The 57,671-nt window shown below is 65.5% G+C and carries 49 protein-coding genes (1 of these 49 running past the window's edge); 22 read left to right on the top strand and 27 right to left on the bottom strand.

The window, feature by feature from the left end; all coding sequences use genetic code 11:
• The 3 genes from JYP50_RS07205 to JYP50_RS07195 all read left to right on the top strand — a co-directional run.
• Positions 1-865: the 3' portion of an AMP-binding protein gene (locus tag JYP50_RS07205; protein ID WP_206559822.1), read on the top strand. Its footprint begins 713 nt before the window's first position; only the last 865 of its 1,578 coding nucleotides appear in the window; its start codon lies off the left edge, out of view; its stop codon occupies positions 863-865.
• A 110-nt stretch (positions 866-975) separates the two neighbouring features.
• Entirely contained in the window at positions 976-2,052 is a 1,077-nt protein-coding gene (locus JYP50_RS07200; protein WP_206559821.1) for an MBL fold metallo-hydrolase, read from the top strand.
• Between the two features lie 154 nt (positions 2,053-2,206).
• Complete coding sequence (locus JYP50_RS07195) at positions 2,207-4,324, top strand: putative bifunctional diguanylate cyclase/phosphodiesterase (RefSeq protein WP_206559820.1); 2,118 nt, start codon at positions 2,207-2,209, stop codon at positions 4,322-4,324.
• Here JYP50_RS07195 and JYP50_RS07190 read toward each other — a convergent pair.
• Complete coding sequence (locus tag JYP50_RS07190; RefSeq protein WP_206559819.1) at positions 4,321-6,219, bottom strand: TonB-dependent receptor plug domain-containing protein; 1,899 nt, start codon at positions 6,217-6,219, stop codon at positions 4,321-4,323. The genes JYP50_RS07195 and JYP50_RS07190 overlap by 4 nt on opposite strands.
• Positions 6,220-6,273: 54 nt before the next feature.
• Here JYP50_RS07190 and JYP50_RS07185 point away from each other — a divergent pair, with 54 nt between their 5' ends.
• The 4 genes from JYP50_RS07185 (at position 6,274) to edd (ending at position 10,789) form a co-directional block, all read left to right on the top strand.
• Positions 6,274-6,636, top strand: a complete 363-nt coding sequence (locus tag JYP50_RS07185) for a transmembrane 220 family protein (RefSeq protein ID WP_206559818.1) — start codon at positions 6,274-6,276, stop codon at positions 6,634-6,636.
• 178 nt (positions 6,637-6,814) lie between these two features.
• Positions 6,815-8,269 (top strand): glucose-6-phosphate dehydrogenase, encoded by a 1,455-nt coding sequence (zwf, locus tag JYP50_RS07180; RefSeq protein WP_206559817.1) that lies wholly within the window; start codon positions 6,815-6,817, stop codon positions 8,267-8,269.
• On the top strand, positions 8,262-8,975 hold the full coding sequence (gene pgl, locus JYP50_RS07175) for a 6-phosphogluconolactonase (RefSeq protein WP_206559816.1): 714 nt from the start codon (positions 8,262-8,264) through the stop codon (positions 8,973-8,975). Before zwf ends, pgl begins: the two co-directional genes overlap by 8 nt.
• 8 nt (positions 8,976-8,983) lie before the next feature.
• On the top strand, positions 8,984-10,789 hold the full coding sequence (gene edd, locus JYP50_RS07170) for a phosphogluconate dehydratase (RefSeq protein WP_241262943.1): 1,806 nt from the start codon (positions 8,984-8,986) through the stop codon (positions 10,787-10,789).
• 37 nt (positions 10,790-10,826) lie between these two features.
• Here edd and JYP50_RS21965 read toward each other — a convergent pair whose 3' ends face one another.
• From JYP50_RS21965 to JYP50_RS07135, 7 genes are all read right to left on the bottom strand, one after another.
• A complete protein-coding gene (locus tag JYP50_RS21965; protein WP_206559814.1) occupies positions 10,827-12,590 on the bottom strand; it encodes a methyl-accepting chemotaxis protein in 1,764 nt (587 codons plus the stop codon).
• Positions 12,591-12,821: 231 nt separating this feature from the next.
• Positions 12,822-14,030 carry an iron-containing alcohol dehydrogenase gene (locus JYP50_RS07160; RefSeq protein WP_206559813.1) on the bottom strand — a complete coding sequence of 403 codons (1,209 nt, stop codon included), beginning with the start codon at positions 14,028-14,030 and terminating at the stop codon, positions 12,822-12,824.
• A 28-nt stretch (positions 14,031-14,058) separates the two neighbouring features.
• A complete protein-coding gene (locus JYP50_RS22115; RefSeq protein WP_206559812.1) occupies positions 14,059-15,234 on the bottom strand; it encodes a diguanylate cyclase in 1,176 nt (391 codons plus the stop codon).
• A 152-nt stretch (positions 15,235-15,386) separates the two neighbouring features.
• Positions 15,387-16,169 carry an acetoacetate decarboxylase family protein gene (locus JYP50_RS07150; protein ID WP_206559811.1) on the bottom strand — a complete coding sequence of 261 codons (783 nt, stop codon included), beginning with the start codon at positions 16,167-16,169 and terminating at the stop codon, positions 15,387-15,389.
• A gap of 218 nt (positions 16,170-16,387) precedes the next feature.
• Positions 16,388-17,269 (bottom strand): SDR family NAD(P)-dependent oxidoreductase, encoded by an 882-nt coding sequence (locus tag JYP50_RS07145; RefSeq protein WP_206559810.1) that lies wholly within the window; start codon positions 17,267-17,269, stop codon positions 16,388-16,390.
• A complete protein-coding gene (locus JYP50_RS07140) occupies positions 17,269-18,234 on the bottom strand; it encodes a Rieske 2Fe-2S domain-containing protein (protein ID WP_206559809.1) in 966 nt (321 codons plus the stop codon). The genes JYP50_RS07145 and JYP50_RS07140 overlap by 1 nt, the downstream gene beginning before the upstream one ends.
• A 30-nt stretch (positions 18,235-18,264) precedes the next feature.
• Complete coding sequence (locus JYP50_RS07135; RefSeq protein WP_206559808.1) at positions 18,265-19,479, bottom strand: amidohydrolase family protein; 1,215 nt, start codon at positions 19,477-19,479, stop codon at positions 18,265-18,267.
• 206 nt (positions 19,480-19,685) lie between these two features.
• Here JYP50_RS07135 and JYP50_RS07130 point away from each other — a divergent pair, with 206 nt between their 5' ends.
• Positions 19,686-20,303 (top strand): TetR/AcrR family transcriptional regulator, encoded by a 618-nt coding sequence (locus JYP50_RS07130; protein WP_206559807.1) that lies wholly within the window; start codon positions 19,686-19,688, stop codon positions 20,301-20,303.
• 42 nt (positions 20,304-20,345) lie between these two features.
• Here the strand turns inward: JYP50_RS07130 and JYP50_RS07125 are convergent, their stop codons facing one another.
• From JYP50_RS07125 to JYP50_RS07085, 9 genes are all read right to left on the bottom strand, one after another.
• Positions 20,346-21,494: an aminotransferase class V-fold PLP-dependent enzyme gene (locus JYP50_RS07125; RefSeq protein ID WP_206559806.1), complete on the bottom strand. Its 1,149-nt coding sequence runs from the start codon at positions 21,492-21,494 to the stop codon at positions 20,346-20,348.
• Positions 21,491-22,669: a PrnB family protein gene (locus tag JYP50_RS07120; protein ID WP_347136736.1), complete on the bottom strand. Its 1,179-nt coding sequence runs from the start codon at positions 22,667-22,669 to the stop codon at positions 21,491-21,493. Before JYP50_RS07120 ends, JYP50_RS07125 begins: the two co-directional genes overlap by 4 nt.
• Positions 22,666-23,565, bottom strand: coding sequence for a bile acid:sodium symporter family protein (locus JYP50_RS07115; protein WP_206559805.1), 900 nt, complete (start codon positions 23,563-23,565; stop codon positions 22,666-22,668). The genes JYP50_RS07120 and JYP50_RS07115 overlap by 4 nt, the downstream gene beginning before the upstream one ends.
• A gap of 26 nt (positions 23,566-23,591) precedes the next feature.
• Positions 23,592-24,776: a dipeptidase gene (locus JYP50_RS07110; protein ID WP_206559804.1), complete on the bottom strand. Its 1,185-nt coding sequence runs from the start codon at positions 24,774-24,776 to the stop codon at positions 23,592-23,594.
• 15 nt (positions 24,777-24,791) lie between these two features.
• Positions 24,792-26,945 (bottom strand): TonB-dependent receptor, encoded by a 2,154-nt coding sequence (locus JYP50_RS07105; RefSeq protein WP_206559803.1) that lies wholly within the window; start codon positions 26,943-26,945, stop codon positions 24,792-24,794.
• 80 nt (positions 26,946-27,025) lie between these two features.
• Positions 27,026-28,390, bottom strand: a complete 1,365-nt coding sequence (locus JYP50_RS07100; protein ID WP_206559802.1) for an amidohydrolase family protein — start codon at positions 28,388-28,390, stop codon at positions 27,026-27,028.
• Positions 28,390-29,364, bottom strand: coding sequence for an ornithine cyclodeaminase family protein (locus tag JYP50_RS07095; RefSeq protein WP_206559801.1), 975 nt, complete (start codon positions 29,362-29,364; stop codon positions 28,390-28,392). The genes JYP50_RS07100 and JYP50_RS07095 overlap by 1 nt, the downstream gene beginning before the upstream one ends.
• Positions 29,365-29,494: 130 nt before the next feature.
• Positions 29,495-30,406 carry a LysR family transcriptional regulator gene (locus tag JYP50_RS07090; protein WP_206559800.1) on the bottom strand — a complete coding sequence of 304 codons (912 nt, stop codon included), beginning with the start codon at positions 30,404-30,406 and terminating at the stop codon, positions 29,495-29,497.
• Between the two features lie 91 nt (positions 30,407-30,497).
• Positions 30,498-32,033, bottom strand: coding sequence for an arylsulfatase (locus JYP50_RS07085; RefSeq protein WP_206559799.1), 1,536 nt, complete (start codon positions 32,031-32,033; stop codon positions 30,498-30,500).
• A gap of 220 nt (positions 32,034-32,253) precedes the next feature.
• Here JYP50_RS07085 and JYP50_RS07080 point away from each other — a divergent pair, with 220 nt between their 5' ends.
• From JYP50_RS07080 to JYP50_RS07065, 4 genes are all read left to right on the top strand, one after another.
• Positions 32,254-33,696, top strand: a complete 1,443-nt coding sequence (locus JYP50_RS07080; RefSeq protein WP_206559798.1) for an efflux transporter outer membrane subunit — start codon at positions 32,254-32,256, stop codon at positions 33,694-33,696.
• 12 nt (positions 33,697-33,708) lie between these two features.
• Positions 33,709-34,956 (top strand): efflux RND transporter periplasmic adaptor subunit, encoded by a 1,248-nt coding sequence (locus JYP50_RS07075; protein WP_206559797.1) that lies wholly within the window; start codon positions 33,709-33,711, stop codon positions 34,954-34,956.
• Complete coding sequence (locus JYP50_RS07070; protein ID WP_206559796.1) at positions 34,953-38,087, top strand: efflux RND transporter permease subunit; 3,135 nt, start codon at positions 34,953-34,955, stop codon at positions 38,085-38,087. The genes JYP50_RS07075 and JYP50_RS07070 overlap by 4 nt, the downstream gene beginning before the upstream one ends.
• A 127-nt stretch (positions 38,088-38,214) precedes the next feature.
• Positions 38,215-39,405 carry a midcut-by-XrtH protein gene (locus JYP50_RS07065; RefSeq protein ID WP_206559795.1) on the top strand — a complete coding sequence of 397 codons (1,191 nt, stop codon included), beginning with the start codon at positions 38,215-38,217 and terminating at the stop codon, positions 39,403-39,405.
• Positions 39,406-39,424: 19 nt separating this feature from the next.
• On the opposite strand, the gene JYP50_RS07060 is transcribed toward JYP50_RS07065, so the two are convergent.
• The 4 genes from JYP50_RS07060 to JYP50_RS07045 form a co-directional block, all read right to left on the bottom strand.
• Positions 39,425-40,495 (bottom strand): MBL fold metallo-hydrolase, encoded by a 1,071-nt coding sequence (locus JYP50_RS07060; RefSeq protein WP_347136735.1) that lies wholly within the window; start codon positions 40,493-40,495, stop codon positions 39,425-39,427.
• Positions 40,496-40,610: 115 nt separating this feature from the next.
• The gene (locus tag JYP50_RS07055) at positions 40,611-41,252 is read right to left on the bottom strand and encodes a 2-hydroxychromene-2-carboxylate isomerase (RefSeq protein ID WP_206559794.1); all 642 of its coding nucleotides are present in this window, start codon (positions 41,250-41,252) and stop codon (positions 40,611-40,613) included.
• Between the two features lie 37 nt (positions 41,253-41,289).
• A complete protein-coding gene (locus JYP50_RS07050; protein ID WP_241262941.1) occupies positions 41,290-41,682 on the bottom strand; it encodes a DoxX family protein in 393 nt (130 codons plus the stop codon).
• Between the two features lie 84 nt (positions 41,683-41,766).
• Positions 41,767-43,566: an acyl-CoA dehydrogenase C-terminal domain-containing protein gene (locus tag JYP50_RS07045; protein ID WP_206559793.1), complete on the bottom strand. Its 1,800-nt coding sequence runs from the start codon at positions 43,564-43,566 to the stop codon at positions 41,767-41,769.
• Between the two features lie 166 nt (positions 43,567-43,732).
• Here JYP50_RS07045 and JYP50_RS07040 point away from each other — a divergent pair, with 166 nt between their 5' ends.
• The 7 genes from JYP50_RS07040 to JYP50_RS07010 all read left to right on the top strand — a co-directional run bounded on the left by JYP50_RS07040 (position 43,733) and on the right by JYP50_RS07010 (position 52,618).
• A complete protein-coding gene (locus tag JYP50_RS07040) occupies positions 43,733-45,604 on the top strand; it encodes a PLP-dependent aminotransferase family protein (RefSeq protein ID WP_206559792.1) in 1,872 nt (623 codons plus the stop codon).
• 93 nt (positions 45,605-45,697) lie between these two features.
• On the top strand, positions 45,698-46,558 hold the full coding sequence (locus JYP50_RS07035) for a carbon-nitrogen hydrolase family protein (protein ID WP_206559791.1): 861 nt from the start codon (positions 45,698-45,700) through the stop codon (positions 46,556-46,558).
• Positions 46,559-46,663: 105 nt separating this feature from the next.
• The gene (locus JYP50_RS07030) at positions 46,664-49,171 is read left to right on the top strand and encodes a TonB-dependent receptor (RefSeq protein ID WP_206559790.1); all 2,508 of its coding nucleotides are present in this window, start codon (positions 46,664-46,666) and stop codon (positions 49,169-49,171) included.
• Positions 49,172-49,411: 240 nt separating this feature from the next.
• Positions 49,412-49,945 (top strand): RNA polymerase sigma factor, encoded by a 534-nt coding sequence (locus JYP50_RS07025; protein ID WP_206559789.1) that lies wholly within the window; start codon positions 49,412-49,414, stop codon positions 49,943-49,945.
• Positions 49,942-51,972 (top strand): vWA domain-containing protein, encoded by a 2,031-nt coding sequence (locus JYP50_RS07020; RefSeq protein WP_206559788.1) that lies wholly within the window; start codon positions 49,942-49,944, stop codon positions 51,970-51,972. Before JYP50_RS07025 ends, JYP50_RS07020 begins: the two co-directional genes overlap by 4 nt.
• A gap of 90 nt (positions 51,973-52,062) precedes the next feature.
• Positions 52,063-52,380: a BrnT family toxin gene (locus JYP50_RS07015; protein ID WP_206559787.1), complete on the top strand. Its 318-nt coding sequence runs from the start codon at positions 52,063-52,065 to the stop codon at positions 52,378-52,380.
• Positions 52,349-52,618, top strand: coding sequence for a BrnA antitoxin family protein (locus JYP50_RS07010; RefSeq protein WP_206559786.1), 270 nt, complete (start codon positions 52,349-52,351; stop codon positions 52,616-52,618). The genes JYP50_RS07015 and JYP50_RS07010 overlap by 32 nt, the downstream gene beginning before the upstream one ends.
• A 23-nt stretch (positions 52,619-52,641) precedes the next feature.
• Here the strand turns inward: JYP50_RS07010 and JYP50_RS07005 are convergent, their stop codons facing one another.
• Positions 52,642-53,373: a GIY-YIG nuclease family protein gene (locus JYP50_RS07005; protein ID WP_206559785.1), complete on the bottom strand. Its 732-nt coding sequence runs from the start codon at positions 53,371-53,373 to the stop codon at positions 52,642-52,644.
• 108 nt (positions 53,374-53,481) lie between these two features.
• Here JYP50_RS07005 and JYP50_RS07000 point away from each other — a divergent pair, with 108 nt between their 5' ends.
• The 3 genes from JYP50_RS07000 to JYP50_RS06990 all read left to right on the top strand — a co-directional run bounded on the left by JYP50_RS07000 (position 53,482) and on the right by JYP50_RS06990 (position 54,514).
• Positions 53,482-53,796 carry a YfbK domain-containing protein gene (locus JYP50_RS07000; RefSeq protein WP_241262940.1) on the top strand — a complete coding sequence of 105 codons (315 nt, stop codon included), beginning with the start codon at positions 53,482-53,484 and terminating at the stop codon, positions 53,794-53,796.
• 164 nt (positions 53,797-53,960) lie between these two features.
• Entirely contained in the window at positions 53,961-54,200 is a 240-nt protein-coding gene (locus JYP50_RS06995) for an addiction module protein (RefSeq protein WP_206559784.1), read from the top strand.
• Entirely contained in the window at positions 54,200-54,514 is a 315-nt protein-coding gene (locus tag JYP50_RS06990; RefSeq protein WP_206559783.1) for a hypothetical protein, read from the top strand. The genes JYP50_RS06995 and JYP50_RS06990 overlap by 1 nt, the downstream gene beginning before the upstream one ends.
• A gap of 58 nt (positions 54,515-54,572) precedes the next feature.
• Here JYP50_RS06990 and JYP50_RS06985 read toward each other — a convergent pair whose 3' ends face one another.
• From JYP50_RS06985 to JYP50_RS06965, 5 genes are all read right to left on the bottom strand, one after another.
• Positions 54,573-55,310, bottom strand: coding sequence for a class I SAM-dependent methyltransferase (locus JYP50_RS06985; RefSeq protein ID WP_206559782.1), 738 nt, complete (start codon positions 55,308-55,310; stop codon positions 54,573-54,575).
• Between the two features lie 83 nt (positions 55,311-55,393).
• Positions 55,394-56,194, bottom strand: coding sequence for a DUF2071 domain-containing protein (locus JYP50_RS06980; protein WP_206559781.1), 801 nt, complete (start codon positions 56,192-56,194; stop codon positions 55,394-55,396).
• Between the two features lie 318 nt (positions 56,195-56,512).
• On the bottom strand, positions 56,513-56,791 hold the full coding sequence (locus JYP50_RS06975) for a hypothetical protein (protein WP_206559780.1): 279 nt from the start codon (positions 56,789-56,791) through the stop codon (positions 56,513-56,515).
• Between the two features lie 70 nt (positions 56,792-56,861).
• Entirely contained in the window at positions 56,862-57,299 is a 438-nt protein-coding gene (locus JYP50_RS06970; RefSeq protein ID WP_206559779.1) for a hypothetical protein, read from the bottom strand.
• A gap of 222 nt (positions 57,300-57,521) precedes the next feature.
• Positions 57,522-57,671: IS3 family transposase (locus JYP50_RS06965; protein ID WP_206560096.1), on the bottom strand; the 150-nt coding region annotated here is incomplete at its 5' end.

Genomic DNA, 57,671 nt, shown 5'->3' with positions numbered 1-57,671 from the left:
GGGCTTCTCGCCGGACGCCTTCTTCGACATGGTGGAGCAACACCGCATCACCGCCACCATGCTGGTGCCGGTGATGCTGTACTTCCTGCTGGATTCGCCGCGCGCGGCCAGCGCCGACATGAGCAGCATGGAAACGATCTTCTACGGCGCCTCCCCCATGAGCCCTGCCCGCCTGCGGGAGGGCATCGAGAAGTGGGGGCAGGTCTTCTATCAATTCTTCGGCCAGTCCGAGGCCCCCATGGTCATCGCCAACATGCGCAAGGCCGACCACGATCTCGCCCGGCCGGAGCGGCTGGCCTCCTGCGGCCGGCCCTCGCCCTGGATTCACCTGGCGCTGCTCGACGGCGAGGGCAATCCCGTCGAGCCCGGCGAGCCCGGCGAGATCTGCGTGCGCGGCCCGCTGTTGATGAAGGGCTACAAGGATTTGCCGGAGCAGACTGCCGAGGCCTTCGCCGGCGGCTGGCTGCACACCGGCGACGTGGGGCGCCTGGACGAGGACGGTTTTCTGTACATCGTGGACCGCACCAAGGACATGATTGTCAGCGGCGGCTTCAACGTCTTCCCGCGGGAAGTGGAGGACGTGCTCGCCACCCACGAGGCAGTGGCCCAGGTGGTGGTGGTGGGCGTGCCCGACGAGCGCTGGGGCGAGGCGGTGAAAGCGGTGGTGGTACTGAAACCGGACGCGCGGGCCTCCGACGAGCTGACCTCCGCGCTGATCCGACGGGTCAAGGACGCCAAGGGTTCGGTACAGGCGCCCAAGAGCGTCGACTACGTGGACGCCATCCCCCTAACCCCGGTGGGCAAACCCGACAAGAAAGCGGTGCGCGCCAGCTACTGGGAGGGTGTCGATCGCGGCGTCGGCTGACACTGGTACCCCGTCAAGGTGATACGGCAATATCACCTTGACGGGGCACTAGACATCGCCAGCGCCAACACCGACCATAGTCGGTTCACTCGCAATAGCAGATTTCCACCATGCTCCCCGACTCCCCTGAAACCTACCGCGGCCTGAACTACCCCTGGGGCCGGCGCGTGGACCCGGCCCCCGGTGTACCGGAGGAAGTGGCTCCCGGCGTTTACTGGGCGCGCTTCCCCATGCCCATGTCCCTGGACCACATCAACCTGTGGCTGCTGGAGGACGGCGACGGCTGGACGGTCGTGGACACCTGCCTGGACCTGTCCCGCAGCCGGGAAATCTGGGAGCAATTGTTCAGCGGGTTCATGGGCGGCAAGCCGGTGACCCGGGTGATCTGCACCCACATGCACCCCGACCACGTCGGTCTCGCGGGCTGGCTGGTGGACCGTTTCGACAGCGAGCTGTGGATGACCCGGGGCGAGTTCATGATGTGCCGCGCGCTGTTGAGCGACACCGGCCGCCCGGCGCCGGAAGTCGCGCTGCGCTTCTACCGCGCCGCCGGCTACACCGAGGAACAGCTGGACGTCTACCGGCAGATGTTCGGCAACTTCGGCAAGGCGGTGTCCGCCCTGCCCGACAGTTACCGGCGGCTGGTGGATCGCGAGACCCTGACCATCGGCGGCCACTACTGGCAGGTGATCGTGGGCAGCGGGCACTCCCCCGAACACGCCTGCCTCTACTGCCCGGCGCGCAAGATACTGATCTCCGGCGACCAGGTACTGCCGCGGATCACGCCGAACGTCAGCGTCTTTCCCAACGAACCCCACAGCGACCCACTGTCCGAGTGGCTGGCCTCCAGCAACCGGATTCGGGCCATCCTGCCGGACGACCTGCTGGTGCTGCCGGCCCACGAGGCGCCCTTCTTCGGCCTGCACACCCGGCTGACCCAGATCATCGAGTCCCACAACCGCGATCTCGCCGCGCTGTACGAGTACCTCGCCGAGCCGCGCCGGGTGGTCGACTGCTTCCCGGCCCTGTTCAACCGCAAACTGGAAGGGCACAACTTCGGCCTGGCCACCGGCGAAACCCTGGCCCACCTCAACTGCCTGCTGCGTCGCCGCCAGGCCACCTGCGCGGCCGACGAACAGGGCGTGAACTGGTACCGGCAACTGCCGGAGTGCGCCGCGTTCGACTGAGTTCCCCTCACCCGTGAACCGCTGGCGCGGCGCCGTCGGCGGTCACCGAAACCTGCTAAAGCCCTGCCTGGCGCGGCCGATATCGTATTGGGGTCAGTGTACCCCGAGTCCGCCACGGATCGTCCGGGCCCACTCAACAGCTGGCAACAACGTTATGAACTACGATTTCTGGCTGGTCGCGCTCTCCTTCGCGGTCGCGGTATTGGCCTCACTCACGGCACTGGATCTGGCCGGGCGCCTGCGCGCCACCACCGGCCGGGCGCGCGGTGTCTGGCTGTGCGGGGGCGCGCTGGCCATGGGCTGCGGCATCTGGTCGATGCATTTCATCGGCATGCTGGCCATGGAAATGGCCGGCGCCATGCAGTACGACATCGCCATGACCCTGGTGTCGATGGTCGCCGCGGTCTTCGCCTCCTGCGCGGCGCTGCTGCTGGCCTGCGGCCCCAGGGCCACCGCAGCCCGCCTCGGCACCGGCGGCGCCGTGATGGGCGGCGGCGTCTGCCTAATGCACTATCTGGGCATGGAGGCGATGCTGACCCACTCGGCGATCACCTACAAACCCTCGCTGTTTTTACTGTCCGTCGGCATTGCGGTGCTGGCGTCCACCGCCGCCCTGTGGCTCGCGTTTCACCTCAACCCCACCGCCGCCGAACGCCGCCCCCGCTTCCGCCTGCGGCTCCTGGCCGCGGTGGTCATGGCAGTGGGCATTACCGGCATGCACTACACCGGCATGGCCGCGGCCAACTACGATCCCGCGGCGATGATCATGACGGAATCGGCGCTGTCCCCGACGCAGCTGTCGATCGCCATCGCACTGATTGCCAGCACTGTCATGCTGGTGGCACTGCTGATGGCGGTGTACGACAGCCACCTGGCCTCCCGCACCGCCCGCCTCGCGAAGTCACTGCAACACGCCAACCGCGAGCTCAAATCCATGGTCTCGCGCGATCCGCTGACCCGTCTGCCCAACCGCCTGCTGATGGAGCAGCGGCTGGAACAGGCGCTGCGGCGGGCGCAGCTCAACGACAGCAGCCTGTCGGTGCTGTTCGTCGACCTGGACCGCTTCAAGGCGGTCAACGACTCGATGGGCCACCACGTGGGCGATCTGCTGCTCAAGCTGGTGGCTTCCCGGCTCAAGGCATCCACCCGCGACAGCGACACCATCTCGCGGGTGGGCGGCGACGAATTCATGATCGTCACCGCCGAGGGCACCTCCCGCGCCGAGAGCGAGGCACTGGCCAAGCGCGTCACCGAATCGCTGGGAACGCCCTTCCAGCTCGAGGGCCACATCGTGCGCATCTCCTGCAGTGTCGGCATCAGCGTCTATCCGGGTGACGGCAGCACTCCCCACGACCTGATGGTGCACGCGGACGCGGCCATGTACCACGCCAAGGACATGGGGCGGAACAACCTGCAGTTCTACGAGCGGGGCATGAGTTCCGTCGCCGCGCGACGCAACCTGCTGGAACAGCGCCTGCGACTGGCGATGGAACACGGCGGGCTGACGCTCGCCTACCAGCCGAAGGTCGATGTGATCAGCGGCGAAGTGACCGGACTGGAGGCGCTGTTGCGCTGGGAAGACGAGGAACTCGGTACGATCAGGCCCGAGGAGATCATCTCCATCGCCGAGGACACCGGGCTCATCCTGCCGATTGGCGAATGGGTGCTGAGTAGCGCCTGCCGGCAGATGCAGGACTGGCACGCGCGCGGGCTGCCCCGACTGCCGATCGCGGTCAACGTCTCCGCCATCCAGTTGAACCACAAGCACTTCGTGACCGTGGTGGAAGAGGTGCTGAACGAAACCGGGCTGCCGCCGGGCTACCTCGAATTCGAGCTGACCGAAACCGCGATCATGCACGACCCCGACAACGCCCTGCGCATCCTGAACCGCCTGAGCCGCCTGGGAATCAGCCTGTCCATCGACGATTTCGGAACCGGCTACTCCAACCTGTCACAACTCAAGCGCTTTCCCATCAGCCGCCTCAAGGTGGACCGCTCCTTCACCGCCGGCGTGGCGTCCGACTTCCAGGACGCGGCCATCGTGAAAGCCATGTTCATGCTGGCCCAATCGCTCAACCTGGAGGTGGTGGCCGAGGGTGTCGAAACCGACGAACAGCTCGAGTTCATCCGCAACCTGAAGGGCAACCAGTACCAGGGCTACCTGTACAGCAAGCCCCTGGGGGTGGCCGATCTGGAAAACCTCCTCGGCCTGCACGCCGCCGCGCCATCGCCGACCGCGACCGCGGACGCCGAGGTCGATATCGCCGACTAGACTCCAAGCCCCAGGGTCACGGCCACACGCAGGGTGCGGCCCGGGGCCGGGAAGCCGACACCGGTCAGATAATCCTCGTCCAGCAGATTGTCCACGCCCAGCTCCAACCCCAGGTTGTCCCGGGCCTGCCAGCGCAGGTTCCAGTCCAGGCGGTGGTAGTCCGGCAACTCCGACACCACGGTCGCGCCGCTGTGCAGGGAGGCCGCCGCGGCCTCGCCGGTCCACTGGTAGTCGAGGGTGCTGTGCCAGCGCGGCCGCAACCGCCAGGCCAACCAGGCTCCCGCTTTCCACTCGGGGCGCCCCAGAAGTTCGACGTCCTCGCCGACCACCTCCAGGTCGGTGTGGGTCACCTGCGCGTGCAGCGACAGGGTTTCGGCGGGCGTCCAGTGCAACTGCCACTCGCTACCGCGACTCTCCACTTCGCGCCGGTTGACGTTGACGAAGGCCTCGGGATCGAAATCCACCAGGTTGCGATAGCGATTGAAAAAGCCGGTGACACCCAGCTCCAGCGCCGGCGACGGGCGCCACTGGAGCCCCAGATCCCAGCCTTCGCCGGTTTCCGGTTCCAGGCCGGGGTTGCCCACCAGGGGATGGCCGAGAGCAAAGAAACTCGGCAGCTTGAAGGCCTCGCCCCAGTTGGCGAGCAGGGCCAGTCCGGCATGGAACTGGTAGCGCAGGCCCAGGCGCGTCGTGGTCTCGCCCGCGTAGTCATCCGGTTCATCGCGGCGCACACTGGCCTGCAACACCAGGGACTCCAGGGGCGTGGCGTGCAGGTCGACGAAGGCGCCGGCGGTCTGACGGTCGAGCTCGAAATTGACCGGCAGCGCAAAGCCGTAGTCCAAGTAGCCGGCGCTGTCGCCGGCCTCGTCGCGATAGTCGAAGCCCAAATTGAGCCGGTAACCTGCCGCGGGGACCAGCGTGTTCACCCAGCTCAGCAGGTCGCGCCGGAACTCGGTGTCGGCGGCGTTGGGCGGCACCGCGGCGTAGGGGGCGACGCCCGGCGAGACGAAGGACTCTTCGTGCTCGAAGCGGCTGGCGGCGACGCGACTGTGCCAGTGCCCGGCCCAGTCCGCGTCCCAGGCCAGGGACAGGGTCTCGTCAGTGTAGTCGCTGGTATCCAGGGCATCGGTGGTGGCCAGCAGGGGCCCCCCGCTCTGCTCCGGGTAGGCGCCGCGCTCGCCGTCCAGGTAGCGGTAGCCGGCGCTGACGCGGTGCCGCTCGCCGGGTGTCCAGGCCAGGCGCAGGTTGGCGCTGTCGTTGTCGCGCGTGCTGCCCGCGACCTGCTCGCCGCTCTCGCGGCGGCCCAGCGTCACCGCCGCCGACAGGGTGTCGAGCTCGCCCGCCGCCGACAGGCGGTAGTCCCGGAAGCCGCGCTCGCCGGCGGCCAGCCGCAGGGTCGGGGCTCCCGCCTGCCCCGGGTCGCGACTGATCAGGTTGATCACGCCGGCCAGGGCGTCGGAGCCGTAAACCACCGACTGCGGTCCGCGCACCACCTCGATGCGCTCGATACCGGCGATGTCGATATTGCCGAAGTCATAGCTGCCGCCGCGGGAGTTGGTGGGGTCGTTCAGCGGCACCCCGTCGAGCAACACCTGGGTGAAGTTGGGCTCGCCGCCGCGCACCGAAACCACGGTGAGTCCGCCGGGGCCCCCCTGTTCCTCCACCAGCAGGCCGGGCACGGTGCGCAGCACATCCCCCAGGTTGCGCTTGTTGAGCTGCGCCAGTTCACCCGCGTCCAGCACCGACACCGAGGAAACCAGCTGCTCCGCGGCCAGTGGACTGTAGGTCCCGGTCACCAGGGTAGTCTCCAGTCCCGCCGCCTCCCCGGCCATCGCGGGCGCGGCGCAGATCACTGCCAGTGACAGCGGGATGTTCCACAGGACTTTGCTCGGCATAATGTACTCGCTTCTTCCTTGTCGGCGGCCCATTGGGCTTGGGATTCCATTCACATGGTTTTTTCTTTATGTAACGCCCTGTTCACACTGGCTTTCCTGCTGTCGGCGGGTGTCCAGTACAACGACCCGGACGGCCTGCTCTGGGGCGTGACCTACCTCTGCGCGGCCGCGATGTGCGTCAGTCAATTTGCCGGACCGCGCCTCCCCTGGCTGCCCGGCGTATTGCTGGTGGCCAGCCTGGCCTGGGCGGGGCTCCTGCTGCCGGAGGTCGTCGGCCAGGTTCAGTGGCGCGACCTGGTGTCTTCGATGCACATGCGCACCGCGGCGGTCGAGCGGGGTCGCGAAACCGGTGGCCTGTTACTGGTGGCGTTCTGGTCGGGCATTCTACTGATTCGACAACACCGCCGCCAGCGATGAGGCGCCGGGCAAGGGCCGCGCAATCGCCAAGTGCCGCCGATCTCTGCTAAGATGACCCGCGTTACAGCGGTACACCAGAATGCCGCGGACCGAATCACCGCCAGACGACCCGGATGCACCCGCAAACGGGAGTGACACACAACGCCCTTTACTCACCCCCTGTTGAGGAATGACGTGTATGAGTCAGATGGTCGATTTGGTGATCTTTGGTGGCACCGGGGACCTCTCTACCCGCAAACTACTGCCCGCCCTCTACCAGTTGCACCGCCACGGTCTCGCCGACCGGCTGCGGCGCATCATCGCCACCGGCCGCGGCGAGCTGGACACCGACAGCTTTCGCAGCGAAGCCCACGCCAACCTGGAGCGCTTCCTGCCCCGGGACCAGTGGGACGGCGCGATCTGGGAGCATTTCCGCGACACCCTCCACTACGTCAAGGTGGAGGCCGACGATGACAACGACTACCGGCAACTGGCGCAGCTGCTGGACGCGGGCGACGCGCCGGTGCGCCTGTTCTACCTGGCCACCCTGCCCTCCCTGTACGGCGCGATCTGCGCGCAGCTGAAGAATACCGGCGCCGCCAACACGCACAGCCGCGTGGTGCTGGAAAAACCCCTGGGCCACGACCTCGCCTCCTGCCGCGCCATCAACGAGGAGGTGGCCGCGGTGTTCGCCGAGGAAGCCACCTTCCGCATCGACCACTACCTGGGCAAGGAAACGGTGCAGAACCTGCTCGCGGTGCGCTTCGGCAACCCCCTGCTACACCCGGTGTGGAAGAACACCTTCGTCGACAACGTGCAGATCACCGTGGCCGAGGAGATCGGCGTGGAGGGCCGCGGCGGCTACTACGCCAAGACCGGGGCGCTGCGGGACATGGTGCAGAATCACCTGCTGCAGGTGCTGTCCATCGTGGCCATGGAACCGCCGGCCAGCCTGGACGCCGCCGACATCCGCGACGAGAAAATGAAGGTACTGCGCTGCCTGGAACCGATCACCGCCAGCAACGTCAAGGAGCGCACCGTGCGCGGCCGCTACGACGCCGGCGCCGTGGGCGGGCAGGCGGTGAAGGGCTTCCTGGAGGAGGCCGAATACCGGGACGCCGAGGGCACCGAGACCTTTGTCGCCATCAAGGCGCTGATCAACAACTGGCGCTGGGCCGGGGTGCCCTTCTACCTGCGCACCGGCAAGCGCCTGAGCCGCCGCTACTCGGAGATCGTTATCGAATTCAAGAAACAGCCCTTTTCGCTGTTCGCCAACGACCCCAACGAGCTGACCAACAAGCTGGTGATCCGCCTGCAGCCGGACGAGACCATCAGCCTGCACACCCTGAACAAGAAACCCGGCCTGACCCGCAACCTGCGCCTGCAGCCGGTGGAGCTGCACCTGACCGCCGACTCCAACCACAAGGGCGACAGCTACGACGCCTACGAGCGCCTGCTGCTGGACGCCGTCAACGGCGACCAGACCCTGTTCATGCGCCGCGACGAGGTGGAGACCGCCTGGCGCTGGATCGACACCATCATCGGTGCCTGGGAGGAAACCGGGATGCCGGTGAAACCCTATAATTCAGGCACCATGGGCCCGAATGCCGCCACCGCCCTCACCGCGCGCGACGACAGGAACTGGTATGAGTGAGCCAACCACAAGCGATAGCAAGCCGTGCTGGCGCAGCTTCGACAGCAGCGCCGAACTCGATGCCGCCCTGGCCGCCCACCTGGCCGGGGCCCTGCGCGCCGACATCGCACGGCGCGGCGCGGGCAGCCTGGCCCTGTCCGGGGGCAACACGCCGCAAGCGATGTTCCGGGCGCTCTCGCGTGAGCAGCTGCCCTGGACCGAGGTCGCCCTGACCCTGGTCGACGAGCGCTGGGTCGACAGCGGCCACGCCGATTCCAACGAGCGCCTGCTGCGCGACAACCTGCTGCAAAACGCCGCCGCCACGGCGCGCCTGGCGGGCCTCAAGACCCCCCACCCCCGGGCCACCGAGGGCGAGGGCGAGGCCAACGCGCGCGTCGCGGCCCTGCCGCGCCCCTTCACCGCGGTGGTATTGGGCATGGGCGGCGACGGCCACACCGCGTCGTGGTTTCCCCAGGCGGCCAACCTCCACCGCCTGCTGGATAGCCGCGGCACCGACCTGGTGGCGGCGACCGAGCCGGTCACCGCGCCCCACGCGCGCATGACCCTCACCCTGCCCGCAGTGCTCGCCAGCGGCGAGATCATCGTGCACATCACCGGCGACGAGAAAAAAGCCGTGCTCGGCGAAGCCATCGCCCGCGGCTACCCCATCGCCGCCATCCTGCAGCAAACCCAACCCCCCGTAAGCATTTGGTGGGCCCCGCAATGACGACCGTAATGAACAAGCAACTCGACACGATTACCCGGCGCATTATCGAGCGCAGCGCCAATTCGCGGCAGGCCTACCTGCAGCGCATGGACGAAATGCGCGGCGACGGTCCCCTGCGCGGCGGCCTGTCCTGCAGCAACCTCGCCCACGGCTTCGCCGCCTGCGGCGAACAGGACAAACAGAGCCTGAAACTCACCGAGGCGGCCAATATCGGCATCGTCAACGCCTACAACGACATGCTCTCGGCCCACCAGCCCCTGGGTGAATTCCCGGACCTGATCAAGCGCGCCGCCCACGCGGTGGGCTGTACCGCCCAGGTCGCCGGCGGCGTACCGGCGATGTGTGACGGCGTGACCCAGGGCACCGCGGGCATGGAATTGAGCCTGTTCAGCCGCGATATTATCGCCGGCGCCACCGCCATCGCCCTGTCGCACAATATGTTCGACGGCGCCCTGTGCCTCGGGGTCTGTGACAAGATCGTGCCGGGGCTGCTGATCGGCGCCCTGAGCTTCGGCCACCTGCCGGTGATCTTTGCACCCGCCGGCCCCATGACCTCGGGGCTGTCCAACAAGGAGAAGGCGGCCGTGCGCCAGCTCTACGCCGAGGGCAAGGTGGGCCGCGAAGAATTGCTGGAGGCCGAATCGCAGGCCTACCACGGCGAGGGCACCTGCACCTTCTACGGCACCGCCAACAGCAACCAGATGCTGATGGAGGTAATGGGCCTGCACGTACCGGGGGCGGCCTTCGAAAACCCCGGCACCGCCCTGCGCGAGCAGTTGACGGTGGCCGCCGCGGAGCGGCTGTGCAAGATCACCGCCCTGGGCAACGCGTATACGCCGATGGCCAAGGTGGTGGACGAGAAATGCATCGTCAACGCCATCGTCGCCCTGCTGGCCACCGGGGGTTCCACCAACCACGCCATTCACTGGATTGCCGTGGCACGGACCGCCGGCATCATCGTCGACTGGCAGGACTTCAGCGAGCTCTCCGCCATCACCCCGCTGATCGCCCGGGTCTACCCCAACGGCAGCGCCGACGTGAACCACTTCCACGCCGCCGGCGGCACCGCCTTCGCCATTCGCACCCTGCTGGACAACGGCCTGTTGCACGAGGACGTGACCACGGTCTGGGGCGAGGGCCTGCGCCACTACACCCGCGAGGCGCGACTGGCCCAGGGCCGGCTGTCCCATGTGGAGGGGGCTTCGGCAAGCGCGGATACCGAGGTACTGCGCCCCGCCGACGCGCCGTTCGCCGCCGAGGGCGGCCTGCGCCTGCTGGAGGGCAATCTGGGGCGCAGCGTGATCAAGGTATCGGCGGTGGCCGCCGAGCACCGCGTGGTGGAGGCCCCGGCGCGGGTGTTCAGCGAGCAGGAGGAACTGCGCGCCGCCTTCGAGGCCGGCGAGCTGGATTGCGACGTGGTGGCGGTGGTGCGCTTCCAGGGGCCCCGCGCCAACGGCATGCCGGAGCTGCACAAGCTCACCCCCTACCTGGGCGTATTGCAGGACCGCGGCCACCAGGTGGCCCTGGTGACCGACGGGCGCATGTCCGGGGCGTCCGGCAAGGTGCCGGCGGCCATTCACCTCAGCCCCGAGGCCCTGGAGGATGGCCCCATCGCCAAAATCCGCGACGGCGACGTGATTCGCCTGGATGCCGACAGCGGCGCGCTGGACGCGCTGGTGCCCGCCGACGAGTGGCGCGAGCGCTCACTGTCCCCGCGCCCGGGGCACCACAGCGACTACGGCACCGGCCGCGAGCTGTTCGCCTTTATGCGCCGCGCGGTGAGCGGGGCGGAGGCTGGGGCCACCGTCTTCTAGCCAGGCCCGCGCGGCGCGCCCGGTCGTTCGCGGGCGGCTAGAAAGCCGCCCATTCCTCTTCCCGCTCGGGGGTTTCGCGCGCCGCTGTCGCCGCCGTCGCCGCGGGCTGCTTGCGGTAGCCCTCCAGTGAGGCCACCGGGGCGGGCGCCGCCCGCGGCTCGCCCTTGTCACCGTCATCCCCGAGCACGAAGGAGTTGATGAGCTGGCTCAGGCGATCGGCGTGCACGCGCATCTCGGCGGCGGCGGTGGAGGTCTGTTGCACCATTTCCGCGTTTTGCTGGGTGACCGAATCCAGCTCGGCCACCGCGGTGTTGATCTGGCCGATGCCGCCGCTCTGCTCGCGGGTACCACAGCTGATTTCACCGATCACATCGGTCACGCGGGTGACACTGCCGACGATTTCGCGCATGGTGTCGCCGGCCTGGCGCACCATGTCGCTGCCCTCCTCGGTGTGACGCACCGAGGTATCGATCAGCTGGCGGATGTCGCGCGCGGCGTCGGCGGAACGGCTCGCCAGGGTGCGCACCTCCTGGGCCACCACGGCGAAGCCACGACCGTGCTCACCCGCGCGCGCGGCCTCGACCGAGGCGTTGAGGGCGAGAATATTGGTCTGGAAGGCGATGCCGTCGATCAGGCCGATAATCTCGCCGATCTGGCCGGCGGAGCGACTGATATCGCCCATGGTGCTCTCCACCTGGGCCATGGCCTGCTCGCCGTTGCGCGCCACCGATACCGTGTCACTGGCCAGCTGGTTGGCCTGCTGTGCCGAGTCGCTGGTGTTCTTCACGGTAACCGTGATCTCCTCCATGGAGGTGGAGGTCTCCTGCAGGTTGGCCGCGGCCTGCTCGGTGCGCGAGGCCAGTTCGCCGCTGCCGTGGGCGATTTCCTCCGCCGCCCGGTGCACGTGGCGGGTGCTGCCGCGCACCTGCACCAGGGTTTCCTGCATGCGCTCCACGAAGGCGTTGAACTGCTTGGCCAGCTCGCCCACCTCGTCGCGGGTGTGCACCGCCAGCCGCCGGGTCAGGTCGCCCTCGCCCTTGGCGATGTCCTCCATGGCCTGCGCGGTATCGCGGATCGGGCGCACCGTGCGGCGCGCCAGCCACGCGGCGATGAAGGCCACCACCACAAAACTGATCAGGCCCGCGGCCACCGTGGTCATGATGGAGAAACGCAGGTTTTGCGCCGCCACCGCTTCCACGTCGGCCATCGCTTTGTCGATCTCGGTGACATAGACACCGGCGCCCAGCACCCACTCCCACTCCGGTATCGCGGCGATGTAGGAGTATTTTTGCTCGATCTCGCCGGTATTGAGATTTACCAGGCGATAATTGATTTCTCCACCGCCTTCGCGACCCAGGCGCACAATTTCCTTGACCAGGTACATGCCGTCGACGGTTTGCAGGTCGCTGATGTCCTTGCCTTCGGCCGGCGGATCATCCGGCATCACCACCCCAAAGTGGTCGTAGGAGTAGGTAAAGATGTAGTTGCTGCCTTCGAAACGCATGCTGCGAAGCATATCCCGGGCCTGCTCCCGGGCCTGCTCCGGGTCCAGTTCCGGATCTTCCATCAACTCGTTGACGGCGGTCTTGGCGGCGGTAATGAGATACTCGAGCCCCTTGACCTTGGTGGCGATCAGCAGCTCGCGCTGGGCCGCCAGGGACGCTTCGGTGTCGCGGGCCCGCTCCACGGCGGACAGCGTCACCAGGGCTATGGTGACCAACAGCAAGGGCGCGAGGGCAAGCAACAATACCTTGGACTGTAGACTGAATTGGAAGCCTTTGCGGGGGCGTGCGCGATTCATCGAAGCAACCTCTGGTTCACTTGGGGGGGCCAACGTGGCTCCGGAGGTATCGGCCCCACGCTTCGCGGCCTTTAGGCCAATCGCGGGAAAACGCTTATATAATAGTCTTAGCTATCACTACGCCGAGAGAGGAACGCAGGATTGCCACCGTGCACGGCGGCGGCGTACCCGTGACCGGCCGCGCTCGGCCACGGGCTTTTGCGGGAGGGAGACGACGTGCCGGGAGAGGGCCTAGGACGCGGTGATATTGGCCAGGATGGCCAGGGTGTTTTCCCGGTCCAGCAGGCGCGGCACCGGGTAGGACTCGCACTCGGCCAGGGCCAGGTCGCAAAGGTAGTCGTAGTCGCCGGCCTGGATTTTGTCCGAGCGCTCGGGGATGCCCACCGCGCTGCGCAGGTCGCGCACCGCGTCGATGAAGGACTGGGCCAGTTGCGCCTCGCTGGCGCCGGGCGAACCGACACCCACCAACAGGGCCAGCTCCGCCAGCCGCGGCCGGGCCTCCTCGCGGCAGAACTCCAGTACGTGAGGCAGCACCATGGCGTTGGCCAGGCCGTGAGGTATGCCGTATTTGCCCCCCAACTGATGGGCGATGGCGTGCACATTGCCCACGTTCACCTGGTTGATGGCGATACCCGCGTAGTACGCCGCCATCGACATGCCCTCCCGGGCCTCGAGGTTGCCGCCGTCGGCGCAGGCCGTCCGCAAATGCTCGAACACCAGCCTGATCGCGGCGCGCGAATGCTCCAGCCGGGTGCCGCGATCCCAGGTGCAAATATACGCCTCGATACCGTGGGTCAGCGCGTCCATGCCGGTGGCGGCGGTGATCGGCGCCGGCAGGCCAGTGATCAGTTCCGGGTCCAGGGCCGCGGCCGCCGGCAGCAGGGATGACCCGGAAATTATGCCCTTTTCGTGGCTGACACTGTCGGAAATCACCGCGCCCATGGTCGCCTCGGAACCGGTGCCGGAAGTGGTGGGCACCGCGTACAACGGCAGTACCTCGTGCTTCACCTTGCCAAAGCCGACCCAGTCTTTCGGATTCTCGGCGCTGGTGGCGGAAGCGGCGATGATCTTGGCGGCATCGATGGACGAACCGCCCCCCACCGCCAGCACCGCCTCGCTGCCGTGGGTCCGCAGCACCTCGGCGCCCGCGGCGACCTGGTCAAAGGTCGGGTCGGGCTGCACCCCGTCGTAGTAGGCGACATCGACCCCCGCCGCGACCAGCCCCTCCACCACCCGGTCCACCAGGCCCAGCTCCCGCAGGGGTTTGTCGGTTACCACCAGCACCCGGCGAACGCCGGTGCGCACGATATGCCGCGCCAGCTGCGCCGCGCTGCCCCTGCCGGCGAAAGCCATGTAACTGGCAGAGGGAGCGAAATTCACCATGAACTTCGCCAGGGCGATAAAGGATTTGTGTTTCAGGTTGCGCAAAAACGGGGACATACAACACTCCAGGTCTTATTGTGAATATTCAGCCGTTTGACGCCATCCCCACCAGGCCGCGACGACCGGAGATCATAATGGCGTCGCGGCCAGAGGCCTTGGCCTCGTAAAGCGCGATATCGGCGCGCTTGATCAGAATGGCGATATCATCCTTCTCCTCCCACTGGGCGATACCGAAACTCGCCTTGAGAAACACTTCGTGGCGGCCGCAGACCAGGCGCCGCGTCGCGAGCAGGTCGCGAATGCGATTGGCCACCCGCTCCGCCTCGCCACTGGTCATCTCACCCAGGGTCACCGCGAACTCCTCGCCGCCGATACGGCCCAGGGCGTCCTCGGCGCGAATCGAATCCCTGAGGATTTGCGCAAAGTGTTGCAGGGCGCGATCACCGAAGGAATGACCGTAGCGGTCATTGATGCGCTTGAAGTAATCGATATCCACCAACATCAGGGACAGGGGCTGCTCCTTGCGCCGGCAGCGCGCCCACAGGCTCTCGGTGGCGGCGAGAAAACCGCGCCGGTTGTACAGGCCGGTGAGCACGTCGCGCAGCGCCATCGTACCCAGGCGCTGGGACAGGTCGGTGGCCAGCAGGAAGATCGCCGAAATACCCAGGGCGATAAACAGGGTCGGCATGAAGGCAAAATTCACCGCGCTGTAGAGCTTGACCAGTTCCGGCTCCGGGCCCTGGCCGAGCCGCAAGGCAATCGCCGCCGCCAGCCCCTGGGTCAGTCCGAACAGCAGGTGCACCACCGCCGCCACCGCCTGAGCGAGCCGGGGCTCCTTGCCCTCGCGCACCAGGATCACCGCGATATGGGTCATCGCCAGGAAGGTGAAGGCGGGGGCGATCGCAGCGCGCAAGCCCAGCGTCGGATACCAATAAACGAACACCGCGGAAAGCAGCGACAGGACCAGGAATGCCAGCGTCAGGCGCCGCCGCCGCGTCTCCAGCCCCAAGCGGTCGCGATGCCCCCACAGCGCGAACAGCGACGCGGCGAAGGCCAGCATGTTAGCGCTCTGCCAGAACACGGCCTCCGTCGGTATATAATCACGTAGCAGATTGACACTGTACTGCAGCGCCACCAGCGCGAAGGTGAGGGCCCACATCAGCGCGTGGCGAGGGCGCTCGAACAGGCGATAGCCGAGGAAACAGGCCCCCGACAGTACCGCGCTGATCACCACCAGGGATGCCAGCAAATAATTGATCACCGAGCCCATAACTTAATGGAATAAAACACCCGCTGGTTATTATGGGGTGCATCATTACCTACGCGCGGGCCGTGTTCAACCGCTAACAGCCTGACAGAATACCAAATGAGAACGCCAGAACGCGCGCCGGCCAGCGCGCGGCGCTCTCCCCCTCAGCCGCGTTGCGGGCCGCCGTTGCTGCCCGGCCAGCGCGAGCCGGAGATGGTATCGGCGAAGGGCATGAAACCCTCCGGGTCCAGCTTGCCCGCCAGCTTGATCTCGCGGTCCAGGAATATCGGCCACCACAGGTGGGCCGACACCTGCTCGCGCATCGGCAGGCGCGAGGCCAGCGGGTCCCAGGGGCTGTCGCGCAGCACCAGCTCACCCTGCACCGCCTCGCGCCAGGCCGTGCCGTACTTGCTGCGCACGTGCACCACGTGGGGCGGAAAATCATAGCCCGCTGCCGGATCCGGCATCACCCCGGTGGCGCGGGACACCTTGATCCACCACTCGTGCTGTTCCCACTCGTCCATCGGCGCGTTCTCACCCGACGAGACACCCTTGAACTCCACGAAGGTATAACCCTGGTGGGTACAGCGCGCCGTCACCTGCGGCCCCAGGCGATAGTACTCCGTGGTGCAGGGATACTTCGGCTGGCCGTTGGTCTCCTGGCTGATAAAAATCGCCGACTCCTGGTCGATCCCGTAACCCAGCGTGTACTCCCCGGCGATGCCGTTGTAGTTGGCGTCCACCGTGGTCACGATGCCGAACTCCGGCTCGTCGGGCACCGGGAAATTGTAGATCGTCAGGTTCACGTTGGGCTTCGCCCCCGGCTCGATGCCCGGCGGCAGCAGCGCCGCGATCTTGTCCGGGTCGGTGCGGTAGACGATCTTCAACATCGGCCAGTTGACGATGTCGCCGGGGTTGCCTTGGGGTGCGTTGGATTCGTTGCTCATTCGCGTTACCTCGTCGTTATGGTTTGGCAAAGCTCAATATTTGCGAAAAACTGGATGTGTGGCACCGAGGTGCCGGGTCAGGTGCCCTGTTCCGCGACCTTCAGCAACAGGGATGTTGCTGAAGAGCCTCCATGGATGGATTCACGGCGAGTCGCGGAATGGGGTACCTGATCCGGCGCCGATGCTCGAAAAGAACCACCGATGAATACCGCTTAGAATCATCCCCCCACCTGATCCGGCACCGGCGTGCTCCGGTTCATGATCATCTCGCAGCGTGCGCGAATCTTGGCGTCGGTCTCCGGCGTCGTCTCCAACAGCCAGAACGCGTCCTTCTCCAGGCCCGCAATGGCCATCGCCGCCACCTCGTCCGGATGCGTCGTCTGCAACTCGATGCCGTACTCCGCCGCCATGCGCTTCATATCGTCTACCGAGTTAATCCCCGACGCATTCCCACTGGACTCCTTCTGCAGCGCCTCCGGCCGCACCCGGCCCGAGTTGAACAGCCCCGTGTCCACAATGTGCGGCCCCGGGAACAGCGCGCTCACCGCTACCGGCAACTGCCCCGCCTGCACCTGGTAGTGCAGGTTTTCCGTGATCGTGTGCACCGCCGCCTTCGTCGCCGTGTAAATCGGCTGGTCCGGGTACACCAGCAGCGCGCCGTTGCCCGAGCCCGTCACCACAAAGTGCGCCGGCTCCCCCTGGGCCACCAGCCGCGGCATAAAGGCGCGGATCGCGTTGATCACGCCCCACAGGTTCACGTTCAGGCACCACTGCCAGTCCTTCTCCGAGTAGTCCCACATCGCCCCCGACTCGCCGGCGCCGATGCCCGCATTGGCGAACACCAGGTGGATGCCGCCGAAGGCCTCCTGCGCCGCGTCCGCCAGCGCGTTCTGGCTGTCGAGCTGGGTCACGTCGCAGTGGGCCACCATCGCGGCGATACCCTCGGCCTCCAACTCCTTGCCCACCTGCTCCATCGCCGCGGTGTCCACGTCGCCCACCACGATCTTCGCGCCGCGGCGCCCCAGGGCGAAGGCCAGGGAGCGGCCCACACCGCTGGCGCCGCCGGTGATCACCGCGACCTTGCCGGTAAAATCCTTCATCAGGTGATATCCCTCACATCCACGTAGAACTGCCGCACCCACTTGCGGAACTGCACCAGGGTCTTGTCCTCACGGCAGAATACCGGGCGATGCTTGTGTACCTTGTTGGCCCAGATCGGGTAATCCTGGCTGAGCCCCTCGATGATGCCCTTCATCACCTCGTCCCCCGCCAGGTCCTCGATCTCGCGGCGCACGGTGAGCGTCCAGCGCAACAGGGTGGTGTTGCGATCGATGGGCTGGGCGCTGTTGTAGACCATCATCTGGGCCTCGGGCGCGTAGGTGGTGCGCACCATGGCCAGGCCCGGCTGGAAAACCTTGGCATGTAACTGGTTCGGATGATCCGTGTCGCGCATGTCCGAACGCAGGTGCAGGATGCGGCCATCATCGTCCACCGTCACCGTGGATTCCGGCGTATGGGCTTGCCGGTGCACATACTGAAAGTGCACCGGATCACAGGAATTTTCCGCGATATCCTGCACGTGCGCCGGCACCTCGAATTCCGCGTAACGGGGCGCGGTCCAGTGCTCATCGTCGAGTTCCACCAGCGTCGGCAGCTCAAAGCGGGGCGCGGAATTTTCCGGGTGGAACCAGATGTAGACCTCGCCGTTTTTTTCCTGCGTGGGCCACATGCGAATCCGCGCCCGCTCGGGTATTTCCTCGCAGTAGGGAATCTCCACGCACTTGCCCGTGGTGTCGAAGCGCCAGCCGTGGAAGGGGCAGCGCAGGGACTCGCCCACCACCTTGCCCTCCACGCCCAGGTGGGCCCCGAGATGGGGACAGAAAGCGTCCTGCAGCACCGGCACCCCGCTGCGGGTGCGGTACAGGGCGAGCTCGCGGTCGAAGGCGTGCACGCGCTTCACCTCGCCCACCTGGAGTTCGTGGCTGCGGGCCACCGAGTACCAACCCATCGGAAAGTCCGGGGTGGTATTGGTCTTGGATTCGCAGGCTTCAATAATCTGGGTCATGGCATATCTCCCTTCCGCCGGTACCTTGCCTCAGTTAAAAATGGATGTGTCCGGGCCGATTTCGTCGGCCACCTGCTGCAACCGCGCGCGATCCAGGCCGTACCAGGCCACGGCGTTTTCACCCAGGATCTTGCGACCGTCGTCCTCCGGCAGGCCGGAGAAGGTTTCCTTGAAATAGTCCGCGGTGTGGGGCCAGGTGCCCTCGGGATGTGGAAAGTCGCTGCCCCACATCATCTTGTCGGCCCCCAGCACATGGCGCAGCTCGATGTCGCGGCGGGGCACGCAGGAGGCCCCCACGGCGACGTTGCGCGCGAAGTACTCGCTGGGCGCCATCGACAGGTGGCTGCGAAAATCCCCGAGCTTGGCGGAGAACTGCACATCGGTGTAGTTGTGGTCCAGCAGGCGCAGCCAGGGCGGCAACATGAACACCGTGCCGCCCTCGGTGATCACCGTCTTCAGCCCGGGGAAGCGCTCGAATACCCCGCCCCAGATCATGAAGGTCAGGGGCCGGTACAGCCACCACATCACCTCCGACACATAGATGCCCATGGCCCCCGGCAACTCCTCGCCGCGGTCCTCCTCCGGCCAGTTGCCGCCGAAGTATTCCGGATGGGGCGCCGGGCCGGAGTGGAAGTGGATGATCACCCCCAGCTCCTCGCAGGCCGCCCAGAAGGGATCGTACTTGCGGTCGTGGTAGGGGGCGTGCTGCTCCCACAATGTGGGAATCATCACCGCGCGCAGGCCGTGGTCCACGCACCAGCGCACCGCGTCCACCGCCTGCTGCACGTCCCACAGCAGGGGGATGGAGGCCACGCCGATGTGCCGCGCCGGGTCGTTGGCGCAGAACTCCGCCAGCCAGCGGTTATGGGCCATGGCGCCGGCCCACTGCAACTCGGGCACCGCGTCGCGAGGCGACAGGCCAAGGCCCGCGCCGAAGGGCGGCGTGTTCATCTCGGTGATGCCGTCGGGAAAGATGATCTCCGCGGCGATACCGTCCCCGGCCAGCATCCGCAGGCGCTCGCGGTAATCCCAGGCGCCGGTGAGCTCGCGCTCGATGGGCGCGCGCCAGGCGTCGTTGATTTCCTTGATGAGGAAACTCTGCTCGGCCTTCTGCGTCATCTCCATCTGGATCGGCACCGCCATGTCCATCATCTCGTGGTACTTGGATTCGACGTAGGGCTTGTAGTCGGCGATACGCAGGCCGGCGTGGCAGTCGGAAGACACCACGATCAAACGGTCAGACATTGCGGCACACTCTCGTTATGATCATCGTATGAGTTTTAAAGCTGCGCTTATGAAATATACTCATATGGGTATATTTGCACATATGTATACAAACTAGTTTAATGCCCCTGTGATTGCAATAACCTTACGGAAAATTCATGGGCAGCCCTGAGCGGGTTTTACGAACAGCCCTGAACGGGTTTTATGAGCAGCCCTGAGCGGTTTTTATGAACAACCCCGACACGCCCATCGACCGGCGGCAGAAACGCAAACTCGCCACCCGCGCGCGCATCGAGGAGGCCGCCTATACCCTGTTCAAACGCGGGGGGATCGAGGACACCAGCATCGAGATGATCTGCCGGGAGGCGGATGTGGCCCGGCGCACCTTCTACAGCCACTTTCCCAACAAGCACGCCCTGCTCGGCGGCCTGGGCGTCTCGCGACTGTACAGCCAGGCCGAACCGATGCTGCGGCAGCTGATGGAAAAACACCGCACCACCCGGGAGCGGCTGGAAGCGATGATCGACTACATCGAATCGCGGTTTGCCGCCTTCGACACCATCGACCGGGAGCTGATGATCTCCGCCCCCGCCAGCTTCGCCAATAACCCCGAGCAACAGCGCCGGATCAGCCGCGGCGCCATCGACAGTTTTTCCAGGTTGATCGCCGCCGGGCAGGAAGCCGGTGACGCCCGCCGCCAGTTCTCCGCGGACATTCTGGCGTCGATGATCGTGGGCACCCTCAACACGCTGACTGTGAGCTGGGCCATCGACCGGGACTACCCCGTGTTCGCCAAATTGGAGGAGGCGCGGGGCATGTTCGAGGCATTGATCTGCGCGGACTGAGGCCGCGCGTGGATTGGCGGCGCCCGCGGGCGCCGCCGCGGTTCAGGCCGTCAGGCAGCCGATGACGGCATCGATCTCCGCCGCGCTGTTGTAGACGTGGGGGGACAGGCGCAGGCCCGCGGTGCGTTCATCGAAGGCCACACCGGCTTCCCGCAGGCGTTCGATACAACCCTCGCGGTCCGCCGGCCGCACCACTACCGTGCCGCTGCGACGTTCCGCCGCCCGTGGCGATTGCAGCCACTGCGGCTCCAGGCCGTCGATCAGGCGATCACCGAGGGCGAGGTTATGGGCGCGAATGCGGCGGATGCCAATGCGATTGACCAGCGCCAGGCTGTTGGCCGCGAGCACAAAGGGCATCACCGAGGGCGTGCCGCCCATGAAACGCGCGGCGTCGGGGGCGTAGTCAAAGTGGGTGATATCGAACTCGAAGGGATCGCGATGGGAAAACCAGCCCACATCGACAGGCTCGAAATCGGCGGCGCGTTCCGGCGACAGCCACAGGAAACCGGCCCCCGGCCCGCCGCAGCACCACTTCACACAGGAACCGAGCACCGCGTCCGCGGGCCACTGCTGCAGGTCGATCGGTATCACCCCCAGCGACTGGGCGACATCGACGATGCCCAACACGCCGCGCGCCCGGGCCATACCCAGGATTTCGGCCACCGGCGCCAGCTGCCCGGTATTGGAAAAGGCGTGGGTCACCAGCACCGCGTGCACATCCTCGGTGAGGGCGTCGCTCCACACCGCGCTGTCCTGCACATCGGCGTCCGCCGGCAGCATGCGCGGTTCAAAGCCCAGCCGGCGGGCCTGCGCGATCACAAAGCCCAGGGAGGGAAAGTCCTGCGCCGAGAACAGCACCGCCGCGCGTCCCGGCGCCGGCGGCCGGGCGCCGAGCAGTTTCACCAGGCCGCTGGAGACATTGACCTGGGGGCAGATCGCCTCCGACCGGGTGTTGAGCAATTGCGCCAGGGCGCGGGGAAAGGCCTCCAGCGCCGGCAACCAATGGCCCCAGGGCTCGCTCTCGCCGGCCTCCCAGGGGTCGAGAAAACCGCGCTGCAGGGCCTGCAGGCTGTCGGCGGGCGTGCGCCCCACCGAGTGCGACAGCAGGTAGATGCCCGGGGTGTCGGCGTAGCAGGCGCGCCAGTCCGGGCCCAGCAGTTCGGGGGCCGGCTCTACCGCCGCGGCGCTCATGCGGACACCTGCGAGGCCAGTTCGCGCAGGGTCGCCAGGTCGCGGTGGCGCGAAGGGATGTCGTCGCGAACCGCGCCGGCACGCAGGTCGCACAGGGTCCTCAGGGCCTTGAGCAGCACCGGCAGCGGCGGGCCGCTGGCGGTCAGCTGCTGGTTGTCGACCAGATCGCCCTCGTCGGCCGGTTGCACGATGAACTTCTCCACCAGCTGCTCGTGATGCTGCAGGGCCGCCTTGCCGTGGGCATCGCACACCGCGAGGAAGCGGCGCAAGTTTTCCCGCAGCGGGGGGCTGTCGCTGTCGCGGTGTTCTAGGAAGGCGTCCATCAAGCTCTGGCGGCGCATGCAGTCCCGCAGCAGCAACTGGTCCTCCGGGCGCATGAACAGGAACTTGTCCACCAGCAGCTGGGAGTAATAGGGGTCATCCGCCCGGCACACGCCCAGCAGCAGGTCGATCACATTGATGCCGGCGAAGTCGCCGGCGTTGGCGCCGCGGTACTCCCGCAGGCCGACACGATGGGGCTTGTAGTAGGGCCGCACGCAGTAGAAGAAGCGCTCCACGTCCAGGATCTGGAACAGTTCCTCGTTATAGCGGTACACCGCCTCCAGCGCATCGCGGGCCTCGTCCAGCAGGTCCGCCGCCACCGGGTGGCTCACCCCCAGCGGCAGCAGGCGCAACAGGGCCTCGGAGGCGCGAATATAGGCCAGGGCGCCGCGGGTGTTGTAGGCGATGAAGGTGCCCTCGTCCTCCAGGGTGGTGAAGGACTTGAACACACCGTCCACGGCGCGGTTGTGGGTTTCCAGATGCGCCGAGGCGAAACGCGGCACGGTGCCCAGGGAGGCGCCCAGCTGCATCGCCAGCGCCGAGGCCTCGGCCAGCGGCGAGCGGGTCTCGCGACTGGGTTCGGTGAGGTCGTGGCGGCGGCAGGCCGCCATGTAAAAGCCCACATTGCCCAGCAGGTCGAAGCCGGCGTCAAAGCCCTCGTCGGTATTGCCCTCGCCGAGCAGGCCCACGATATGCGCGCGGCCCTCGTCCAGCAGTTGTTGCTTGATGTCATCGCCCACCCCGGACACGTCGGAGCGCCGCTCGGCGAAGTAGCGCTCCTCCAGGGCGGTATTCATGTCCCGGAAATCCCGGCGTATCCAATTGTCGAAGGCCTCGGCCCTGGGGGTTATCACGGTGTTTCCACTCCTACATCTCGTTTCATCGCGTGGCGCCAGCGCAGCAAGCGCACCATCAGCCCGGCGTTGAACAACATCACGCAACCGTACATGGTCGGCACGATGGCCAGCTGCCAGTCGTTGAGCACCGACAGGCTGAAAAAGGTGGCCATGGTCGCGTTCTGCACCCCAACCTCCACGGCGAGGGTGAGTCCCTCGTCGTCGCCCAGGCGCGCCAGGCGCGCCAGCAACAGGCCGCCGGCCATGGCCAACAGGTTGAGGGCGTAGATCACCGGCCCCGCGCGGCGCAGGTTCTCCAGCAACAGATCGACGCTGATCGCCACCGAGAACCCTATTACCAGTACCAGTATAATCACCGAGACCGGCCGCAGATAGCGAATCAGCGTAATTGCCAGTTCCGCGCGCAGGTGCCGCAGCAGCATTCCCAGCGCCACCGGCATCACCGTCATCTGCAACAGCCGCGCCATCGTCTGGCCCACATCGAGGGTCGGCGCGTCGCCGCCGGCATAGAAGTAATCCAGGCCCAGCCCGATCAGCAGTGGCGTGCTGATAATGGTCACCAGGCTGGCGCAGGCGGTGAGGGTCACCGACAGGGCGACGTCCCCCCGGGCGGCGAACACCACGGCGTTGGAGGTCACCCCGCCGGGGCAGGCGGCGAGAATGATCAGCCCCACCGCCATTGCCGGCGGCAGGTCGAACAGCAACGCCAGGGTCCAGGCGATCAGCGGCAACAGCAGCAGCTGGCCGCCGAGGCCGACGGCGGTCGCCCGGGGCCGCTGCAGCAGCCGCGCGAAATCCGCCGGCGCCAGCGACAGGCCAAGGCTGAACATAATAGCCATGAGGGCCAGCGGCACTGCCCGCGTATTGACCAGGTTGATCAGTTCTTCCGACATGCGCGCTCCGCGATTGCAAGGGGGCGCTAGGCCCCCCAGACCTCCCGCTGCAGGCGCAGGAAATTGCGCCCCAGCACCTTCTCGATCACCCGCGCGGGGTGGCCCGCGGCGGCCATCATATCGGCCAGCTGGCGAAATTGCTCCGGCCCCTGCAAATCCGGCACGAAGGGCACCACGCCGGGCTTCTCGCCGCGGGCGGAAATGCCCGCCGCCCGCCGCTGGCGGATTTCCTCGTCGATCGCCGCGCGGAAGGCCACCATGTCATCGACCCGGGTGGTCCCGCCGTCGGTGCCGATGCCCACGTGGTCCTCGCCACAGACCTGCAGCGCGTGCTCGATGTGGCGCAGCACGTCCGCGGCCTCGGGAAAACTGTCCTCCCGCAAAAACGGCATGAAATAGATCCCCGCGACGCCGCCGCGCTCCGCCAGCAGGCGCAGCTCGCGGTCGCTCTTGTTGCGCGGCAGATCGCTCAGCGCGCGGGCGCCGGTGTGGCTGATACAGATCGGCGCCCGCGAGGCGGTGATCGCCTCCAGGCAGGTGCGTTCGCCGCTGTGGCTCAAATCCACCAGCACCCGCTCGTTGTTCAGCTCGTCGACCACCTCGCGGCCGAAATCGCTCAGCCCCGCGTTGTCCGCCACCATGGAGCCGTCGCCCACGCGGTTGCGGTCGTTGTAGGTCAGCTGGATGATACGCACGCCGAGGCCGGCGAACAGCGCCACGCGCCCGGCGTCGCCGCCGAGCATGGTGGTGTTCTGGAAACCGAAGATCACCCCGGTGCGGCCGCTGTTCTGCGCGGCGCGGATATCCGCGGTGGAGCGGACCTTGAGCAATCTGTCGGCGTGACGCTCGATAATCCGGTTCCAGGCGGCGATTTCGCCCACCGTGTACTCAAAGGGCTCGGCATCCCCGGACACATGACCCAGAGTGATATTGATGGCGGTGGTCCCGGAGGCGCGCAGGTCCGCCAGCGCGCGCTCGTCGAAGGTAGCAAAGCTGCTGCCAACCGCGGCGGCCGGCGCCGCCCCGTCTTCCGCGGCCAGGCGCAGATTGGGGTTGCCGATACCACCGAGGGTGTTGATCACCAGCGCCCCATCGAAGGCAAAGCCACGGCCCGCCGCGGCGGTCGGCAGCGCGGCGCCGGCGGAGGCGAAAGCCGCACCCGCCGCCGAGTAGCGCAGCAGGGTTCTGCGTGTAAAGTCTTTTTGTGTCATAAGCGCCTCGGAACCCTAAAAGGTGTAGTTCACACTGACACCCACGGTCCGCGGCTGCGTGCTGTAAATGCGGTCGGGGATCCCCTCGCGGGCCTCCACTTCCCAGTTCACCGGCTCGCGCACATCGGCAATGTTGGTGACGTACAGCGCGGCCTCCCAGTTGTCCAGGTACATGCCCAGCCGCGCGCCGGCGAGCACGTAATCGCCGTACTCGCGGGCATCCGCCGAGCGCTTGGAGAAGGTGGTCAGGGCGGTGCCCACGTAGGAGGCGTCAACCGAGGCGTAGGCATCGTAGCCCCCCAGGTCGAACTGCTGCTCGAGCACCACACCGGCGGAGAATGGAGAAGTATCCGGCAGGCGGTCGCCATCGCGCCCGGCGGTCATATCCCCCGCGGTGTAGCCGGGCGTGTCCTCGGTCAGCTCCTGCTCGGAGTAATTGGCGTTGAGGCGCACGGTAAAGCCCGGCAGCGCCCGGGGCCGGATCACCGACTCCAGCTCGACACCCAGCAGCTCCGCCTCGCCGGCGTTGATGATGTACTCGAAGGCCTGGGTCTGGTCCAGCAGGGCCACCTGGATATCCTGCCACTGCATGGCGTACACCGCGCCGTTCAGCCGCAGTTGGCCGTCCAGCCAATCGCTCTTCCAGCCAAACTCGATATTGTCGACAAAATCCGGCGCGTAGCCGCCAGGCACCGGCGCGCCACCGGCGGTCTTCAGGTTGATAACGTTGGCGTCGCCCTCGCGGAAACCCTCGGAATACACCAGGTAGGTGAGGATGTCGTCGGTAAAGCGATAGGAGGCCTGGAACTTGTAGATGACGTCATCGCCCTCCGAGTCCAGGGGCTCCTTCAGGCCAACCGGCTCGCCAAAGGGTGTCTCCACTTCGTTGGCCTGGGACCAGGTATCGATGCGGAAGGCGCGGACGCCGGCCAGCAGCTCGAGTTTGTCGGTCACCTGGTAGGTAAACTCGCCGAACAGGGCCTCGTTGCTGAATTCGGTCTCGGCGCGATTGTCGAAGAAACTGGTCGGTGACGACGGCACCAGGCCGGTGTCGGTATCGACGAAGTAGCCGATGGAGGTGCTGCTGGTATCGCGCTCCTGGTAGAACGCGCCGACGATCATCTGCAGCGGCCCGTCGAAATTCGAGGCGAAGCGCAATTCGGCACTCAACTGCTCGTTGGCGCGGTTCTGGTTGACGCTGCCCGGCGCGGGTACGAACTGGGACACGTCGAACACAAAAAAGGTGTCGCGGTCGTAGTAGGACGCGGTGGCGGTGATGTCACCGAAGGCGAGGCTGTGGTCCAGGGTCAGGTTGTACATTTTCAACTCGTCCTGAAAGGGCAGTTTGACCTGGCCGGGACGGCTGTCTTCGTACTCGTTCACCAGGGGCTGGTCGTCCACCTCGGTGTTCTGGTACCAGACGGAGGCATTCAGGGTGGTGCGATCCCCCAGCAGCAGGGTACCCAGCAGGCGGCCGCCGTAGGTTTCCTCTGTGTCGGTGCCGCTTTCACCCAGGTCGGGCAGGTCCACGTAGCCGTCGCTGTCGCGGTAGAAGCCCACCGCGCGAAAACCCAACCGGTCGTCCAGCACCGGCATATTGAGCATGCCGTTGACCGCGTAGGACTCGCCGCCATCCCGGGAGCGGGTGCCCATGTCCGCCTGGATGGCGCCCTCTACCTCGGTCAGCACCGGTTTGTTGGTGATGTAGCGCAGGGTGCCGCCCTGGGAACCGGCGCCGTACAGGGTGCCCTGGGGGCCGCGCAGCACCTCCACCCGCTCCAGGTCGTACAGTTGCAGGTCGGTCTGGGACACGTTGGTGCCGCCGTTGCCGGTGGCGGGGATTTCATCGAAGTAGGTACCGACCTGGGCCGCGCCCGCCGAGGACGCCAGGCCGCGAATAATGATCTGTTCGTTGCCGGGGCCGTTGTTCACCGCGCTGAGGCCGGGGATAAAGCGCGCCATGTCCTGGATGCCCATGGCGTGGGTCTGTTGCAGGAGCGCGCCGCCGATGGCGGAGATGTTGGTGGGAATATCCTGCACGCTGCTGGCGCCGCGCTTGGAGGCGGTGACCACCACCTCCTCCAGCGCGACCTGGGCCAGGGCCTGGGTGCCGGCGAGCCCGCCCAGGGCGAGGGCCAACAAGTGTTTTTTACAGCCTGTGTCGATCATTTTCCTTTTCACTCCTGTGTATTCCGGGTTAGCTATTTGCGGGCATCGTTCCGGTGGGTGCATGATCCTCTATCGGGATTTCAATCGTGCCGCACGCCGTGGAAATCGGTCCGCGGGTAACGCTCCCCCGCCTTCACCGTCAGCGACACCGAGTGCAGGTTGTCCAGGTCCCGCGAGGGGTCCCTGTCGAGCAACACCAGGTCCGCGCGCTTGCCGACCTCCAGCGAGCCGGCACTCTCGTCGATACCCAGGACGCGGGCGCCAACCAGGGTGGCGGCGCGAATCACCTGCAGCGGCTCCATCCCCACTTCGCGCTGCAGGAAGACCATCTCCTCGAACAGTGCCGGCCAGGGGCTATCGGCCGGGGCCACGAAATCCGAGCCTGTCGACACAGCCACCCCGCGGTCCAAAGCCTCGCGGGTCAGCGCCGCGGCGAAGGCCGGCGGGCAACCGCGATAGGGCTCGCTTTCGGCGCTCGCCTCGGCTTCCGCCCGCGCCAGGGCGCGGGCGTACAGGGCCACTGTCGCATCGAGCACGGTGCCGCGCTCGCGCATGGCCTCGAGTACCGCGACAATGCGCGGGTCGGCGGGGTCGGTGCCGGCATAGTCGGGCGCCATGTCGTGATCGTAATTGGCGGGCGGGATAGCCACGGTTTCAAACACCAACCGGCAGACGTGGGAAATGGTGTCGACGCCGGCCTCCACCACCTCGCCCGGCGAGGCCGGGAATACCGTCGAGTGGGCCCACACCTTCATCCCCTGACGGTGTCCCTCGGCGGTGATGCGCCGCACGTCGGTCGCCGGCAGGTCGGCGTAGATCTTGATCCCGGTGGCCCAGGTGCCGCGCGCCAGCGCCACCGCCTGCGGCATGTCGGTATCGGCATCGATGGCCTGCATCCAGGGCACCGCGCCGGGGGTTTCACCGCGGGCCGAGGACGCGGGGCGCGGATCGTCAAAAAAACTCTCCCCCGCCATCAGCGCCACGTAATACAGGTCGGGGCCGGCAATACGGCCCAGCCGGGTATCCCGCGCCAGGCCGCTCAGCACGCGCACATCCCCGGCCATGTCCCGCACCGAGGTGATGCCGCTGTAGAGCTGCCGCTCAAGCAGCGCCAACGGTTGCTCGTCCTCCGGCGAGGTCGCCATGTGCACGTGGGTATCGATCAGTCCGGGAATGGCGTAGCGCCCCTCGCCGTCTATCACCTCGACACCGGCATCGGGGTTTGCCAGGGCATGCATCGGCTCAATAGCGCGGATTACGCCGTCTTCCACCCACAGCGCCATGTCGCGCCGCACCGCGGCGCCGGTGCCGTCGATCAGGTTCAGGTTGGTATACAGCTGGACCCGCGCAGCGTCGGCGGCGCGCGCCCCCGACAACAGGCCGACACAAGCGGACACCAGCAACAACGGGCGGTACGCGCGCCACCGTAACAACGTTCGCAACATCAGAATGCCACCTCCTGGCCAAGTGATGAATGACGTGCCTGGCGGTAGGCGTAGTCGGCCACCACCAGGTCCTGGGCCGCCACGCCGAGCGAGCGGTAGATGGTGATATCGCCGGCGCCGGTGCGCCCGGCCAGGCCGCCGCCCAGGACCTCGCCGATCTCGCCCAGGGGAAAGTTTTCGTCGATCACTCCCGCGGCAATGGCGCTGTGCAGTTCGCCGGCCTGGTCGCGGGCCGAGGCCCGGGCGTCGACGAAATAGCGGCAACCCGGCAGGGCGTCGTTGGCGATTTCCTGGCGGTCCCGGGTACAGGCACCCACCAGGTTGATATGCATCCCGGGTTCGAGCATGGCGGCCTCCAGCACTGGCGTGGGCGAGGCGGTCACCGCGCAGACCACGTCGGCCCCGGCCACGCCCTCCGCGACGCTGCCGAAGGCCCGCAGTCGCGGCCGCAACGCTTCCGGCAGGGCGTCGAGGAAGTCCGGCGCCCGCCCCGGATTGCGAAAGCACACCCGCACTTCGCGAAACGCGCGCACCGCGCACAGCGCTTCCACATGGGCCAGCGCCTGCTCGCCGGAACCGACGATGGTCAATACCGCGGCGTCTTCGCGTGCCAGCCGATCCGTGGCCAGGGCGCTGGCGGCGGCGGTGCGACGGGCGGTGATCCGGCCCGCGTCGAGCAGGGCCAGCGCCTGGCCGTGTTCGCTGTCGAACAGCAACAGGCAACCGCTGTGGGAGGAGAAGTCGGTACCGACATTGGCGGGCATCATGTTCACCACCTTGATGCCGAAACACTCGGGCTCGGCGATGTAGCCCGGCATCATGCCCATCATGCCGCCTGTGGGCATGGTCATGCCCCAGCGCAGCGGCTGAATGGCGCCGCCATTGCTGACCTGCCGCATGGCCTCGGCCATCAGTCCGATCAGGGTATCGGTGTCGAGGATAGCGTCGAGATGACGCTTGTTGAGGACAATCAATCAAATACTCCGCACTGCAACAACTACAGCCGCGAAGTATTTAATTATCACCGCGTTGGCGTCCAATACTGCTTTCGTATTGGATTCATAGCTTTGGCGTATGAGTGCACCCGTGGACGGGCGCGCACCCTCAGCGGTTGCGCCCCCGGGCGTAGCCGGCGCTCACCCGGCGGAAGTTCGCCGCCGCCTCGGAGCCGTGGTCGGCGCTGACGATGAGGTGGACATCGACGGTCGCCACCGGCTCCAGGGCCACGAAACTCACCTGGGTATGCCAGGACGGCTCGGTACAGGAGGGCACCAGCGCAACCCCCACCCCCGCCGCGACGTAGGCCAGCAGGACATCGGTCTGCTCCGACATGCCGACAATCTCCGGGCGAAATCCCGCCTGCTGGCACTGGCCCACGATTTTGTCGTAGTTGGAGGGAAACAGATGCCGTTGCAGGGTGACGAAGGGCTCGTCGCGCAGCTCGGACACATTGACGCACTCCCTGTCGGCCAGCGCGTGTCCGGGATTGAGCGCCAGGCACAGGCGCTCGTGCACCACCAGCTCGTAGTCCACCCGATGGGTACGGAAGCGCTCCGACATCGGCTGCACGGTCAGGTCGACGAAACCGACATCAATACGCCCGTCCAGCAGCGCCTCGTATTGCTCGTCGGAGCGCATGATGACGAATTCCAGCCTGACCGCCGGAAAGCGCGCATGGAACTCGCGCAACAGCGGCACGATCTCACGCAGAATCGCCGAGCCCATGTAACCGATGACCAGGGTCTCGCCGCCGCCCTGGGACACGCGGCGCACATCCGCCGCCGCCTGCTCCGCCTGGTGCAGGATGACCTCGGCACGCTTGAGGAACAGCTCCCCCTCGGCGGTGAGTTCCACCTGGCGCTTGCTGCGGTCAAAGAGCTGCACCCCCAGCTCATCCTCAAGGTTATGGATCTGCTGGGTGAGCGGCGGCTGTGAGATGTTCAGCTTGCGCGCCGCGCGGCCAAAATGCAGTGTCTCGGCGACCGCGACGAAGTAGCGCAGGTGTCTCAGTTCCATGGGCGGGCCGGATCTTGCGACAGAAGTCGCCGATTCTACCCCATCCTTCACGCCGCCACAGGTACCCGGCCGCGGGGCGACGCGCGGTGAACTAGCCGCCGCGCTCGCGCATCTGCAGCATCATCTGCATGCGGTTCATCAGCTTGTCGATGGAGAAGCTCGCGGTGGGCTGGCGCGGCGGGAACTCGCGGAAGGTCGCCAGCCACTTGCCGACCTCCTTCTGTACCGGCACGAACAGCCACAGCTGGTCGGCAAAGAAACGCGAGTACAGCCCCGAGTCGATGGAGGTTTCGTAGGGGTCGCTGCGCAAGTGCACGATGCGCGGGAAGTTGAGCGGTTCGCGCGGACCCGACCAGCCCTCCATTTGGAAGGCGAAGTGGATCTTCCAGTCCTTCCAGCGCATGGCGTTGAGGTTGCCGTTGTCGTCGAAGTAGAACAGTTCCTCGCGCGAGCCGGGGCCGGTGCCTGCCAGCAGCGCGCCCTGGTCGTAGCCGTCGAGGTAGACCTTGTACTCCCGATCGCCGGCGCGGTAGCCGCCGCGCAGTTTGCCGGCGACATCCTCGACTCCCGCCGCCGCCAGCAAGGTGGGCATCCAGTCCAGGTGGGAGAACATATCGTTGATTACCCGGCCGGGCTCAACCACGCCGGGCCAGCGCACCAGCGCCGGCACGCGGAAACCGCCCTCCCAGGTGGAGCCCTTCTCGCCGCGGAAGGGCTCGGAGCCGCCGTCGGGGTAGGTGTTGCTCTGGGCGCCGTTGTCGGTGCTGTAGATGACGATGGTGTTGTCGGCGATACCCAGCTCATCCAGCTTGTCCAGCAACTGGCCCACGTGGTGATCGTGCTCGTTGAGACCGTCGGCGTACAGACCGTGGCCGGTACTGCCCGCCCACTGGCCGGACAGCCGCGTCCAGTTGTGCATGCGGGTCGCGTTGAACCACACGAAGAAGGGCTTGTCGGATGTCGCCGACACGGTCATGAACTTGAGCGCGGCATCGGTGAACTCCTGGTCCGCCGTTTCCATGCGCTTGCGGGTCAGCGGCCCGGTGTCCTCCACGCGCCCGTCGGCGTAGGAGCGGATCACTCCCCGGGGCGCGAACTGCCGGCGGAAATCCGGGTCGTCGGGGTAGAAATAGGTTTCTGGCTCCTCCTCGGCGTTGAGGTGATAGAGGTTACCGAAGAACTCGTCGAAACCGTGCTCGGTGGGCAGGAACTCATCCTTGTCCCCCAGGTGGTTCTTGCCAAACTGGCCAGTGGCGTAGCCCAGGGGCTTGAGCAGCCCGGCGATGGTGGGATCCTCCGCCCGCAGGCCGATGTCGGCCCCCGGCATGCCCACCTTGAGCAGCCCGGTGCGCAGGGGGTGCTGGCCGGTGATAAAGGCGGAACGACCGGCGGTGCAGCTCTGCTCGCCGTAGTAATCGGTGAAGCGGGCGCCCTCGGCGGCGATGCGGTCGATATTGGGCGTGCGCCCGCCGAGCATGCCCTGGTGGTAGGCGCTGAGATTGGACCAACCGATATCGTCGCCCCAGATCACCAGGATATTGGGTCTGTCGGCGGCGCCGGCCCACGCCGGCAACAGGAGCAGGGTCAGCAACAGGGAACGGCACAGGAAAGAGCGTGTATTGCACATTGTTATCAGCCTCAACCGCGAATTTATCGCGAGCAGTCTACCCACTGCGCGGGCGCGCAAAAGCCCGCGTCGGTGGAAGCGCCGGCGCGGCTCGATTAATTGTACCGGCACCGCACCGGGTGAAAGCCTGTGTCAATTTGTTAAGTTCGGTAAAGGCCGCCTCCCTCCCGCCGCACTTGCCGGTAGAATGTCCCCAACTCAAACAACCGCACATAACCCCGTGACCATCCACCACCGCCAGAAAACGAGCCCGCAAGCGGCACCGAGCGTCCGACTGGCGGTTGCGGGCCTGCTGGCACTGTGGCTGGCCGGCTGCGCCAGCTCGGCCATCTCCCCCGCAACCCGGGAACTGGATTTGCCCCCGACCTGGCACCAGGACCAGGCCGGCACCTCGGAGGCGGGCCCGGGCGAAGCCTGGCTGGAGGCACTGAAAAGCCCGGCCCTCAACACCCTGGTGAACGAGGCGCAGACCGCAAACTACCCGCTGGCGCGGCAGCGGGCACGCGTGGAGGAGTTGCGCCAGGCCACCGCCACACAGGGCTCGTCACTGTGGCCCAGTCTCTCCCTTGGCCTGGACGCGGACCGCAACGGCATTACCGGCGACGACGGTGGCGACATCACCACCGAGTCCTGGCGCGCCGGCCTCGACCTGAGCTGGGAGCTGGATATCTGGGGCAAGCTGGGCGACCGCCAGCGCCAGGCGGAGCTGGGTTACCAGTCCGCCCTGGCCGCCCTGCGCCAGCAGCAACTGCAGCTGGCGGCGGACGTGGCCACCGGTTGGTTCAACGCCATCGCCAACGCCCGCCTGGAGGCCCTGCTGGAGCAGCGCCTGGACAATGTCAGCACCGACCTGGCCAGCCTGGAGCAGGGCTACCGCCGCGGCCTCAGCCCCGCCCTGGACGTCTACCTCAGCCGCAACACCGTGGCCGACAGCCGCGCCAACCTGGCCCAGCAGCGCCAGGACCTGCAGGAGGCGCGATCAAACCTGCAACTGCTGCTGGCGCGCTACCCCGGCGGCGATGGCCTGGCCACCAGCGCCACCCTGCCGGAGCTGGACCCGGTGACCCCGGCGGGATCGCCGGCCGGCCTGCTGCGCCGCCGGCCGGACATTCAGGGCGCCTGGCTCGACCTTCTGGCGGCGGACGCCGGCCTGGCCGCCGCGCACAAGGACCGCTTTCCCAGCTTTTCCCTGGTGGGCCGCGCCGGCAGCAGCTCCAGCGCCCTGCACGGGCTGGTGGACGCGGGCCTGGGCAGCTGGAGCCTCGGCGCCGGCCTCGCGCAGCCGCTGTTCGACGCCGGCCGCCTCGGATCCCTGGAAGCCCAGGCCCGCGCCCGGGTGGCGCAGGCGGAGCAGGGCTACCTCGAGATCGTATTCCAGGCCCTGGCGGAAGTGGAGCGCCTGTTGAGCGCCGAGCACACCCTGCGCGACCAGCTCGACGCCCAGCGCGAATCCCGGGGCAACGCCGACATCGCCTACGAGCTGTCGCTACAACAGTACGCGCGCGGCCTCATCGACTACACCACGGTGCTGGAAGCCCAGCGCCGGGCCTTTGACGCCCAGACCGCGGCGATCCGGCTGCACAACCGCGTGATCGCCAACCGCATCGACCTGTACCGCGCCCTGGGCGGCGATTTCGCCCCCGCCGGCGCCGCGAGCACCTGAGTTTAGGGACCCATGCCAACCATCACTGCCCGATCCGTCCTCAAAAAAGCGCTGCCCGCCCTGGTGGTGGCCACGCCGCTGGTGCTGGCAACCCTGGCGCTGCTCAACCCGCCGACACCCGAACGCGCGCGCCCCGACCGCGGCCCGCGCCTCACCGTGGACACCGTCACGGTGAGCCCCACCCGCTACGCAATGCGCATCTCCAGTTTCGGCACCGTGCAACCGCGCACCCAGAGCACCCTGGTGTCCCAGGTGGGCGGCGAGGTGGTCTGGGTAAACCCCCAGTTCCGCGATGGCGGCGTGTTTGGCGCCGGCGACGCCCTGCTGCGCATCGATCCGCGGGACTACGAGGCCAACGTACAGATCGCCCGCGCCAGCCTGCTGGAGGCGAGGCAGGTCCTGGCCGAGGAGCAGGCCCAGTCCCAGCAGGCCCTGGCCGACTGGCAGCGCCTGGGCGACGGCGGCGAAGCCGACGCCCTGGTGCTGCGCAAACCGCAGTTGATGGCGGCCCAGGCGCGGGTGGCCTCGGCGGAGGCCGAGCTGCGCAAGGCGGAGCTGAACCTCGAGCGCGCCACCGTGACCGCGCCCTTCGACGGCCGCATCCTCAGCACCGAGGTGGACCTCGGCGAGGTGCTGGGCGGCAATACCGCGCTGGCGGAAATCTACGCCACCGACTACGTCGAGATCCGCCTGCCCCTGGCCAACGCCGACCTCGACTATGTCGACCTGCCGGAACCCCGCGCCGACGGCGGCGAGCAACAGCGGGTCCCGGTCACCATCCACTCCAGCCTGTCCGCCGGAGCCGCCTGGGAGGGCTTCCTGGTGCGCACCGAGGGCGCCATCGACGACAGTTCGCGGCAGCTGCACGTGGTGGCACAGGTCGACGACCCCTTCCAGCTGGCCGGTGACAGCGGCCCCGAGCACAGCGGGCGCAAGCCGCTGAAGATCGGCGAGTACGTCACCGCATCGATCGAGGGACGCACCCTGCCCGGCGCCGTGGTCATTGCCAACAGCGCCATCTACCAGGGCAGCTATGTCTACGTGGTGCGCGAGGGCCTGCTGCAGCGGCGTGAGATCACCATCGCCTGGCAAAACGCCGACAGCGCGGTGATCGCCAGCGGCCTGCGGGCCGGTGATGCCCTGGTCACCACCCCCCTGGGCCAGGTGACCTCCGGCACGCCGGTGGCGGTCACCGGCGAGCGGCGGCAGGTGGGGAGTGGCGGCGGGGCGCGCGGTGACAGCGGGGAGGCCCGCCCGTGATCGCCTGGTTCGCCCGCAACCCGGTCGCCGCCAACCTGCTGATGTTCAGCATTATCGTCGGCGGCCTGTTGGCCCTGCGCACCGAACTGACCCTGGAAATCTTCCCCGACGCCGAGCCCGACACCATCAGCATCGGTGTGCCCCTGCGCGGCGCCACCCCCGAGGATGTGGAGCTGGGCGTGGCCACCCGCATCGAGGAATCGGTGGAGGACGTGGAGGGCATCGACAAAATCACCAGCCGCTCGGTGGAGGGCTCCACCTCGGTGATGCTGGAGCTGGACGGCAGCTACGACGCCCGCGATGTGCTGGACGATGTAAAAGCGCGGGTGGACGCCATCAACACCTTCCCCGCCGACACCGAGAAACCGGTGATCAGCCTGGCCATCCGCAAGCGCGCGGTGATCGACGTGGTGGTGGCCGGCGACCTGGCGGAGGACGAGCTGCTCAACTTCGCCGAGCAGGTGCGCGACGACCTGCTGCGCATCGACGGCGTCACCCAGGTGGAGCTGTCCGCGGTGCGCGACTACGAGATCGCCATCGAGGCCTCACAGGACCGCCTGCGCCAGTACGGCCTGAGCCTGGCGGACCTGTCGCGGGCCATCGGTGACAGTTCCCTGGACATCTCCGCCGGCAACCTGCGCGCCGCCGGCGGCGACATCCTGCTGCGCTCCAAGGGCCAGGCCTACCGCCGCGCCGACTTCGAGCGCATCGTGGTCAAGACCAATGCCGATGGCAGCATCATCCGCGTCGGCGACGTGGCCCGGGTCAGCGACGGCTTCGAGGAGGAGTCGATGCAGGTGGCCTTCAACGGCCGCCGCGCCGCCTTCGTCAAGGTCTACCGCGTGGGCGACCAGAGCGCCCTGGACATCGCCGGCAAGGTGAAAAACTACCTGGCGCAGCGCCAGGCCTCGCTGCCGGTGGGCGTCCATCTGGACTACTGGGACGACGACTCGGCCATCCTCAAGAGCCGCCTGGGCACCATGCTCGACAGCGCGGTGGAGGGGGCGGTGCTGGTGATCCTGCTGCTGACCCTGTTCCTGCGCCCGGCGATCGGCTTCTGGGTGTTCATCGGCATTCCCGTGTCCTTCCTCGGCGGCATCATCGTCATGGGCATGACCGGCACCACCCTGAACGTGATGAGCGCCTACGGTTTCATCATCGCCCTGGGCCTGGTGGTGGACGACGCCATCGTCACCGGGGAAAACGTCTACACCCACATGCGCGGCAGCGAGTCCGGGCTGCAGGCGGCGATCCGCGGCACCGAGGAGGTGGCGGTGCCGGTGACCTTCGGCGTGCTCACCACCATCGCCGCCTTCCTGCCCATCGCCTTTATCGACGGCCGCATGGGCGCCATGTTCGCACCCATTCCGGCGGTGGTCATCCCGGTGCTGCTGTTCTCGCTGATCGAGTCCAAGTTCGTGCTGCCGGCCCATCTGGCCCACATCCGCATGAAGGGGCCCGAGGCCAGCCAGGGCAAGTGGTCGCGCTGGCAGAACCGCTTTGCCACCCGCTTCGAACACGCCATCGCCCGCTATTACCAGCCCCTGGTGCGCCTGGCCACCGCCCACCGCTACACCACATTGGCGGGCTTTGCCGGCGTGTTCATCCTGGTGTTGGCGCTGGTGGCCAGCGGCTGGACCCGCTTCGTGTTCTTCCCCAACGTGGAGGGCGAGACCGGCGAGGTCTCCCTCACCATGCCGGTGGGCACCCCTTTCGAGGTCACCGACAGCTATATCCGGCGCATCGCGGCGGCGGCCCGCCAGCTGCAGGAGCAATACCGCGACCCGGCCACCGGGGAGAGCCCGATCCTCAATATCCTCAGCGTCACCGGCTCCGGCGGCGGCCGCGGCGCCAGCGCCAACGAGGGCCGGGTCACCTTCGAGGCGACGCCGGCCGAGGAGCGCTCCACCGAGATGACCACTACCCGCCTGGTGGACGAGTGGCGCGCGCTGGTGGGTACCGTGCCGGGGGCCGAGTCGCTGACCTTCCGCTCGTCGATGTTCCGCGCCGGCGATCCCATCGACGTGCAGCTCAGCGGCAAGTCGCTGGACACCCTGAACCGGGTGGGGGAAGAGGTGAAAACGAAACTGGCCGCCTATGCCGGGGTATTCGATATCGCCGACAGCCTGTCCGACGGCAAGGAGGAGCTGCGCATCGAGCTGACCGAGCAGGGCCACGTGTTGGGCCTGACCCGTAGCGACGTGGTGGGCCAGGTGGGCCGCGCCTACAAGGGCGCCCAGGCCCAGCGCATCCAGCGCGGGCGCGACGACATCCGCGTGCTGGTGCGCCTACCCCGCGGCGAGCGCAGCACCCTGGAAACCCTCAATACCCTGTTGATCGACACCCCCGCCGGCGGCCGGGTCCCCCTGGGCCACGTGGCGCGGCTCACCCCGGGCAAGGGCCCCTCGCGCATCACCCGGGTGGACGGCTACCGGGTACTGAACATCACCGCCGACGTGGAGAAGGGCCAGGTGAACATGACCGCCCTGCAGGGCGAGCTCACCGCCTACCTCGACCAGCTGGTGCAACAGTACCCCGGCATCAATTACACCCTGGAGGGCGAGGCCCGCGAGCAGCGCGAGTCCTTCGGCAGCATGCAGGCCGGCCTGGTGGCGGTGCTGTTCGCCATCTACTGCCTGCTGGCCCTGCCGCTGCGCTCCTACTTCCAGCCCCTGGTGGTGATGTCGGTGATCCCCTTCGGCCTGATCGGCGCGGTACTCGGCCACTGGCTGCTGGGGCAGGCCCTGACCCTGCAGAGCCTGCTGGGCATGATGGCCCTGGTGGGCGTGCTGGTGAACGACTCGCTGGTGCTGGTGGACTACTGCAACCAGCGCCGCCGCGCCGGGGAGTCGCTGGAAGTGGCGGTGGTAAAAGCCGGGGTGGCCCGCTTCCGGCCAGTGTTCCTGACCTCCATGACCACCTTCTTCGGCCTGCTGCCGCTGCTGACCGAGCGCTCCACCAACGCCCAGTTCCTGATCCCGATGGCCATCTCGCTGGGCTTCGGCATTCTCTTCGCCACCCTGATCACGCTGATCCTGGTGCCCACCAACCTGTTGATCGCAAGGGATATTCGCGCGCTGCTCCGCTCCGCCGGCCGCACGGCGACGCAAAAGGAAACGGCGCCGGGCTGAGACAGCGCCCGGTCCGCCGTCGCTTCGGAATTTTCTCCACCACGCCGATCGTATAGACTGCCGGCAGCGAGGCCCCGCGAGGGGCCTCATTACGTTACAAATGGATTAAAAAACGGAGATAAAAACCATGCCGGTTACGAAACGGATTTCAACGGCTTTGGCGGCGCTGCTGGCTCCAGCCGCCACCCTGGCGCAACCCTCCGGCACGCTGTCCTACGGTCCCGCCACGCTGGCGGAAGCCGTTCCCATACCCACAATGGTATTGATACCCCTCGGCCTGGCCCTCGCAGCCATCGGAGTGCGCGTTGTCCGGCGCCGAGATGCACAGCGGGCTCTCGGCGTGCTCCTGACCCTCGGCGGGGCGGCGACGCTGCTGTCGGCCGGCATGTCGGTTCGGGACGCCACCGCCCTGCCACCGCCGCCGGTCGAGCTGACCGACCCTGCCGGCGGCAACATTGCGGTGCCCACCGGCGCCCGGGAATACATCAACCGCAGCGGTGTCGCCCTCGAGATCCTGTCGGTCACGACACCGGCCAGCTACTGCGTATCGGACAGCCCCGCCGGTGAGTGCCTGGCCGGCCTGGTGCTCGCAGACAGCGCCACCTGTGGCACCAGCTTCACCTGCACACCGCCGGTTCCGGCGGAGGCCATCGGCGATGCGATGAGCGTCGACAACGGAACCAGCGCACAGATCAACGTACTCGGCAACGACCTCGGCGACGCGCCGCTGCGGGTCATCTCCTTTGGGGATACCGTCGCCAACGCCGACACCCACCCCGCCGATGGCGCCACCACCGGCAGTTTTCCCGCGCCCGGCGGCGGCACCCTGGATGTTTCCGTCGCGGCCACGGGTACGTGGACGGTCCTCGCCAACGGCACAACCGGTACCGGCGCTATTTCGGCCTACTATGTCCTCGAAGCGGGCAATGCCACCACGGACAGCGGCCAGGTGGACATCCGCTTCGGCGACAGTCCCCTCGCACGGGACGACACCCGCTCCAACCTCGGCGCTGGCAACGAGTATACGACCAATGTCGGCGTCACCCTGAATGTGTCCGCGGGTAGCGGGCTACTTAACAATGACACGCTGGGCTCTCCCGCCACACTCCTGACCGCCTGGGGCGGCGGCGACGCCTCGGGCAGCGTGGACCGGCCTCCGGGCACGGCCCGCCCACTGGCAGGGGGCATGCTGACGGTCAACGCGGACGGCTCGTTCGATCTTGTAAACCCGATCCTTCCAGGCACGTACACCTTCCACTACATACTCGACAACGGCATCGGCAGCAGCCAGGCAAGCGTGGAGATTGAAGTCAATTGACACTGTTGGCGCCTGCCACTCACAGGCCGTCGCTGACCTGGATGATGTCTCCGGAATCCACCGGGAGCGAGAACGCAACACCGTCCTCGCCAATGGTGTAATCGGGAAAGATATCGCCGGCGCCATCCAGGAACAGCGCTTTCTGCCCGGGAATGATCAGCGGCGGCACGATGTGGTAATAGAGCAGGTGGCCCACCCCCGCGTCGCGCGCGGTTTCCGCCGCCTCGACGGGACTCGCGTGATAGTCGGGAATGTCGTGGGTGATTTTGGCGAGAACCGGGTCACCCATTTTCGTGGCGGCCTGGTTCATCATGCCCACCAGGTTGGGCGCCAGTGCCTCGTGCACCAAAAGGTCGACACCCCGGGCGAAATGCGCCACGTTGGGCGACTTCACCGTATCGCCGGTGATCAACAGTGAGCGCCCCTTGTAGCTGAACCGGTAGCCCACCGCGGGCTCCACCGGCGCGTGGTCGACCGCCAGGGCCGCCACTGTCAGCTCACCGTCATCGATCAGTACCGCGAGTTCGCCCGCCGCGGGTTGGCTGAAGGGCAGCGCCGTCAGTCCGGCGCCGGCGAGCGGCGCCACGGTATCGCCGTGGTGCGCGTGTCGGTAGGTGACATCCTGGCTGTAGGCGGTATTGAAGCCGGCCACAACCTGCCCGACCCCCTCGGGGCCGTGCACCGGCAGCGGCTGGTTGTTGTCGCCGCCGGCCCAGCGCAGGGTCGCCAGTTCGCCCAGGCCGTCGATGTGATCCGAGTGAAAATGGGTGAGGAAGACGCGCTCGACATCGCCGACCGGCAAGCCCATGCGCCCCAGGTTCCGCGGGCTGTCGGTGCCGATGTCGACAATAAACAGGCGCTGCCCCGCGACCACCGCCACGCAGGGCCCGGACGCCCTCGGGCCCGGCAGTGGACCGCCGGCCCCGCACAGGGCCAGATGCAATCCCTCGCCCAGCTCCGCCAGCCGGTCCGCCCCCAGCCGTGATTCCAGTCCCGCCGCCATCAGGCGGGCGGCGATGCCGGCGCGATGGTGGTAGGCAATCAGGCCGATGGCGGCGATGATTCCGAGAACGACAAGTACCTTGCGCACTGTTTACTCCCTGCGAAGACTCGCTGTGAACGAACGGTAGCCGCCGCAATTCGGCCAATGCCGCCTCGGCAAGTCGAGTGAAAAAGCCACGAATGTTGAGTCGCTTGAAGGGCGCTCAGCGCTTCGGCACGCCCACCTTGTCGAGACGCCAGCGCAGCGTGTCCACCCTGTCCTGGCCGAAAAAGGGCTCGCCCTCGAAGACCATCGTCGGCACACCCCAGTGCCCGGCGGCATCGAGCGCCGCGTGGTTGGCTTCCACAACCGTCATCGGGTCGTAACCGGCCAGCGCAGTCTCCATCTGCGCCAGATCGAGGCCGGCCCTTGCCACCGCGTCGGCCAGCCGGTCGCCCTCGTCCCAGCCCGGCTCGCCGCCCCAGATAAGGTGCGAGACATGGTAGGCCAGCTCGATACCCTTGCCGCGCCGCTGGGCTTCGACGCCGAGCCCCGTGAGCCGGTGGATATAGGGCTGCTCTTTGGCGACCTCGAAGGTGCCCATGTCCTGGACGATCGGATCCGGCGACGGGAAACCGATCTTCATCCCCAAAAACTCCGCCCGCCGCAAGACGTCGATAAGGATGTAATCGAGGGGCTTCCTGTCGGTGGCAAACAGTGTGTCCTTGGTGCGCAGCGCGATCGGCAGCACCGGCCGCAGGTGCAGTTCGACGGCGTAATCGTCGCGCAGCCGCATCAGGTCCGGAGTGACGAGATACGAGTAGGGGCTGCGGAATGAAAAGTAGACGTCGACGATATGGCTCATGCGCTTCTCCCTGCGGCCAGTGACCCGTGGTAACCCCTCAGCGGCGCCGCAGGGCGTCCAGGCTCCAGCTACCGCCCCCGGCGCACGCCAGGTACAGGAACACAAAGCTGAAGAGGGCCGCCAGCTCGCCGCCGTTGTTCAGCGGCCAGAAGCCCTGGCCCGCGTGCACCAGGAAGTAGGCGAAGGCCATCAGGCCCGAGAGCAAAAACGACAGCGGGCGGGTGAACAGCCCCACCAGCACCAGGGCGCCCCCGAACAGCTCCAGCACGCCGGCCACGCCGGACATGGAGAACAGCTCGAAGGGGTAGTTCTGCGGCGCGGGGAAACCCAGTATTTTCTGCGCGCCGTGCTGCATGAACAAAAACGCGGTGACGATGCGCAGGAGGCTCAAAACGCGAGGACGCCAGGCGGCGAGGAACTGGTCCATCATTATTCTCCCGGGACGGTTGGTTGCCAGTTATCCCATTGTGGCACAGTCCCCCCGGAATGCCATACAACCGGCCCGGCCCCAGGTTTAGAACGCGAACTCGTCCTCCGCCAGCGCCATAACCGAGTCCGGTGCCGCCGCCGCGGCCTCGGCGTGGGCCCGGGCGCGGGGCAGCAGGCGCTGGTAGTAGAAGCGCGCGGTGGCCAGCTTGGCGCGGTAGAAAGCGGCATCCGCCGGTTCCTCCGCCAGCCGCCGCAGGCTCACCTCGGCGATGCGCGCCCAGATCCAGGCGAAGGTGACGTAGCCGGAGAACATCAGGTAGTCCACCGAGGCCGAACCCACCATCTCGGCGTCGGCCATCGCGCCCTCGCCCACGGCGGCGGTGAGCTCGCCCCACTCGCGGTTCAGTCGCGCCAGGGGCTCGACGAATTCCGCCATGCCGGCATCGCCCTCCCAGGCCTGGCAGAACTTGTGTATCTGTTTGGTGAACCCGCGCAGCAGCTCGCCGCCGCTGCCCAGTACCTTGCGGCCCACCAGGTCCAGGGACTGGATGCCGGTGGTGCCCTCGTAGACCGTGGAGATGCGGTTGTCGCGGGCGATCTGTTCCATGCCGTGATCGGCGATGTAGCCGTGGCCGCCAAACACCTGCATGCCGAGGTAGGCCACCTCCTGGGCGGCTTCGGTGCAGAAGCCCTTGGCGATGGGCGTGAGCAACTCCAGCAGGGCGCCGGCCTCGGCGGCCTGTGCTTCACTGCCGCGCATCGCCAGGTCGGCCTGCTGGGCCAGCCAGTAGAGGAAGGCGCGCTCGCCCTCGGTGAAGGCCTTCTGGGTCATCAGCATGCGCCGTACATCGGGGTGCACGATGATCGGGTCGGCGGGGCCGTCCGGGTTCTTGGGGCCGGTGATCGAGCGCATCTGCAGGCGCTCGCGGGCGTAGGCCAGGGCGCCCTGGAAAGCGCGCTCGCTCATCGCCAGGCCCTGCAAGGCGGTGCCGATGCGGGCGGTGTTCATCAGCTTGAACATCAGCGCCAGCCCCTGGTTTTCCCCGCCCAGCATGAAGCCCCGCGCGCCGTCGTAGTGCATGACGCAGGTGGCGGAGCCCTTCAGGCCCATCTTCTTCTCGATGGCCCCGCAGCTGATGTTGTTGAAGGCGCCCAGGCTACCGTCCTCCTCCACCCAGAATTTGGGCACGATGAACAGCGAGATGCCCGCCGTGCCTGCCGGCGCGCCCTCGGTGCGGGCCAGGATGGCGTGCACGATATTGTCGGTGATGTCCTGCTCGCCGCCGGAGATAAAGATCTTGGTGCCGCTGATATTCCAGGTGCCGTCGCCGTTGTCGCTGGCGCGGGTGCGCAGCAGGCCCACGTCGGAACCACAGTGGGCCTCGGTGAGGCACATGGTGCCGGCCCACTCGCCGCTCAGCAGTTTGGGCAAAAAGCGCGCCTTGAGCGCCTCGGTGCCGCCGTTCAGCAGGCAGGTGACCGGGGCCCCCGACAGGCCGGTGTACATGCTCCAGGCCCAGTTGGCCGCGCCCACCATCTCGGTAACGCACAAACCGAGCGAGGGCGGCAGGCCCTGGCCGCCCTCCGCCACCGGCACGGTGAGCCCCTGCCAGCCGCCCTCGCCCCAGGCGCGGAAGGCCTCGGCGTAACCCGCCGGGGTGGTCACCTTGCCGTTGGCAAAATGACAGCCCTGGGCATCGCCGCTCTGGAAAGTGGGGGCGACCACTTCCTCGGCAAATTTGGCCGCGTTGTCGACAATGGCATCGAGCAGGTCCGGCGTCACGGCGGCCTCGCCACCGTCGAGCGCCGCGTAGTGCGTGTCGGTGTCGAGGAATTCGCGCAGCACGAACTGGATGTCGCGACGGGGGGCGGTATAGCTGGGCATGGGATTCACCTGTGTGGCCGGGCCGCGCGGGCGCGGGCCGGCGCGGCGTCAATGTCGCGGCCCAGTCTAGGCGAGCCGGCGGCGCGCAACCACGGCGGCCGGGGCCACAAAGCGCTGGCATTTCCTTGCAGCTTGCACCGCCGCCGCGCTTGGGTACCATCTGGCCATGGCCCCGAATGAAACCCTGATCTACCTCGACCCGGACTCCGAGCTCAGCTTGCAGGCGCAGATCCGCCAGAAACTGGTGGACGCGATCATGCTGGGCACCTTTCCCGAGGGGCGCCGGCTGCCCTCCTCGCGCAAGCTATCGGAGCAACTGGGGGTGGCCCGCAACACCGTGGTGCTGGCCTACCAGCAGCTGGTGGACGAGGGCTACCTGATCAGCCGCGAGCGCAGCGGCCTGTACGTCAACGAGAAGGTGCGCCAGGACCGGGTGGGCTTCGAGGGCGCGCCGCCGCCGGAGCGGACCCTGTCGCCGCGCTGGCGCGAGCGTTTCAAGGGGCGCCTCACCCCCGACGCCGAATTCAGCTGCCCGCCCAACTGGCAGCAATACCCCTACCCCTTTATCGAGGGCCAGTTCGACACCTCCCTGTACCCGGTGAAGGAGTGGCGCGAGGCCAGCCGCCTGGCCCTGGGGGTGCGCGAGATCAACGAGTGGGCCGGCGAAACCGGCGACGCCGACGACCCCATGCTGATCGAACAGATCCGCACCCACATCCTGCCGCGGCGCGGTATCCAGGCGCGGCCGGAGGAAATCCTGGTCACCGTGGGCACCCAGCAGGCCCTGTACCTGGCGGTGCAGTTGCTGGTGAACTCGAAGGTGCCGGTGGCGGTGGAGGAGCCGGGCTACCCGGAGATGCGCCGCCTGCTGGCCCGGCGCGGCGCGCCGCTGGTGTACCAGCCGGTGGACGAGGAGGGCATGCTGGTGGACGAGCGGCTGGACGACTGCCAGCTGATCTACGTCACCCCCAGCCACCAGACCCCCACCGCGGTGACCATGAGCATGGAGCGCCGCCGCGCCCTGCTCGAACAGGCCTCGCGCCAGGACGCACTGATCATCGAGGACGACTTCGAGTTCGAGAGCAACTACCTCAACGCGCCCCACCCCGCCCTGCGCAGCCTCGACAGCGAGGACCGGGTGATCTACATGAGCTGCCTGAGCAAGGTGCTCTCCCCCGGCCTGCGGCTGGGCTTTATGGTGGCGGCGCCGGAGGTGATCCGCGAGGCGCGCAAGCTGCGCCGGCTGATGGTGCGCCACCCGCCCCTGAACAACCAGCGCACGGTGGCCTTCTTCCTGTCCCTGGGCCACTACGACACCTTCCTGATGCACCTGCACGAGACCTTCCGCGAGCGCTGGATCGCCCTGCGGCGGGCGCTCAACTACTACATGCTGTTCTACGCCGAGCTGGCCCCGGCCCAGGGCGGCAGCGCCCTGTGGGTGCGCGGCCCCGAGGACCTGGACGACACCTTCGTGGCCAAGGAGGCGGCGCGCCGGGGCATCCTGATCGAGCCGGTGCGCCACTACTACGCCACCGACCACGCGCCGCGCAACTGCTTCCGCCTGGGCATCACCGGCATCCCGGTGGAGCGCATCCGCGAGGGCGTGCTGCAACTGCGCGACCTGTTCCACGACCTCACCGCCAACAAGACCGAGACCTTCGCCGACGCCCGCGGCGAGCACCTCACCGGCGAGGCCCTGCGCGCGGCGGTGACCGACACCACCATGATCTGCATCATCGCCTACGGCGACCCCTGCACCATCGAAATCTGCCCCGACGGCGACCTGGTGGGCATCGCCGGCTACTCTAACGAGGACCGCGACAGCGGCCAGTGGTGGATCGCGAACAACCGCTGGCACCGCCGCTGGTCGCGCTGGGCCTGGGGCGAAACCGGGGTCTACGACGTGCGCCTGGACGGCGACATCATCAAGCTGTTCGACGAGGACGGCTGGTTGATCGACCGCGCCATCCTGCGCCGCAACCGCCGCGACGACGCCGCGGACAACGACGACCCGGGCGGCGACACGGAACTGGCCTAACAAGGGCCGCGCGACTGGCACTATGGCCCGCCCGGGGCCGCGGTTACAGTGCCAGGCAACCTACCTTCACTCGCAACGACACACGGGGCACCGATGAGCCACTTCGCCATTGCAGCGCTGCAACTGGAACTGTCCGGCCGGGACAACCGCTACCTGATCGAAAAGGAAATCCGCAAGGTGCGCAGCCGCTTCCCCTGGGTGCAGATGGTGGTGCTGGGGGAGCTGGCCTCCTACGGCGCCGACACGATCAATGCCCAGGAACTGCCCGGGGAGGCGGAGCCCTTCTATGCCGAACTGGCCCGGGACACCGGCCTGTGGCTAGTGCCCGGCTCGATCTACGAGCGCGAGGAACTGCGCGTGTACAACACCGCGCTGGTGTTCAATCCACAGGGCGAGACGGTGGGCCGCTACCGCAAGCAGTTTCCCTTCTGCCCCTACGAGAAGGGCGTGTGGCCGGGGGAGGACTTCCTGGTGTTCGACGTGCCCGATGTGGGCCGCTTCGGGGTGTCGATCTGCTACGACCAGTGGTTCCCGGAGACCACCCGCAACCTGGCCTGGCTGGGGGCCGAGGTGATCCTGTGCCCGACCATGACCAACACCGTCGACCGCGAGCAGGAGCTGTGCCTGGCCCGCGCCAACGCGATCAGCAACCAGTGCTACTTCTTCAACATCAACGTGGCGGGCGATTTGGGCAACGGCCGCTCGATCATTGTGGGCCCGGACGGCCAGGTGATTCACCAGGCCGGAGAACGCGACGAGATCATGCCGGTGGAGGTGGACCTGGGGCTGGTGCGCCGCGTGCGCGAACGCGGGGTACACGGCCTGGGCCAGCCCCTGAAGAGCTTCCGCGACAGCACCGTGGCCTTCCCAGCCTACGCGCCGGGGGCCCGGGCCGAGGGCCCACTGGCGCAGCTGGGGGAGCTGGCAACCCCCAACAGAGAGGAACTGGACTAAGCCGGAGTTGGCAACTGGCTCTAGGTGTTTGGCGCCCGCGCGATTAAGTTTTCAATGACCAACACAGCGCGACAGCCGCATAAAAAGTATTCCGGGGAGAACACTATGACGACAACCAACACACACAGCCGCCGTTTCCGGCGCAAGGCCCTGGCGGGCGCCCTGTCCGCCGCGGGCGCCATCGCCGCGCCGGCCATGGCCCAGGAGGTGGTACTGGAGGAAATCCTGGTCACCGCCTCCGCCCGCGAACAGTCGATGATGGACATTCCCTACAACATCTCGGCAATGAGCGGCAACGAGCTGGAGGCCCAGCAGATCACCGACCAGGCGGACCTGCTGCGCGCCATCTCCGGGGTGTCGGTGGTGGACCGCGGTTATCGCAACTCCGGCACCGTGAACAGCATCATCATCCGCGGCCTCAACGTGGACAGCTCCCTCAACGGCGACGTCAGCCTGAACGCGGTACCCACGGTGTCGACCTATGTGGACAACACCCCGCTGTTCGCCAACTTCGTGCTGCGCGACATCGAGCGGGTGGAAGTGCTGCGCGGTCCCCAGGGCACGCTGTACGGCTCCGGCTCACTGGGCGGTACCGTGCGCTACATCACCCGCAAGCCCAACCCCGCGGAGCTGGAGGGCCAGATCAGCGGCACCTACAGCCAGACCGAGGGTTCCGAGGGCGACAACACCGACCTGTACGGCATGATCAACGTGCCCATTGGCGACAGCGTCGCCCTGCGCGCCTCGATGGGCCGCATCGACAACGACGGCGTGATCGACTACGTGAACGCCTACCGCCTCAACGAGTTCGGCGAGCCGATGATCGACACTGGCGGCGGCTGCATCAGCCCCCGCGACGCCAGCGACCAGCAGGTGTTGTTCAACGACGCCTGCTACACCAATGAAGAAGACGCCGACGACGTGGAAATCGAGTACGTGCGCGCCGCCCTGGGCTGGGATATCAGCGACCGCCTGCACGTGCGCGCCAGCTACCACCACCAGGAGGACGAGGTGGGCGCCCGCCGCGCCACCACCCTGGGGGACAACAACCAGCCCGTCGACTCGCCCCTGTATCAGGACTACGGCGACCACGAGAGCGGCCAGGTACTGCTGGAGCCGTCCTCGCGCGAGGTGGACCTGTTCAGCCTGGACCTGGAGTGGGACCTGGGCTTCGCCACCCTCACCTCCAACTCCTCCTGGTACGACCACGAGGGCGTGGGTGACGCCGACAACGGCGGCCTGTGGGTCGGCGGCGGCGAGGAAGACCCCGAGGCCAGCCGCGACTGGATCACCGCCTTCGGCTACTCCGGCTGGCCGCGCCCGGCCCAGCGCGCCGAGCGCGGCTACGAGGACGACACCTTCGTGCAGGAACTGCGCCTGGTATCCAACGAGTCCGTGGCCGGCTTTGACTGGCTGGTGGGCGCGTTCTACATGGACCAGGACCTGATGGTGTACCAGAACAGCTGGAACCCCGGCATGAACGCCTTCAACGAGGCCTGCCGCGCCACCGGCGACCCGGTGTGCGACAACTTCTGGCCGCGCTTCTACAGCGGCCTGACCGAGCGCGACTTCGAGTACCGCCGCGACGTGCAGTTCGAGGAGATGGCCGTCTACGGCGACCTCACCTACAACTTCAGCGACACCCTGCGCGCCACCATCGGCGCCCGCTGGTTCGACAACGAGACGGTCAACGACACCATCATGGGCTTCCCCCTGGTGGAGGGCTGGACCTCCTCCGAGGTGCCGCAGTCGAAGGACGATGACAGCGATATCCTGCTCAAGCTCAACGTGAGCTGGGACGTGAACGACGCCGCCATGGTCTACGGCACGGTATCGGAGGGCTACCGCCGCGGCGGCGCCAACGCCATTCCCAGCTTCGACAACGGCGACAACTTCGGCGAGCCCAACGCCGAGGCCATCCGCACCTACGACAAGGACACGGTGGTCAACTACGAGCTGGGCGTCAAAGGCCGGCTGGACAGCGTCACCTACAGCGCTTCGGCCTTCTACGTGCAGTGGAACGACCCCCAGCTCAACACCACCTCCGACTGGTACGGCTTCTTCCTCGCCGCCAACGGCGACGAGGCCAGCACCCAGGGCATCGAGCTGGAGCTGGACGGCTACCTCGGCAACAGCCTGCACTATCGCCTGGGCTACACCTACGTGCAGGGCGAGCTGGACGAGGACTTCATCAGCCCGCAGAGCGGCAACGTGGTGGCACCCTCTGGCTCCACCCTGCCCGGCACCCCGGAAAACGTGTTCTCCGGCGCCCTGGACAACACCTGGGAGCTGGACGGCGACTGGTCCCTGGTGGGCCGGGTGAACGCCTACTTCCAGTCCGAGGCGGAGAACTTCATCAACCAGGACTCGGTAATCAACGAGACCCACGACAGCTTCTGGCTGTTCGGCGCCTCCCTGTCGCTGGTGTCGGCCAACTGGGACGTGACCCTCTACGGCAAGAACCTGGGCGACGAGGAGGGCGTGACCGGCTCCTTCCCCGCCGCCTACTGGAGCTACGACACCGGGGTGTTCGAGAACTGGTACGGCAACGGCAACCGGCAGATGATCGTGCAGCCGCGCACCATCGGCCTGACCGCGAACTACCGCTTCTAGCACCGCTCCACCGGGGCGCTTCGCGGCGCCCCGGCTTCCCTCCCGGCATACCCGCGCCATATCTCCACGCAACAACCCTGCTATAGTGGCGGCAACGACAACAAGCGCCGCGCCCATGAAAGTCCACCTCCCGTTTTGTGCCGCCTCCCGGTGGAAAGCAAGGCGGCCAAAAAAAACGCGCCTCGCCCAAGGATTCGCGCCGCCCGCGCGTCCCATGGGTGAATACGGCATGGGCCGGCCATGACACCCGACCTCGAGGACACCATCCGGCGCGCGCAAGGGGGCGACCGCGACGCCTTTGCACGCCTGGTGGAACAACACTACGACGCGATGCTGCGCTTTGCCTGCAAATACTGCGGCAACCGCCGGGACGCCGAGGACATCACCCAGCAGGCCTGCATCAAGCTGGCCCGCGGCCTGGGCCAGTTCCGCTTCGAGTCCGCCTTTAGCTCCTGGCTCTACCGCCTGGTGATCAACTGTGCCCGGGACTGGTACCGGGCGCAGAAGCCCGAGGCCCGGGATGATCGAACCGACCCCAACACCCTCACCGCGGCGGACAGCGCCGAGCCGGCGGTGATGCTGGACCAGGTACTGGCCCTGGTGGCGCAAATGGGCGAGGGCTACCACGAGGCCCTGGTACTGGTGCTGGGCGAGGGCCTGAGCCACGCCGAGGCCGCCGAAGTGCTGGGGCTACGCGAGTCCACCGTGTCCTGGCGGCTGCACGAAATCCGCAAACGGCTGCGCGAAACGGTACAGCCGGGAGCCGAAGTATGAATGACGACGACCTGAAACAGCTGTTCGACACACTCGACGACAAGCCCCGCGAAGACGCCAGGCAGCGCGCCGTGGCCGCGGCCCTGCGCAGCTTCGACGAGACCCAGGCGGAAAAAAATCCGGCGGACACCCAAGGATTCGCCCAACCGCGGCGTCCCACTCCCGACACACCGTCAATCGGGAGAAGAATCATGAACGTATTTACCGCCGAATCCCCCTTCCAGCGCTGGCTGTACAGCGGCATGGCGAGCGCCGCCGTGCTGGTGGTGGGGGTGTTGATTGCCATGCAGATGCCGCAGTTTAGTGGGTTTGATGGAGCGGATGAGCTTGAACGGCCTCGGGCCGCGGCACGCGAGGCCTCGCCAATCCCCGAAGTGGTTCAGGTCGAAGCGTCTCGTGGGGAGGAGCGAAAGTCCACCGCCGTTAAACTTACCGTGCCGCCGCCAACACAACAGGTTGAAATGCAGGTGCGCAAGTTAGCCCCGAGTGTGCAGGCCAACGCGGACTTTTCCGCAAACGTACCTGGCGCCCCGCAATTGGAGGAGATCGTAGCAAGCGAATCGCGCCAACAAATGGTAGCTGATGACACCACCTCTCCCTACTACCAGGACCAGGGCCGCGACCGCTTCGAAACTACCGACGCCAACCCCATCAAGCGGGTAAGCGAGGCGCCGGTCTCCACCTTCTCCATCGATGTGGACACCGCCGCCTACAGCTTCGTGCGCCGTCAGCTGAACCAGGGCGTGCTGCCGCAGAAGGCGGCGGTGCGCGTAGAGGAAATGGTCAACTACTTCCCCTACGCCTATCCCCTGCCGGCGGATCGCGGCACGCCCTTCAACACCGACATCGCGGTGATCGACGCGCCCTGGAAGGCCGGTAACAAGCTGGTGCGCATCGGCATCCAGGGCTATGAGCTGTCCGGCCCGCAACCGCGCGCCAACCTGGTGTTCCTGCTCGATGTCTCCGGCTCCATGAACAGCCCGGACAAGTTGCCCTTGGTCAAACAGTCCATGAGCCTGCTACTGTCACGCCTGCAACCCGAGGACACCGTTTCCATCGTCGTCTATGCCGGCGCCGCGGGCACCGTGCTGGAACCCACCCCGGTCAAGGAAAAACGTAAAATCCTCGCCGCCCTCGGCCAGCTGCAGGCGGGCGGCTCCACCGCTGGTGGCGCCGGCATTCAACTTGCCTACCAGCTGGCGGAGGCCAACTTCATCGAGGACGGCGTCAACCGCATCCTGCTCGCCACCGACGGCGACTTCAACGTGGGCATCCAGAACAGCGAAGAGCTTCGGGGCTTTGTCGAGCGCAAGCGCGAGTCCGGCGTGTTCCTATCGGTGCTCGGTTTCGGCGAGGGCAACTACCACGACACTCTGATGCAGGCCCTGGCCCAAAACGGCAACGGCGTCGCCGCCTACATCGACACTCTGGGCGAGGCGCAAAAGGTACTGGTGGACGAGGCCACCTCCAGCCTCTTCCCCATCGCCAAGGACGTGAAGATCCAGGTGGAGTTCAACCCTGCCACTGTCAGCGAGTACCGCCTGCTGGGCTATGAAACCCGCATCCTCGCCGAGGAAGACTTCAACAACGACGCCGTCGACGCCGGCGACATCGGCGCCGGACACAGCGTCACCGCCCTCTACGAAATCACCCCCGCGGGCAGCAACAGCGGCGCCTTCTCCGAGTCCCGCTACCAGCGCGGCGCGGACGAGGCCACCGACACCAAGGCCGGCGAATACGGCTTCCTCAAGCTGCGCTACAAACTGCCGGAGCAGGATAAGTCACAACTGATCAGCCAGCCGATCACCATCGCCGACACCACCGACGCCACCGCCCTGCGCGAAACCCGCTTCGCCGCCGCCGTGGCCGGCTTCGCCGAACTGCTGCGTGGCGGCAAGTACAGCGGCGACTGGGACTATAACAAGGCGCTGGAACTGGCGCAGGATAATCGCGGCGATGATCCCTATGGTTACCGGTCTGAGCTGGTGCAGTTGATTCGCAAGGCGGAGATTGCCGCGGGGATGTGAATTGCCGTGCCGTCAATTCCGCGTCCATTAGGGCGCGGCTTATTCGTTCAAAGGCCTTGCTTACCACGTATATGCTGGTAATATACAAAAATGATCGACTGGGCGCAAATAGCCGGATTCGAATGGGATACGGGCAACGCGCGAAAGAGCGTTGAAAAGCATGGCGTTACCCAGTTCGAGGCCGAACAGGTGTTTTTTAACCAGCCGCTGCTGGTTTTGGACGATGCTAAGCATAGCCAGCAAGAAGCACGCTTCCACGCTCTGGGTAAAACTGACAATGCCCGGTGTTTACATATCACCTTTACCCTACGCTCGGCCGACACCTTGATTCGTGTCATTTCGGCGCGCGACATGCACCGAAAGGAGAGAACGGTTTATGAGCAAAGCCAAGAAGATTCCGAAGTTTAAGACCGAGGCGGAGGAACGCGCCTTTTGGGAAAGTCATGACTCTAGTGACTATGTTGACTGGAAGCGGGCCCAGCCTGTCTTGATGGCAAACCTCAAACCCTCAACCAAAACGATTTCACTAAGACTGCCTGAGAGTTTATTAGAGAGCATTAAGATTGAAGCCAATAAACGCGATATGCCGTATCAGTCCTTGATCAAAGTCTGGCTATCGGAGGACGTGAAAGAAAGTCGGCGCTAGAACTGACTGACAGAAGCATCGAATCATGTAATTTGCCCGTCTAATTGAAAACTTGTGTTAAAGCTTGACTCAGTAATATTAATAAGATCGGCCAACATATCTACAGAAAGACCGTGGACCAAAGCATGCCCCCTGGCATGTTGCTCAGTATCATAGCCCTGTGTTTCGAGGAAAGTACTTAATGACTCGTAAACATCCTTGCTACGCCCAATTGAAAGACTGTGATTACCAGATTTTCTGTAGCCTATGTAATACGTAAGACTTGTTTTGTCACTGAAAAAAGTTGGCCCTGTTTTTCGAATACTGGTTCTCAACGGCGTTTTCAATAGTTCTGAAATTTCCCCCAACAACTTTTGATTTGAAGCAGACCTTGAATCATCCTCCCTTTTCAGAATATTCTTACTATATGAGTCGTCCGCGCTTTCAATTTCAATTTCCTGCGCGCCGAGCAGCTCCATCATTGGCTGCAATCGCTCCACCAAAGTATCATCCTTATCGTAGAACCACTCACCCTCAACTCGGCTATCATCAAGCAGCAAATGAAAAGCTGTTTCAATGGCCTTGGCGTCATCATGCGTCCAGGCAGCAATACACTGGGCCTGAATAGGTGACTTGGTAGTGCTAATTTGTTGCAAACGTGAACTCAACGTCGCGTTGCCTCTACCAGTTATTCCCACCTTTTTGTATGGGATATCAATATGTCCGCCAATATCGATATGACGCATTACATATATAATGGTATGTTGATCGAGCATTCGTGACCTACTATATAAGAATAACGAGGCTACAGAAAAACACCTGCCTCCGTTAGGCGATCATATATTGCCCAGAAAATCGCGCCCTTCCATGTTTTCTGGACCGTCTTGCATTGCAATAGAATATCCTACAACGCTCTGGACCTGAAAAATTTATCCATCAGCCAGGGCAACTACCACGACACCCTGATTCAGGCCCTGTCCCGAAACGGCACCGGCGTCGCCACCGCCCTGCGCGAAACCCGCTTCGCCGCCGCCGTGGCCGGCTTCGCCGAACTGCTGCGCGGCGGCAAGTACAGCGGCGACTGGGACTATGACAAGGCGCTGGAACTGGCGCAGGAGAATCGCGGGGATGATCCCTATGGTTACCGGTCTGAGCTGGTGCAGTTGATTCGCAAGGCGGAGATTGCGGCGGGAATGTGAATTGGGTCTTGCATTGTTACCGCGCCCGCCTGGGCGCGGTTGATTCCTAAAGCGGCAATGGTTGGGCGCAGCGACCAAAGCGACCACGGATGATGAAACGGCCGCTTGGAAAGAAACCTAAGCGGTGCAACAATTACCAAGTAATGGCACTAGGTGGAGCAGCCATGAACAGCGCCGAACTTGAAAGCATACGGAGCGCAGCGTTAGAACTGGCAGACGCAGAACGCGCACAGCTGGCCAGCGACCTGGTAGCCAGCTTGGACGGCCCGGCGGATGCTGACGCGGCCGCCGCCTGGGACACTGAAATATGTCGTAGAATCAATGAGATAAACAGTGGCGCAGCAACCCTGATGGAAGCCGGTGAAGTGCTGGCACGAGCGCGCGCACGAATACAGCGCGGCTGATGCCTTCGGTAAAAATACACCGTGAGGCAGCGCTGAAACTTGAGGAAGCCGCCGCATGGTATGAAAGTGAACTGAAGGGTTTGGGCAGCCGATTTATCGATGCACTTGATCACGCCCAGGCCCTACTGTCAGAGCCCAACCCACCGCTGACCCCGAAGCACGGACAGGCAGCACAGCTTGGAGCCAAAAAGCTCATTCTGCACAAGTTTCCATTTTCATTGGTGACTATGAGTTCGCAAGACTCGATTGTCGTGATTGCCTTAGCCCACCATGCGCGCCGGCCAGGTTATTGGCGCTCTCGAGCAGATACATAACTTTCAAATTCCGCAGAAAATTACGGTGTTACGTTAGATGCGCGCAAGTGACGCCCAATCACTTATTGCAAACCACCAATCTGTATCCACAATCCAATTGATCTTTGCCCAGTAGTGATTGGTACTTTTTATGCCAATACCCCGCCTCCAAATCATCGCTCAACTGAATAAGGCCTTCTTCGACACTACCCAGCATCGAGAACATCGACATCGCCTGCCTTGCCGATGCATCCAGATACATTTCAGGCCGGCGCCAGTAGGCGCACATAAAGCCATCCGTGCAGTCGTGCGGAATAGCGATGGTCTCCACCGACACCGCGCCCCCGAGCAGCTCCGAAAGCGCACCGATTGAGGGGAACAGACCGACATCGATGACCGCGATCTCTGGAAGATAGTCAGGCAACCAGAACTCCCCATAGTCGCCATTCCAGGTCAGCAGGATGATCTTGCCGCGAGTGACGCGCTTCAGCTCACTCAGGCCCTGTTGAATGTCCTGCCAGTGGTGGAGGGTCAGCACCCCCAGTGCAGTATCAAAACTATCGTCTTTAAACGGCAGGCGTTCCGCCATACCCTGAATTGTGGGCGCCTTCTTCGATGAGCGCCTGGCGATCATCTCACGCGATGGCTCTAAGGCGACCACGTTAAAGCCATCGGGCTCGTACGCGCCCTGGCCGGCGCCAACGTTGAGGATACTGTCGCCTGGAGAGATATGTCTCCGGATGGCTGCTTCAATACGAGGGTCGGGGACGCGGTAGCTTACGTAGTCTGCTGCCAGTGTGTCGTAGTTGACGCTCATGAAGGTACCCACTGGTAACCCAATTGACTGCCCATCACCGAATTGTGACGTCAGCTGATTCCCGCGAGGCGACCAGGCGACAATTACTGGTCTTCAGCCTGAAGGACTTTCGGCGGTAGATAGATCGTAAACTCATTCAGTGGATCCAACAAAACACTATGTGGAGACTGCTGCTCTTCCAATGTGACCAGACCTTTTCGCTCCAGCAAATCAAATCGCGCCGATTCAAGTTGGGCCGGGGCCACCTGCAGCCGTTCGTGCCACACCCGGTAGGTGCCCAACTTTCCATCCCGACGATGATAAAAGCCGGCAAGCGGGTGCGTGAGATAGACCAACCCGGTTTCGATATCAGGGAACCCGTCCAATGCGAGCGACTGACCTTCGGGCTGGTTAAGTCGAACCTCTGCTGGCGCCCAATCAGCCTCCGTGGTCATGTGATATAACTCGTACCGCCCTGATTGCGTATCAACTACGCAATTGAAACGAACATCGCCGGAATACCAAGGCAGATTCCACAAGTAACGCGGAATCGCCACGGTCCATGAGTCCAAAGTAGTGCCGAGAAACCATACACAGCGCTCTCCCGTCCGACGATCAACAATATAGATTCGATAATTTGTCTGGCCCATCCGAAACTTTGGAAAGGGGAAAACAGCTGAAGTAAAGTCTACATCAATGAATGGAACAACCGATATCAAGCCCTTGAGCTCGCCACCAATGTCGACGAGATCGAGCTTGAAACGATCGGGCAATATTTTCGCAAAGCGGGATGGATCAACTGCATAGGTAATAATTGCAAAATGCTGCAGTTTGCAAATAACGTCTATACCGCTCGGCCGCGGCCTGGGGTGCAAAAACTGCTTAAATTTCAGATGTGCCTGCAATTCCCCTCCCTGAATAATGACAGTTGTCCACCGAAAAATGATGATTATATATCTTGTTTGGTTTCGATTGACCTGGATTCTCAGTGAGAACCGAACTTCAGGAGCGCGGTAAACAAACAGCTGAAAACAGCTTCGGTGTTGCCGCCGTGCTTCTTATTGAATACTAATGCCTGAAAGCGACACCATGAACTTTGCCACTAAAGGAGATCGAAATCCTTCCCAGCGACTTACAACGTGATATCGGTCAGCAGTAGCAATCTCAAACACCCAGGTGGAACCATCCATTCCCGCCCATTGTGGATCTGCGGATTCCAGCTCTCAAAACGGCGTATCTTCATACAGCACTTCAATCGCGCGCCATTTCTTATCCGAAATTATAGTTGAGGTCGTCACCAGTTCGCGCGCTTCGTGGCCAAGACTTGACTTTTCCCTGACCGTACTGACCAATCGTGTTTCGGCTATATCATGCTCGACCCGAATAACCACGTCGTCATCAAAACTGCTATCAATCATAAGGCGCAAAGTAGCCTGCCCTTCAGGCATGCGATGCAAAGGCCTTTCTCCCATCGCACAAAGCTGGTCGGGGTTGATTGGCATCAATCAAAGCGGTGCGAATTCAGCGGGCGCTAGCGTGTCCGGCGCCATAGGCGCGCAATTGTTTGCTTTGCTAAGCATCCTCATTGCCATGTCTTGGTATCTTCTCAAGATTCGGCTCTACAAATGCACGTCGGGCCTCATCGGAGAAAAGCACTTCGGCCGAGTAGTGGGTCAACATGATTTTTGAATCCAACATCACAGGATTCGCATCAATAAACTCATCGGCAGATTCGGATGTTTCCGTGAGGTTCATGAAATGGTATACAGCCAGCACCCACGCCTTGGTTAGTGTTTCATGGAATTTATCGGAAGGGTCGACACCGACGTGTTGCAGTAAACGAAGCAGTGTTTCCCGCATACGCTGGACAGCCCCTTCAATATCCTGATCCACAAGATAAATATAGGCTAAACGCAGATGAGCCCGATGGTCAAAGTCCGATACCGGAAACTCGCATGACTCCACTGCCCTTTGGAAATGTTTATCTTCACGGGAAGCAATATGGCTCATTTAAATCTCCCGACACACCGGCACGCCCAACACCGCGTTAAACTGCAGCCTTACACACCGTCGTCTTTGATGCGTTCGTTAAATCCTTTTGACACCAAAATTGACGTAGACGAAATATACAACCTGATATAACCATATGAGCGGCAGTAATAAAATGAAGAACCCTAGCAACAAACCGCTCCAACTAATCATGGAGTGGTCAACTGATTTGTGACAACCCAGTTAAGCGGCTTTCTTCATTTCTAGCATAGCCGCTTCGTACTGGCTGGGACTGGTGTAACCCAGGTACGAATGCAGCCGTTGGCTGTTATAGAACATCGCAATGTAGTCCAGTATGTCCTGCTGTGCATCGGCGCGGGTTTGATAATGCTT

Source organism: Parahaliea mediterranea (assembly GCF_017255185.1).
In the GTDB taxonomy this organism is placed as follows: domain Bacteria; phylum Pseudomonadota; class Gammaproteobacteria; order Pseudomonadales; family Halieaceae; genus JAFKCZ01.
Note: the sequence above shows the minus strand (reverse complement) of the source record. Positions and strands in the feature narration are given on the sequence as shown.

Bases quoted from the DNA above. Each gene is read 5' to 3' on its own strand.
- JYP50_RS07200 (WP_206559821.1), top strand. From the start codon at position 976: ATGCTCCCCGACTCCCCTGAAACCTACCGCGGCCTGAACTACCCCTGG.
- JYP50_RS07195 (WP_206559820.1), top strand. From the start codon at position 2,207: ATGAACTACGATTTCTGGCTGGTCGCGCTCTCCTTCGCGGTCGCGGTA.
- JYP50_RS07190 (WP_206559819.1), bottom strand. From the start codon at position 6,219: ATGCCGAGCAAAGTCCTGTGGAACATCCCGCTGTCACTGGCAGTGATC.
- JYP50_RS07185 (WP_206559818.1), top strand. From the start codon at position 6,274: ATGGTTTTTTCTTTATGTAACGCCCTGTTCACACTGGCTTTCCTGCTG.
- zwf (WP_206559817.1), top strand. From the start codon at position 6,815: ATGAGTCAGATGGTCGATTTGGTGATCTTTGGTGGCACCGGGGACCTC.
- pgl (WP_206559816.1), top strand. From the start codon at position 8,262: ATGAGTGAGCCAACCACAAGCGATAGCAAGCCGTGCTGGCGCAGCTTC.
- edd (WP_241262943.1), top strand. From the start codon at position 8,984: ATGAACAAGCAACTCGACACGATTACCCGGCGCATTATCGAGCGCAGC.
- JYP50_RS21965 (WP_206559814.1), bottom strand. From the start codon at position 12,590: ATGAATCGCGCACGCCCCCGCAAAGGCTTCCAATTCAGTCTACAGTCC.
- JYP50_RS07160 (WP_206559813.1), bottom strand. From the start codon at position 14,030: ATGTCCCCGTTTTTGCGCAACCTGAAACACAAATCCTTTATCGCCCTG.
- JYP50_RS07150 (WP_206559811.1), bottom strand. From the start codon at position 16,169: ATGAGCAACGAATCCAACGCACCCCAAGGCAACCCCGGCGACATCGTC.
- JYP50_RS07145 (WP_206559810.1), bottom strand. From the start codon at position 17,269: ATGAAGGATTTTACCGGCAAGGTCGCGGTGATCACCGGCGGCGCCAGC.
- JYP50_RS07140 (WP_206559809.1), bottom strand. From the start codon at position 18,234: ATGACCCAGATTATTGAAGCCTGCGAATCCAAGACCAATACCACCCCG.
- JYP50_RS07135 (WP_206559808.1), bottom strand. From the start codon at position 19,479: ATGTCTGACCGTTTGATCGTGGTGTCTTCCGACTGCCACGCCGGCCTG.
- JYP50_RS07130 (WP_206559807.1), top strand. From the start codon at position 19,686: ATGAACAACCCCGACACGCCCATCGACCGGCGGCAGAAACGCAAACTC.
- JYP50_RS07125 (WP_206559806.1), bottom strand. From the start codon at position 21,494: ATGAGCGCCGCGGCGGTAGAGCCGGCCCCCGAACTGCTGGGCCCGGAC.
- JYP50_RS07115 (WP_206559805.1), bottom strand. From the start codon at position 23,565: ATGTCGGAAGAACTGATCAACCTGGTCAATACGCGGGCAGTGCCGCTG.
- JYP50_RS07110 (WP_206559804.1), bottom strand. From the start codon at position 24,776: ATGACACAAAAAGACTTTACACGCAGAACCCTGCTGCGCTACTCGGCG.
- JYP50_RS07105 (WP_206559803.1), bottom strand. From the start codon at position 26,945: ATGATCGACACAGGCTGTAAAAAACACTTGTTGGCCCTCGCCCTGGGC.
- JYP50_RS07100 (WP_206559802.1), bottom strand. From the start codon at position 28,390: ATGTTGCGAACGTTGTTACGGTGGCGCGCGTACCGCCCGTTGTTGCTG.
- JYP50_RS07090 (WP_206559800.1), bottom strand. From the start codon at position 30,406: ATGGAACTGAGACACCTGCGCTACTTCGTCGCGGTCGCCGAGACACTG.
- JYP50_RS07085 (WP_206559799.1), bottom strand. From the start codon at position 32,033: ATGTGCAATACACGCTCTTTCCTGTGCCGTTCCCTGTTGCTGACCCTG.
- JYP50_RS07075 (WP_206559797.1), top strand. From the start codon at position 33,709: ATGCCAACCATCACTGCCCGATCCGTCCTCAAAAAAGCGCTGCCCGCC.
- JYP50_RS07065 (WP_206559795.1), top strand. From the start codon at position 38,215: ATGCCGGTTACGAAACGGATTTCAACGGCTTTGGCGGCGCTGCTGGCT.
- JYP50_RS07055 (WP_206559794.1), bottom strand. From the start codon at position 41,252: ATGAGCCATATCGTCGACGTCTACTTTTCATTCCGCAGCCCCTACTCG.
- JYP50_RS07050 (WP_241262941.1), bottom strand. From the start codon at position 41,682: ATGATGGACCAGTTCCTCGCCGCCTGGCGTCCTCGCGTTTTGAGCCTC.
- JYP50_RS07045 (WP_206559793.1), bottom strand. From the start codon at position 43,566: ATGCCCAGCTATACCGCCCCCCGTCGCGACATCCAGTTCGTGCTGCGC.
- JYP50_RS07040 (WP_206559792.1), top strand. From the start codon at position 43,733: ATGGCCCCGAATGAAACCCTGATCTACCTCGACCCGGACTCCGAGCTC.
- JYP50_RS07035 (WP_206559791.1), top strand. From the start codon at position 45,698: ATGAGCCACTTCGCCATTGCAGCGCTGCAACTGGAACTGTCCGGCCGG.
- JYP50_RS07030 (WP_206559790.1), top strand. From the start codon at position 46,664: ATGACGACAACCAACACACACAGCCGCCGTTTCCGGCGCAAGGCCCTG.
- JYP50_RS07025 (WP_206559789.1), top strand. From the start codon at position 49,412: ATGACACCCGACCTCGAGGACACCATCCGGCGCGCGCAAGGGGGCGAC.
- JYP50_RS07020 (WP_206559788.1), top strand. From the start codon at position 49,942: ATGAATGACGACGACCTGAAACAGCTGTTCGACACACTCGACGACAAG.
- JYP50_RS07015 (WP_206559787.1), top strand. From the start codon at position 52,063: ATGATCGACTGGGCGCAAATAGCCGGATTCGAATGGGATACGGGCAAC.
- JYP50_RS07010 (WP_206559786.1), top strand. From the start codon at position 52,349: ATGAGCAAAGCCAAGAAGATTCCGAAGTTTAAGACCGAGGCGGAGGAA.
- JYP50_RS07005 (WP_206559785.1), bottom strand. From the start codon at position 53,373: ATGCTCGATCAACATACCATTATATATGTAATGCGTCATATCGATATT.
- JYP50_RS06995 (WP_206559784.1), top strand. From the start codon at position 53,961: ATGAACAGCGCCGAACTTGAAAGCATACGGAGCGCAGCGTTAGAACTG.
- JYP50_RS06990 (WP_206559783.1), top strand. From the start codon at position 54,200: ATGCCTTCGGTAAAAATACACCGTGAGGCAGCGCTGAAACTTGAGGAA.
- JYP50_RS06985 (WP_206559782.1), bottom strand. From the start codon at position 55,310: ATGAGCGTCAACTACGACACACTGGCAGCAGACTACGTAAGCTACCGC.
- JYP50_RS06975 (WP_206559780.1), bottom strand. From the start codon at position 56,791: ATGCCAATCAACCCCGACCAGCTTTGTGCGATGGGAGAAAGGCCTTTG.
- JYP50_RS06970 (WP_206559779.1), bottom strand. From the start codon at position 57,299: ATGAGCCATATTGCTTCCCGTGAAGATAAACATTTCCAAAGGGCAGTG.